The organism is Pseudodesulfovibrio nedwellii, from assembly GCF_027923765.1.
GTDB classification, from domain to species: Bacteria; Desulfobacterota; Desulfovibrionia; order Desulfovibrionales; family Desulfovibrionaceae; genus Pseudodesulfovibrio; species Pseudodesulfovibrio nedwellii.
In genome coordinates, this window is the sequence record NZ_AP026709.1 from 1,863,872 (window position 1) to 1,921,542 (window position 57,671).

The 57,671-nt window shown below is 49.5% G+C and carries 47 protein-coding genes and 1 tRNA gene (2 of these 48 running past the window's edge); 26 read left to right on the forward strand and 22 right to left on the reverse strand.

Translation table 11 applies throughout. The annotated features are described in order from the left end of the window. Positions 1-124 carry the final stretch of a cyclic di-GMP phosphodiesterase gene (locus SYK_RS08740; protein WP_281763203.1) on the forward strand. The gene continues 1,154 nt to the left of window position 1, outside the view, so the window shows 124 of its 1,278 coding nt (coding positions 1,155-1,278); its start codon lies off the left edge, out of view; its stop codon occupies positions 122-124. An 827-nt stretch (positions 125-951) separates the two neighbouring features. Here SYK_RS08740 and SYK_RS08745 read toward each other — a convergent pair. The 3 genes from SYK_RS08745 to SYK_RS08755 form a co-directional block, all read right to left on the reverse strand. Beyond that, on the reverse strand, positions 952-3,366 hold the full coding sequence (locus SYK_RS08745) for an acetate--CoA ligase family protein (protein WP_281763204.1): 2,415 nt from the start codon (positions 3,364-3,366) through the stop codon (positions 952-954). Positions 3,367-3,431: 65 nt separating this feature from the next. After that, a complete protein-coding gene (locus SYK_RS08750; protein WP_281763205.1) occupies positions 3,432-4,217 on the reverse strand; it encodes a substrate-binding periplasmic protein in 786 nt (261 codons plus the stop codon). Positions 4,218-4,270: 53 nt separating this feature from the next. Then, on the reverse strand, positions 4,271-5,089 hold the full coding sequence (locus tag SYK_RS08755; protein WP_281763206.1) for a nitroreductase family protein: 819 nt from the start codon (positions 5,087-5,089) through the stop codon (positions 4,271-4,273). Between the two features lie 158 nt (positions 5,090-5,247). Between SYK_RS08755 and SYK_RS08760 the strand changes: the two genes are divergently transcribed. The 12 genes from SYK_RS08760 (at position 5,248) to SYK_RS08815 (ending at position 18,342) form a co-directional block, all read left to right on the forward strand. Beyond that, positions 5,248-6,024: a substrate-binding periplasmic protein gene (locus SYK_RS08760; protein ID WP_281763207.1), complete on the forward strand. Its 777-nt coding sequence runs from the start codon at positions 5,248-5,250 to the stop codon at positions 6,022-6,024. Positions 6,025-6,185: 161 nt separating this feature from the next. Then, a complete protein-coding gene (locus tag SYK_RS08765; RefSeq protein WP_281763208.1) occupies positions 6,186-7,961 on the forward strand; it encodes a glutamine--tRNA ligase/YqeY domain fusion protein in 1,776 nt (591 codons plus the stop codon). 245 nt (positions 7,962-8,206) lie between these two features. After that, entirely contained in the window at positions 8,207-8,797 is a 591-nt protein-coding gene (locus tag SYK_RS08770; protein ID WP_281763209.1) for a TetR/AcrR family transcriptional regulator, read from the forward strand. Positions 8,798-8,875: 78 nt separating this feature from the next. Beyond that, positions 8,876-8,998, forward strand: coding sequence for a hypothetical protein (locus SYK_RS08775; RefSeq protein ID WP_281763210.1), 123 nt, complete (start codon positions 8,876-8,878; stop codon positions 8,996-8,998). 371 nt (positions 8,999-9,369) lie between these two features. Further along, a complete protein-coding gene (locus SYK_RS08780) occupies positions 9,370-9,618 on the forward strand; it encodes a phage regulatory CII family protein (protein WP_281763211.1) in 249 nt (82 codons plus the stop codon). A 171-nt stretch (positions 9,619-9,789) separates the two neighbouring features. After that, entirely contained in the window at positions 9,790-11,805 is a 2,016-nt protein-coding gene (locus SYK_RS08785; protein ID WP_281763212.1) for an ATP-binding protein, read from the forward strand. After that, positions 11,798-12,304, forward strand: a complete 507-nt coding sequence (locus SYK_RS08790) for an alpha/beta hydrolase (protein WP_281763213.1) — start codon at positions 11,798-11,800, stop codon at positions 12,302-12,304. The genes SYK_RS08785 and SYK_RS08790 overlap by 8 nt, the downstream gene beginning before the upstream one ends. A 56-nt stretch (positions 12,305-12,360) precedes the next feature. Continuing rightward, positions 12,361-13,482: a rhodanese-like domain-containing protein gene (locus tag SYK_RS08795; RefSeq protein WP_281763214.1), complete on the forward strand. Its 1,122-nt coding sequence runs from the start codon at positions 12,361-12,363 to the stop codon at positions 13,480-13,482. Positions 13,483-13,516: 34 nt separating this feature from the next. Beyond that, entirely contained in the window at positions 13,517-14,464 is a 948-nt protein-coding gene (locus SYK_RS08800; RefSeq protein ID WP_281763215.1) for an ABC transporter substrate-binding protein, read from the forward strand. After that, the gene (locus tag SYK_RS08805) at positions 14,461-16,389 is read left to right on the forward strand and encodes a SpoIIE family protein phosphatase (protein ID WP_281763216.1); all 1,929 of its coding nucleotides are present in this window, start codon (positions 14,461-14,463) and stop codon (positions 16,387-16,389) included. Before SYK_RS08800 ends, SYK_RS08805 begins: the two co-directional genes overlap by 4 nt. 222 nt (positions 16,390-16,611) lie before the next feature. Then, a complete protein-coding gene (locus SYK_RS08810; protein ID WP_281763217.1) occupies positions 16,612-16,917 on the forward strand; it encodes a phage regulatory CII family protein in 306 nt (101 codons plus the stop codon). 159 nt (positions 16,918-17,076) lie between these two features. Continuing rightward, positions 17,077-18,342, forward strand: a complete 1,266-nt coding sequence (locus tag SYK_RS08815; protein WP_281763218.1) for a class II fructose-bisphosphate aldolase — start codon at positions 17,077-17,079, stop codon at positions 18,340-18,342. Between the two features lie 71 nt (positions 18,343-18,413). Here the strand turns inward: SYK_RS08815 and SYK_RS08820 are convergent, their stop codons facing one another. The 6 genes from SYK_RS08820 to SYK_RS08845 form a co-directional block, all read right to left on the reverse strand. Next, a complete protein-coding gene (locus tag SYK_RS08820) occupies positions 18,414-19,190 on the reverse strand; it encodes a substrate-binding periplasmic protein (RefSeq protein ID WP_281759895.1) in 777 nt (258 codons plus the stop codon). Next, on the reverse strand, positions 19,190-20,050 hold the full coding sequence (locus SYK_RS08825; RefSeq protein ID WP_281759896.1) for a substrate-binding periplasmic protein: 861 nt from the start codon (positions 20,048-20,050) through the stop codon (positions 19,190-19,192). The genes SYK_RS08820 and SYK_RS08825 overlap by 1 nt, the downstream gene beginning before the upstream one ends. A gap of 102 nt (positions 20,051-20,152) precedes the next feature. Next, on the reverse strand, positions 20,153-21,250 hold the full coding sequence (ychF, locus tag SYK_RS08830; protein WP_281759897.1) for a redox-regulated ATPase YchF: 1,098 nt from the start codon (positions 21,248-21,250) through the stop codon (positions 20,153-20,155). 160 nt (positions 21,251-21,410) lie between these two features. Next, positions 21,411-24,584: a beta-phosphoglucomutase family hydrolase gene (locus SYK_RS08835; RefSeq protein ID WP_281759898.1), complete on the reverse strand. Its 3,174-nt coding sequence runs from the start codon at positions 24,582-24,584 to the stop codon at positions 21,411-21,413. 26 nt (positions 24,585-24,610) lie between these two features. Then, positions 24,611-25,822, reverse strand: a complete 1,212-nt coding sequence (locus tag SYK_RS08840) for a trehalose 6-phosphate synthase (protein WP_281759899.1) — start codon at positions 25,820-25,822, stop codon at positions 24,611-24,613. A gap of 12 nt (positions 25,823-25,834) precedes the next feature. Then, positions 25,835-27,244: a DUF4139 domain-containing protein gene (locus SYK_RS08845; protein WP_281759900.1), complete on the reverse strand. Its 1,410-nt coding sequence runs from the start codon at positions 27,242-27,244 to the stop codon at positions 25,835-25,837. Between the two features lie 254 nt (positions 27,245-27,498). Here SYK_RS08845 and SYK_RS08850 point away from each other — a divergent pair, with 254 nt between their 5' ends. Further along, positions 27,499-28,479: a GGDEF domain-containing response regulator gene (locus tag SYK_RS08850; RefSeq protein WP_281759901.1), complete on the forward strand. Its 981-nt coding sequence runs from the start codon at positions 27,499-27,501 to the stop codon at positions 28,477-28,479. 148 nt (positions 28,480-28,627) lie between these two features. Here the strand turns inward: SYK_RS08850 and SYK_RS08855 are convergent, their stop codons facing one another. From SYK_RS08855 to lpxK, 4 genes are all read right to left on the reverse strand, one after another. Beyond that, complete coding sequence (locus tag SYK_RS08855; protein ID WP_281759902.1) at positions 28,628-28,792, reverse strand: hypothetical protein; 165 nt, start codon at positions 28,790-28,792, stop codon at positions 28,628-28,630. 230 nt (positions 28,793-29,022) lie between these two features. Then, positions 29,023-29,685: a LexA family transcriptional regulator gene (locus SYK_RS08860; protein ID WP_281759903.1), complete on the reverse strand. Its 663-nt coding sequence runs from the start codon at positions 29,683-29,685 to the stop codon at positions 29,023-29,025. A 155-nt stretch (positions 29,686-29,840) separates the two neighbouring features. Next, positions 29,841-32,039 (reverse strand): ribonuclease R, encoded by a 2,199-nt coding sequence (rnr, locus tag SYK_RS08865; protein WP_281759904.1) that lies wholly within the window; start codon positions 32,037-32,039, stop codon positions 29,841-29,843. A gap of 9 nt (positions 32,040-32,048) precedes the next feature. Continuing rightward, the gene (lpxK, locus tag SYK_RS08870; RefSeq protein WP_281759905.1) at positions 32,049-33,143 is read right to left on the reverse strand and encodes a tetraacyldisaccharide 4'-kinase; all 1,095 of its coding nucleotides are present in this window, start codon (positions 33,141-33,143) and stop codon (positions 32,049-32,051) included. Positions 33,144-33,327: 184 nt separating this feature from the next. Here lpxK and SYK_RS08875 point away from each other — a divergent pair, with 184 nt between their 5' ends. Further along, a complete protein-coding gene (locus SYK_RS08875) occupies positions 33,328-34,323 on the forward strand; it encodes an ABC transporter substrate-binding protein (RefSeq protein ID WP_281759906.1) in 996 nt (331 codons plus the stop codon). 71 nt (positions 34,324-34,394) lie between these two features. On the opposite strand, the gene SYK_RS08880 is transcribed toward SYK_RS08875, so the two are convergent. From SYK_RS08880 to SYK_RS08905, 6 genes are all read right to left on the reverse strand, one after another. Further along, positions 34,395-35,126 (reverse strand): Bax inhibitor-1/YccA family protein, encoded by a 732-nt coding sequence (locus SYK_RS08880; protein ID WP_281759907.1) that lies wholly within the window; start codon positions 35,124-35,126, stop codon positions 34,395-34,397. A gap of 119 nt (positions 35,127-35,245) precedes the next feature. Then, positions 35,246-35,677 carry a YccF domain-containing protein gene (locus tag SYK_RS08885; RefSeq protein ID WP_281759908.1) on the reverse strand — a complete coding sequence of 144 codons (432 nt, stop codon included), beginning with the start codon at positions 35,675-35,677 and terminating at the stop codon, positions 35,246-35,248. Between the two features lie 57 nt (positions 35,678-35,734). After that, complete coding sequence (locus SYK_RS08890; RefSeq protein WP_281759909.1) at positions 35,735-36,883, reverse strand: YibE/F family protein; 1,149 nt, start codon at positions 36,881-36,883, stop codon at positions 35,735-35,737. A gap of 65 nt (positions 36,884-36,948) precedes the next feature. After that, entirely contained in the window at positions 36,949-38,439 is a 1,491-nt protein-coding gene (locus SYK_RS08895; RefSeq protein ID WP_281759910.1) for an alkaline phosphatase, read from the reverse strand. A 535-nt stretch (positions 38,440-38,974) separates the two neighbouring features. After that, a complete protein-coding gene (locus SYK_RS08900) occupies positions 38,975-39,904 on the reverse strand; it encodes a calcium/sodium antiporter (RefSeq protein ID WP_281759911.1) in 930 nt (309 codons plus the stop codon). 36 nt (positions 39,905-39,940) lie between these two features. Further along, the gene (locus tag SYK_RS08905; RefSeq protein ID WP_281763255.1) at positions 39,941-41,005 is read right to left on the reverse strand and encodes a tRNA(5-methylaminomethyl-2-thiouridylate) methyltransferase; all 1,065 of its coding nucleotides are present in this window, start codon (positions 41,003-41,005) and stop codon (positions 39,941-39,943) included. Positions 41,006-41,260: 255 nt separating this feature from the next. On the opposite strand from SYK_RS08905, the gene recA reads away from it, so the two are divergent. From recA to rpsI, 4 genes are all read left to right on the forward strand, one after another. Next, complete coding sequence (gene recA / locus SYK_RS08910) at positions 41,261-42,307, forward strand: recombinase RecA (protein WP_281759912.1); 1,047 nt, start codon at positions 41,261-41,263, stop codon at positions 42,305-42,307. 84 nt (positions 42,308-42,391) lie between these two features. After that, entirely contained in the window at positions 42,392-45,031 is a 2,640-nt protein-coding gene (alaS, locus tag SYK_RS08915) for an alanine--tRNA ligase (RefSeq protein ID WP_281759913.1), read from the forward strand. Positions 45,032-45,530: 499 nt separating this feature from the next. After that, positions 45,531-45,959 (forward strand): 50S ribosomal protein L13, encoded by a 429-nt coding sequence (gene rplM / locus SYK_RS08920; protein WP_281759914.1) that lies wholly within the window; start codon positions 45,531-45,533, stop codon positions 45,957-45,959. 12 nt (positions 45,960-45,971) lie between these two features. After that, positions 45,972-46,361 carry a 30S ribosomal protein S9 gene (gene rpsI / locus SYK_RS08925; RefSeq protein WP_431194109.1) on the forward strand — a complete coding sequence of 130 codons (390 nt, stop codon included), beginning with the start codon at positions 45,972-45,974 and terminating at the stop codon, positions 46,359-46,361. 515 nt (positions 46,362-46,876) lie between these two features. Here rpsI and SYK_RS08930 read toward each other — a convergent pair. Beyond that, complete coding sequence (locus SYK_RS08930) at positions 46,877-47,374, reverse strand: hypothetical protein (protein WP_281759915.1); 498 nt, start codon at positions 47,372-47,374, stop codon at positions 46,877-46,879. A 168-nt stretch (positions 47,375-47,542) separates the two neighbouring features. On the opposite strand from SYK_RS08930, the gene SYK_RS08935 reads away from it, so the two are divergent. Further along, the gene (locus SYK_RS08935) at positions 47,543-48,805 is read left to right on the forward strand and encodes a radical SAM family protein (RefSeq protein WP_281759916.1); all 1,263 of its coding nucleotides are present in this window, start codon (positions 47,543-47,545) and stop codon (positions 48,803-48,805) included. A gap of 66 nt (positions 48,806-48,871) precedes the next feature. On the opposite strand, the gene SYK_RS17720 is transcribed toward SYK_RS08935, so the two are convergent. Beyond that, positions 48,872-49,270 carry a rhodanese-related (seleno)protein gene (locus SYK_RS17720; RefSeq protein WP_431194131.1) on the reverse strand — a complete coding sequence of 133 codons (399 nt, stop codon included), beginning with the start codon at positions 49,268-49,270 and terminating at the stop codon, positions 48,872-48,874. 206 nt (positions 49,271-49,476) lie between these two features. Continuing rightward, complete coding sequence (gene purM, locus SYK_RS08950) at positions 49,477-50,538, reverse strand: phosphoribosylformylglycinamidine cyclo-ligase (RefSeq protein WP_281759918.1); 1,062 nt, start codon at positions 50,536-50,538, stop codon at positions 49,477-49,479. Positions 50,539-50,695: 157 nt separating this feature from the next. Here purM and SYK_RS08955 point away from each other — a divergent pair, with 157 nt between their 5' ends. The 6 genes from SYK_RS08955 to prxU form a co-directional block, all read left to right on the forward strand. After that, a complete protein-coding gene (locus tag SYK_RS08955) occupies positions 50,696-51,076 on the forward strand; it encodes a hypothetical protein (protein WP_281759919.1) in 381 nt (126 codons plus the stop codon). Between the two features lie 64 nt (positions 51,077-51,140). Continuing rightward, positions 51,141-52,160, forward strand: coding sequence for an AmmeMemoRadiSam system radical SAM enzyme (gene amrS, locus SYK_RS08960; RefSeq protein WP_281759920.1), 1,020 nt, complete (start codon positions 51,141-51,143; stop codon positions 52,158-52,160). A 319-nt stretch (positions 52,161-52,479) separates the two neighbouring features. Continuing rightward, positions 52,480-52,556 (forward strand) — tRNA-Pro (locus tag SYK_RS08965). An 869-nt stretch (positions 52,557-53,425) separates the two neighbouring features. Beyond that, complete coding sequence (locus tag SYK_RS08970; protein WP_281759921.1) at positions 53,426-56,044, forward strand: cadherin-like domain-containing protein; 2,619 nt, start codon at positions 53,426-53,428, stop codon at positions 56,042-56,044. 330 nt (positions 56,045-56,374) lie between these two features. Continuing rightward, complete coding sequence (locus SYK_RS08975; RefSeq protein WP_281759922.1) at positions 56,375-57,343, forward strand: right-handed parallel beta-helix repeat-containing protein; 969 nt, start codon at positions 56,375-56,377, stop codon at positions 57,341-57,343. Between the two features lie 155 nt (positions 57,344-57,498). Then, positions 57,499-57,671: the 5' portion of a thioredoxin-dependent peroxiredoxin gene (gene prxU / locus SYK_RS08980; RefSeq protein ID WP_281759923.1), read on the forward strand. Its footprint extends 553 nt past the window's final position; the window shows 173 of its 726 coding nt (coding positions 1-173); it begins with the start codon at positions 57,499-57,501; its stop codon lies beyond the right edge, outside the window.

The following is a 57,671-nucleotide window of genomic DNA, read 5'->3' on the forward strand; positions in this document are numbered from 1 at the left end:
TCTAGCGGACGAACCAGACCTCAAGGTCGAAAAATCCATCCGATTGGCTCAACTGTCTCAGGAAGCACACGACTATCTTTCACCCAGAGCAAAAATCACCTACTACGTCGACCCGACACAATAAGCTTTTTTCATGTGGGCTGTTGCCCTTTTGAGGAAGCCATTGCTCTTTTTTTGGGGAGCGTTGCGCATTCGCGATAAAGAGTTACTCATTATCGTTACAAAGGTTTCGCCTTTACGGCGACCTGCTTTTTTTTGAGGCAAAAAAAAGGAGGCAAAAAACGCCTTCTTCGTTGTGATCCTGATCTCGAACCCAAGAGCCTGTACGCGGCTCCACAGCCCGACAGGATTGTCTGTGACACAGAATCGATCGGGCTACGCTCCGCCACGCTGAACAGGCTCTAAGGCCCGCTATCAACTGTTCGTCGCTATAAGAACTTTTTCGTTGTAGGTGCCCACCTTTGATTCAGGTTCTTCGATAACCATAAAGGGCCTTGGGGTGTATAACACCCCAACACAGCTCTCCCTCCGAAGACGCACATTTCTTCCTCCCAAACGAAAACGGAACCCAGCCCTTGATCGGCGGCTTAGAAGCTGACCAATCGAAGGAGGCGGCTCTTGTAAGGGAATCTGATGATTTTATCTTAAACTGATAAATGAGGGGGGGGGGAGAAAGGACTTATGCTTTTGACAGGATGGAACCGACTCGATTGGATCAGATTCTTGCCGCCGATCATGGGGGCGGCCAAGCTCGTGAGCCGAGTTTTTTGGTTCTTTTTGGGGCGGCTCAGCCAAAAAGATCCGCCGCCCGCGCAGGGCATGGAAAGCCTTGGGTGCTTCAGCACCCAACAATGACTCTCGCTAAAGCCGCATATTCCAATAAAAAAGGCCGCTTCAAGCGGCCATCCTTATTTCTTTTTTTCCCTCGCAAAGACTCAAGCACCTACTCCTTCAAACTCGCTGTCGAAGCGCCCCCGCATTCAACCGCCCTTCAATATACTGAGCAAGCGCGGCCACCGCCAAATCCGAAGTACGGAACGTACACAACCCAACTCCCTTGAGACGATCTTCAAGCGCATCATACTGCCGCCCGCCATCAACAACACCGATAACCGGCGTATCAAGCGTCGGCAAAAGCTCTGCCAATAAAGCAGCAATGGATCGTTCATCATCCATGGTCAGCGGAGTATCAGGATCAGCCAAAGTCCGCATGACTGGCGACATCGGGTCCAACCCCGCCACCACGGCATCAACATTCGGTCCTTCAGCCAAAATACGTATGGCATCAGCATGAACCTGATCATTGGAACCGGGCGTAATATCAAGCGGATTAGTCACTGTAACCAACGAATCAAGTCGATTTTTCACGAAAAGTTCATTCAAAGCCGCTTGGGTCTTTTTTGAAAGCGGGGCTAACTCCATACGATAGTCGTCCGACTGAATGGAATCAGCCATACCAACGGCCTCGAAACCAGCGCCAGACATAGCGGCCAGCCGATTACCACGAATGACCTTGTCGTGAAGTCGTTCCGCCAACATAAACAGGTTCTCAAATTGAGTGAAAGATTGGGCGACAATAGCCCCGGCCTGACGCACACAGGATTCACAGACGGGATAATCACCTGCCAATGATGCCGTATGTCCACTGGTTGCGGATTTTCCCTCAGGGGTACGTCCCGCCTTGTAAAAGACAACGTCCTTTCCTGCCAATACAGCTCGACGAACTGACCGACAAAACGCCAGTCCGTCCATGTCGTTAAAACCTTCGGCATAAACCGCGATTACATCCACGGCATCCGAGTCTGCAAAGTGGGCTACCATGTCGCCAAGTGTCAAATCTGTCTGGTTCCCCATGGAAATCATATATGACGGGTTGAGCTCAGGACATTGAGACAACCGAGTCAGCATAAATGCACCCGACTGGGAAATAAACGCAGCCCTATGCGGAGACCCTTTCAATTCAGGCAGCTTTTCTTCCGGGATGAACCATGTATCATAGTTGCCGGGACGCGATACCACGCCCATGCAATTGCCACCGAGAAAAACGGGACCGGTTCCCTGAGCATGGGCCGCGTTGATCTTTGCTATCACTTCGGCGGCACGTTCCTTGCTTTCTTCGGTTTCACCCATGCCACCGGGAATCAGCATCACACCATTGGCGACATCCAGCTCCACAAGTTCATCGACCAATGCCGGAACCTGTTGCGCACTCACAGCCACCACAAACAAATCAAGCTTACGATCAAGGGACGCAAGATCAGACACGCAAACTACGCCGTCGATTGCATCGACGCCCGGACGAATGATCCGCACATCATTCTTTGCAAATCCGGCTTCAAGCACATTGTTAAGAATGATCCGTCCAAAATTCATACGAGAGGCAGAGACACCAATGATGCCGATGGTCTTCGGATGCAACAACGAAGCGATCTTGTCCACAGGCCTCGGCGCAGGTACTGAGCCGGGGCGAGAAAACCGACACATACCGTCCAATGGCACCATGAGATAATCCGCGTAGGCAAACGGATTAATTTCCAACTCCTCAATATGAAACGGTGCGTCTGGATTTTGCGGCGAGTAGTGGTTGGCCATATCAATAAATGAAGAAAAGCACTCGACAAGCTGCTCATCGGTGACAATACGCCGCTGGCCACGCGTCAACCCAGCCAATTTTTTGTAGGACAAGGTCTTCTTGAACAATTGAAAAAACTGCTCACCGTTGGTCATGGCCGTAGAACACAAGGTGACAGCCTGTCCTTTCCTGAATCGCTCGGCATATATTTCAGTATCAGTCCCGCCAAGACCCGCCCCTAAAACAGCACCAAACTCTCTCGTCTTTCGAATCCCGACAATAAGCTCATTGCCAAATTCCTTGGAATCCGGCTCCATGAACTGGACCATAAGTACGCCGCGCACATCACGGGCAACGGCCTGTATCAACGACTCACCTTCAAGCCCTTGGTAGTGATCCGGGGCTGTTGAAGACTGGCGTTCAAGAAAAGCCACATAATTTTCAGGGACTTCATACAGCATACGACGCCAAGCAGAACGGATGGCATCCGGAGAATTTTCCACGACACGCACGCCACCGACTTCAGTCTTGTGTACTATAGTGGGTGAAACAATCTTGAGCACCACCTTGTCACCGGTCAGACTCGATAGGGTCGCGTCATCAGGCCGAGCGCCCCGCTCCAAGAGCACACACTTAGGCGGTGTTTCAGCGCCAGATTCCTTAAGCAAATCATAGACTTCGTACTCGAAAAGACTATCCCGCCCTTCGGCGTGAGCCTCTTCAAACAACGCATTAATGGCGTCATAATTAACCGCCACCTGCACGGACCCAAATGCAAAATGAGAATCTGCCACTCCATAACTCCCTGAACTTATCTATAAAAAACGAGGATTTCTCCTCGTAAAAAACCTTGCCGACCCTATTCCGACTCAATCCCTGCATACCGTTGAACAATCACGTCATATGCACCGTTTTTATGCAACGACCTCAATCCGCGATTAAAGGCATCACAAAGTTCGCGATCCTTAAAAGAAAGGTTGCGTGGAGATGGTGGAAATATCGAGAAAAATTGGACATCCTGCTTTATATCAATATCTTCTGACGCAGAACCACTGAGCAATTTTTTGCGCCAGTAAAGAAATATTCGTTTATCCGAAACCACGACCTGTACTCTCCCGGAATATAACATACGAACCTGAAGCGATTGATCGGCCAATTCTTTATACTGTAAATTTTCGGTAGCCATGGCAGCATATTCAGAACCGAGGTACTTGACCGCATTATTAAAACTCAAAACCACTTTATCTTTAAGATCGTTAATGGATTGAAGGTTAAACCCTGAGCGTTTCATAGCCACTGCGTAATTCTGATAGACAAGGGTCACATCCGAATCAAAAGATTCCAAACCGGACTCGTAAGACATATCATACGTAGCATTCGTCGCCACGCAATCAACCATGCTGTCCGCAAAGGCAACCGGCAATCGCAACTTCGGTAAATACATGAATTGTGTATTCATACCGACCGCTGCAAACGACTCACGAATAATATCAACCTCCAGCCCTGCATGCTCCTCTTTGATCACATAAGGAGGCAATGAAAACCCGATACCAACCGTAACATCACGAGCGTGTGCGATTCCGACCATTACACTGGCCGCGACAAACACAACAAGACACCATGAAAACAAGCGGACGCATTGCATGCAGGCTTCCTTACACAGTGAAGGCACAGAAAGTTCAACTTTCACAAAAAACACTAGATCCACCGCACAGTCGGTTCCGGCCTCGGAGGAATGAACGATAAGCTTCTAACAGGTCTACCAAGAAGCAATGCGCCATACACAGCACAATCTTCCGGCACGCCAAGAAGGTCAGTCACCTTACGATCATATGTTGCCGCCGCAATCACATACCCACACCAACACCCACCAAGTCCGACTGATGAAGCGGCCAAATCCAGATAGGTAACAGCGACAACCGCATCCTCACGCGGCATAATTCCCTTTTGCGGACCATAAGCTACAGCAAGAGCTGGGGCATTCCGACAAACAAGATCGAGACCATTGTCCCACGCACGGACAATACCGGGTAAATGCAACCTGCCTGAAACCGCAGTCTCCCCTTCGGCCTCTCTCCGCATCCAATCCACCACGGAGTTGGCGACCAATGCGACTTTCTCTGGAGAATCAGCCACAGCCCACCGAGTTGGTCGGGCGTTATGAGCTGATGGACAGTATTCAGCAGTCTGAAGCAAAGATATAAGCATTGCCCGGCTCACAGGGGTCTCCTTGAAAGTGCGTACGGATCGACGCGCCCTGAGAAACTGTTCGCCTTGCGCCTGAGATATCCGCAAATCCTTTCTCTGTCGCACGGCTTCTGTCGGGAACCTTTCCAAAGCAATGGCCCCGGTAGGGCACACTGCCACACAATGCCCACACTCCAGACAGTACGCCTGTTTTTTTTCGTGTGGTACTGGCAACGCCCCGTTTTCAAAAACAATACATCCAGCGGGACATTCGGCGGCACAGAGTCCGTCCTTTATACATTTCTCAGAATTTATAGTGAACAAAGGCATTGGTTCTCCAGTGTCTATTTATTTGGAAAATGAATTGTACAGACAATTAAATTACGCAACCTAACGACAAGGGTCAACACACTCTCTCTATGCTCATTCCTTGCATAGAAAGACCTTACACCTTTGCAGAAAGGCTCTTTTTCAGTTAATGCAATTTTATGAAATTCCTATTGTGTAACATTGTGACATGCATTCTTCTCCTTTCAGCACTGCCATGTTTCGCGGATGAAACATTTCATGAAAAAAAAGAAGTCATTGTTGTTGTGAGTCACTATCCACCATGGAAAATCATCGAAGAAGACAACTTCAAGGGGATCGATATCGAATTAACAAGGACCTTGCTTCTTGAAGTCGGATATACGCCGCGCTTCATCGGCTGCCCCTGGATTCGCGGCATAAAAATGCTTGAAAATGGTGAGGCTGATCTTATCAGCGGCATTCTCAAACGATCTGACCGCGAAAAAACTATGACTTTTCTTGAACCTCCATACAAAACAAAATCAAGCAAGGCCTTCTTCATCCACAAGGACGGAATGGATATAGCTAACTATGAAGATCTCGACGGGAAAATTCTCGGCGTCCAACGAGGTGCCAAGTATTTTGAACGGTTCGACAACGACATCACATTGAACAAACAAATCATCCACAACAACGAACTCAACTTCAAAAAACTCGTGACGGGCCGAATTGATGCCCTCATTGTCACGGAAAGCATCGGCGATTATCTGGCTGCGGAAATGAATTTGAACCACATCGTAAAAAAAGCATCCTTCCGTCACGATAAATCCGTTCCGGTATATTTCGCCATTTCCAAAAAATCCCGGTTGATATCTATAAGCAAAGAACTCATGGCCGCCACAAAACGACTCAAAGAAAACGGAGAATTCGACCGAATCATTAATTCGTTCTTCGAAAAGTTACACGCTCCACACTAGGTCCTGATCATTCCAAGAGTCACTCTGTGGACAATTCACGACACGTTGACCGCCCTGCCGATTTCCCGTATTTCCTGACCCGTCAGGATAATCACTGACGTTTCCGTTTCAAATACGATATATAATCCGTCTACGGATCACTCTATACCACGAGGTTTTTCATGAGCACCAAGGCCGATGTCCCGGAAAAAGGCAAAGACTTCATTCGTCAGATTATCGAAAAAGACAACGAAACAGGTAAATACGGAAGCCGGGTGCATACAAGGTTCCCCCCGGAACCCAATGGGTACCTGCATATCGGTCACGCCAAGTCTATCTGCCTGAACTTCGGTGTTGCCCGAGACTACGATGGCAAGTGCAATCTTCGTTTCGACGACACCAATCCGGTAAAAGAAGATATAGAATACGTTGATTCCATCCGCGAAGACGTAGAATGGCTCGGTTTCAAGTGGGACGCCAACCCGTTTGCTTCCGACAATTTCGAGAAGCTCTATTTCATCGCTGAGCTGTTTATCAAGATGGGCAAAGCGTATGTGGATCACCAGTCCGCCGAAGAAATTCGCGAAAACCGAGGCACTCTCAAAGAACCGGGCACCAATTCCCCGTATCGCGACCGCACCGTGGAAGAAAATCTTTCCCTGTTCCGCGCCATGAAGGCGGGCGAACTGGAAGATGGCGAGTGTATCCTGCGTGGCAAGATTGACATGACCGCAGCAAACTTCATGCTCCGCGACCCGGCCCTGTACCGTATCAAACATGCCGATCATCACCGCACTGGCGACACGTGGTGTATATACCCTATGTATGACTTCACCCATGGTCTGTCCGACGCCATCGAAGGGATCACCCATTCTATCTGTACCTTGGAGTTCGAAAACAACCGTCCGGTATACGACTGGTGTGTGAACACCCTCATGGAAGGCCTCAAACAGCCTGAACTGTTCGGTGAGAATGCTGCCATCTACGAAGAATTGGCAGCCCTGCCTGGATTCAACCAACGTCCGTGGCAGTATGAATTCGCTCGTTTGAACATCACCGGTACCGTGCTCTCCAAACGCAAGCTCATCCAGCTCGTGCAGGAAGACTATGTTTCGGGATGGGACGACCCCCGCATGCCAACTATTTCCGGCTTCCGCAGACGCGGCTTCACCCCGGAATCCATCCGCGACTTCTGTGACCGTATCGGTGTTGCAAAAGCTGACTCCACGGTGGAATACGCCCTGCTGGAGTACTGCCTGCGCCAGGACCTGAACGACCGCGCCGCTCGCTATATGGGTGTAGTTGATCCGGTCAAACTCGTCATTGAAAATTACCCCGAAGATCAAGTGGACGAATTCGAAATAGCTCTCCACCCGGAATACGAATCCTACGGCAAACGCAAAGTTCCTTTCACTAAAGAATTGTGGATCGAACGGGCTGACTTCATGGAAGACCCGCCGAAGAAATTTTTCCGCATGGGCCCGGACCGGGAAGTTCGTCTGCGCGGTGCTTATTACGTCTTGTGCACAGGATACGATACTGACGCAGACGGCAACGTCACGGAAATCCGCGCCACTTACGACCCCGAAACCAAAGGCGGATGGCTGGAAGGTGGCCGCAAGGTCAAGGGAACAATGCACTGGGTTTCCGCCACCAAGGGCATCAAAGCCGAGGTGCGCAACTACTCTAACCTGTTCAGCATAGATAATCCCAACGCACCGGAAGAAGGCAAAACTTTCGTGGATTACGTTGACCCTGATTCTCTTGAAGTCCTGAGCGAATGTTACGTGGAACCGGCTCTGGCAAAAATGCAGCCGGGCACAAACTTCCAATTTGAACGCACTGGATATTTCTGCTCGGACTCCAAAGACCACAAACCTGGTGAAAAACTGGTCTTCAACCGGACCGCCACCCTGCGCGACTCCTGGGCTAAAATCCAAAAACAGATAGGGAAATAATCGGCCCCACAAAAACGTGCACATCCTTCACTAAAATATGGAGAAGACTCCGTAACCAAGATTCAAATAAAAGCCCCGACATCGGGGCTTTTATCGTTGTGCCACAACAGATATTGCAGCACACACAGGGTAATGATCTCAAAGAATAATAAAGATTTTGAAATCCGCTTGACATTGATTGTACAATCAATCTATAGCTTCATCACAAGCTGATTGCACAATCAATCGATAGAGAGAAATAGATCATGTCCAAGAAGGAAGCCATACTCAAAGCCGCCCAGGAAGCCTTTGCTCAACTGGGATTCACCGGCGCCACCGTCAAAGACGTAGCGAATCGCGCCGATGTCTCTTTCGGACTGGTTTCCCATTACTTCGGGAGTAAACAGGAACTGTTCCTGGCCGCTGGATTTGACATGGCTGACAGGTTAGTGGCCCGGTTGACAGAAGCCACTGCCAAAGAGACCGATGGCCTTGTTGCCATTCAACGGTACATGACCGCATATTTTGATTTCACCGAGGAGCATAGGAATCGTTTCTCCATCCTCCTGCGGTGTTCCCCCTTCAGCCACATGGAAACCGGCCTAGATGCCGAAAAGGTGGCTGAAAAGTTCAGCATCTTCATTGATGAGCTGAAACGCTGCGTATCTCTCGGCATTAAAGACGGATCGATCCGCGACCTTCCTCTCGAAGAAACCGCGTTGATCATCTACGGCAACATTGTCGGTTCCGTCCGCACCAGTCTTCTTACTCCCTATGAGTCTGGAAACATCTTTGCCGAAACCATAAAACATGTGATGCGCAGCCTAAAAAACAGCCCCGGTCAGGACGGCTGTTGATAAAACACCTGACGCAACACCGGTAAAGGCTTTGTCCAATTTACTGAGAACGAAATTGTTTATTACGGAGTAAGAAATATGTTTTCCAACCTCACAGCATCCAGAATCATGGAAATTATTCTTGGAAGCCGTAGCTGGCTGACCTACATCGATTCTTTCAAGTCCTGGTCTCAGGATTGGAATCGCAACCAAAACTCTTAGTCCCGAACGAATCACCTCCTATGGGCATTGGAATGGACCGCAACCCACACCTAAAAGCCTGATAGATACGTTTCGGACACCCGGTTTAACCGGGGATATTGGGAGTCGCCTCGGCGACTCCCATTTTTTTACGTTTCAAACGTTCTAAATGTCGCAAAGCTACACTTATGTCGCTTTTATGTTGCAGGACGTTGCAAAAGAGACGTTTACGCGACAGCTGCCGTTCTACTGATCAAAGTATAGACTTTTTATAACCCTTAGTATTTTAATAATATAATCAAAATAACGTATTCTTGGCACAGCCGTTGCTTATACTAGTCCCAGTGACCAGGGGGACAAGAAGCAACATTCAAAACATGCGGGAGGGCGATATGTTTGATAAGAACGTGACCAAGGTGGTTCAGGACTGTATCCTCGACAGCGGTATTCAGGCCAAAGTTGTAGCCAAAAAAATCAACAAGCCGTATTCCACACTCATGCGTGAAATCAACCCCTTCGATGTCAGCGCTAAACTGGGCGCAGAAACCTTGCTGGAAATCATGAAGGTAACACACGACATTCGCCCTTTGAAATATATGGCCACCGAAATGGGTTTCAACCTAGACGGATGTAGCGCATAATTAAAATTTTCTCGACGCACCCCAAGACCGGACACTTAGTCCGGTCTTTTTTTTGCCTCTTTCGTCTTTTATTGACCATTACATCCATAAATTGCTCTGTCGTCTTGCGAAATTTTCATGAACATCATATGACTTTCGTGGTATAAATAAACACGAAAAAGAGACCGACAGATGACCCCGGACACACGCACGCTGACCAAAGCACATTCTCTCAGCCGCAGAGCCGCCATTCTGCAAATGGGTCTGATCGGCATCATCGTTCTTTGTTTTTCTGCCGCCATTATTGGATTCAATGCCTACCGGCTAAAACTGCACCTTTCCGATCAAACCCAAAATATTTCCCATCTAGCCAGAACCAGCCTTGCTTCCGCTGTCTGGCAGGTCGACCACGCTTCAGCTAAAGACTTTATCGACGCGGTCTTTCAGGATGAAACGGTAGTGTTTGCACAGGTTGTCACTGGCCGAGAAATCATGGCCGTTAAAACCCGTCCTCGGTTCGCCGACAAAAACTTCACTTTTTTCAAAAACAACCGACAATTTCTGACAAGTTCCGTGGAAATCAAAAAATACGGAGACTGGATCGGCACGTTCCGCCTCGCAGTTTCCACGGAGAGATACCATCAGGAAATTGGCATTTACGTCATTGCCACCCTGATTCTTGCCATGTTGCTCATCGGGGCGATCTCCCTGACGTCGTATTTATTCACACGGAAAAAGTTTTTTGCCCCGCTCAAACGAATTGAGACATCCGCAGCCTTTATCGCGGACGGAGATCTTGATGCCTACATCGACACCTCTGCTCCCAATGAACTCGGAAATCTTGCACGAGCTATTGATGACATGCGAGAATCCCTTCGCCACCTCATTGATGACCTTCAGGAAGCCAACTCCAAACTGCAAAACCACCAAAATATCCTGGAAACAACCGTCAAAAAACGCACCGAAGAACTTGAGGCCAAGAACCTTTCTTTGAACGCGGCACTCGAAGAAATACGCAATTCCAAAAAAACCGCTGAAGTCGCCAACCAGGCAAAGAGTAGTTTTCTCGCGAGCATGAGCCACGAAATTCGCACACCTATGAATGCCATCCTCGGTATGGCCGATATTCTCTGGGAAACAAAACTCTCCGAAGATCAAGCAAAATATGTCAATGTTTTCCGCACTGCCGGAGAAAGCCTTTTGGAAATCCTCGACGATATTCTGGACTTGTCAAAAATTGAAGCCGGACATTTGAAGCTGGAGTCCACATGGTTCTCACTCAAAGAAACTATGGACAAAATGTGCACCATCATTAACACCAAGGCACAACAAAAAGGGCTGTCGCTGGCCTGCACAATTCCTCCGCAAGTTCCTGATCGGCTGCAAGGTGATCCAACACGACTCAGACAGATCTTACTCAATCTGCTCGGTAACGCCGTCAAATTTACCGACTCCGGCTCCGTAAATCTCGCGGTTCAAACAGCACCCGGTCCCGCTGGCAAAACCACCCTCCAATTTTCCATTACGGACACGGGTATGGGAATATCCGGCGACAAACTCTCTACAATTTTCGATTCCTTTACCCAAGCGGACAGTTCCACGACCCGCGAATTCGGCGGCACTGGCCTAGGGCTGGCCATCAGTAAACAATTGACACAGCTTATGGATGGACGCATCTGGGCAGAAAGCACACCGGGACGCGGCAGCACGTTCCACTTTACTGTCTGTTTCAACGCTGACTCAAAAGCCGAATCAAGCCCCGGCGAGGGACTGATTGAAGGCGATGAAAAGCCGTTGCCCGAGACAAACATCCTCATGATGGAAGATTCCAAATACAACGCTTTCGTCATCCAGACCTATTTAAAAGGCACGCAATGTCTCCTAACCGTGGTGGAAAACGGCAAGGAAGGATTTGAAATTTTCAAACAGGGCGGATGGGACCTGATTCTCATGGATATTCAAATGCCACTGATGGACGGTTATTCAACTACACAGGCTATCCGTACATGGGAATCCGAACAAAACGCCACCCCCATTCCCATTGCCGCAATGACGGCGCACGCACTGGAGGAAGATGCCAAACGATGCCTCGACGCAGGAGCGAATCTGCATATTCCCAAGCCGGTCAAAAAAAGCACACTTTTTGATGCCATTCGCCAAATGACAGACTCAACATCTACCAAGAACACGGGGACTGACAATGACTAAACCGACTCTCATCTGGTGCCATGGTTCTCTCAGCCACCCCTGGGGAGCCAAGAGCAAAGCCTTGGCGGCAACGGCTAAAGAGTTGGGATTGTCCATGGAAGCCCCAGACTTTCAAAATATTGAAAATGCGGACGAACGGGTTGAGCATCTTGTGAAACGCCTGAAAGCACTTGATGGTCCACCCATTCTTGTTGGATCGAGCATGGGAGGATATGTCGCTGCAGCGGCTGCCAGGCATGTGAAAACCAAAGGCCTTTTTCTGTTGGCTCCGGCTTTCTATCTTCAAGGTTATGCCCTGCACGTCTTCACTAACCTGCCAAAAAAGCTTACAGTTATTCATGGATGGACCGATGACGTCGTCCCCGTTGACAATTCTTTGCGCTTTGCCAAAACCCACAAGGCGAATCTCCACGTCTTCAACGACACACACAGGTTAGAAAACAGCACGGACAGACTGTGCGCGATATTCAACCGTTTCCTGATAACTGTCACAGCCTAGAGTTAAAAAAAACCATGCACACGCACTCGCACACATTTCCATTCCTCGCGATCCTCATGATTGTGACACTTCTGTGCCCGCTCATACCGGCCCACGCTCAGGAAGATTTTCCACTGCGCCCATATTACCCGGAAGTCACCCCCATCACGACAGACAAACTCATGGCAGAGTATGATATAACCGTGATCGTCGACATCCGATCTCGACTCGAATACGAGGTTGCCCGCATCAACAAGGCAATCCTCCTCCCCCTCACCTTAGAAAACTTTGCCGACAAACTGGAAGAAGTCCGTCCAAAACACAGCGCAAAACCAATGGCCTTTTATTGTAACGGTCATTCCTGCGCCAAAAGCTATCAGGCGGCCCAGCTCGCCCTCTCCCTCGGATTCGAAAACGTTTTCGTATATGACGGTGGCATTTTTGACTGGATTACCGCCATCCCGAAAAGGGGAACGCTCATGGGGGAAACACCGGCCCGCGCAGACCGTATTATCGATTCCCAAAAATTTCTCCAGCACCAGATTTCCTATGACGAATTCTTGGCTGCTTCCAAAGAACCAAACACGGTTGTCATTGATATCCGTGATCCATTCCAACGAGACAGCGGCCCCAGAATCGACGACATTCGCAACATCCCGCTGGACCCACTCCTTGACCTTGTAACATCTCGTATCTGGACAGAAAAAAAACTCCTCTTTTTTGATGCCGTCGGCAAACAAATTCGTTGGCTGCAATACTTCCTGAACGCTTATGATTACTTCGATTACGCGTTCCTCGAAGGCGGCATGCGTGCCATTGCCAACGATCCCACCAAGATCAAACCCGTCATTGAAACCGACCAGACAGTCATTACCAGCCAGTCCATGCTTCTCAAACTGACGGCAGATCAACGACTGGACAATGCCGATCGCAAAGTCATCAGTTATCTGCTTGCCAACATCAAATTCAACAATTACGTGGTAATCGACATTAATGACGTCAGCCGGGACACGGGTATCAGCTCATCCCTGCTTACCAATTCAATGAAAAAACTCACCACTTTCGGTTACGCAACACACTCGATAATGCAAGGGATGCTCATCGCACAGGTTGACCCGCGTCTAGCCTGGAAAGGCGACCCCGACAGCCCACTCTGGAATCACAAAGTCAAGGAATTCGATGCTGCCATTCAACAATAGATCGACTAAAATCCCAGGGACAACGGCTTGTACCATGTTGCTGATTGCGGCCTTGGCCATCGCATTGTCCCCTGTCTATGCGCAGGCTTTGGACAAGACGAGCCTTGTTCTGCAGTGGCTTCCACAGGCTCAATTTGCCGGATATTTCGTAGCCAAGGACAAAGGTTTCTATGAGGAAGAAGGCATTGACCTCACCCTTATATCTGGTGGCCCGGATGTACTTGCCAGTGAACAACTCGACGCTGGCAACGCGGAATTCGCCACCCTATTTCTCACAACAGGTCTACAACGAAGGACAACCCTGCCTATCGTCAACATCGGCCAGTTCGTGCAACGGTCGGCACTCATGCTCATTGCCAAAAAATCCTCGTGCATTACCTCGTTCAAAGACTTGAATGGCAAAAAAATCGGCCTGTGGGGTAACGAATTCCAAATTCAGGCTCGAGCCCTCTTTCGTCAAATGAACCTCAAGGTAACAGTGGTTCCGCAGTCCTCTTCGCTTGACCTATTCCTGCGCGGCGGAGTCCATGCAGCCTCAGGCATGTGGTATAATGAATATCACACACTTCTTACCTACGGTCTTGATGAAGAAGAACTCCACCCCTTGTTTTTCAATGATGCCGGCCTAAATTTCCCGGAAGATGGCATATACTGTCTGGAACAAACGGTCGAAATGCGCCCCGAACTGTGCCAAAAGCTGGTCCGGGCCACCATCAAGGGTTGGGAATACACCTTTGCCCATCAGGATGAAGCTCTCGATATAGTCATGCACCGCATGCAATCAGCTAGAGTCCCGGCAAACCGCGCACATCAGCGATGGATGCTGAAACGAATGGAAGATATCATCATGACCGATGAAGCCGCCACCATGGGAGTCCTTCGCAAGGACGACTTTGAACGGGTTCGTCAAACGTTGCTGGATACCGGTTTTCTAGATACAGCCCCAACTTTCGAAGAATTCTACAAAGGGGCACTCCAATGAAACGTTGGCCCATTGCTTTCAAACTCACGCTTTTCATCCTGTCCTGCGCCTTCGTTATCGTAGGAGCCATCGTAGGGTATAACTACTATTACTCTCGCGATATCATCCTTCGCCAAACACGGGACAATTCGCGTCTTCTCGCTCGCGAAACCGCAGGCAGCATAGACGCGACGCTTTACAGCGTACAAAAAGTTGCTGAAAACATTGCGTTTTCCCTTGAAGACGCGACCATGACTTCGCAAGAAATTTTGGAACTTAATCGCCGGGTACTAGCAAACAATCCCGAAATATACGGTATGGCGATAGCCTTTGAACCGTATTCTCTCGAACCGGACAAACTTTACTTCGCACCATACTATTTCCGTTCCGGTGGCCGCATCGGTTTCACCATGCTCGGAGATGCAAAATACAGATATTTTTACATGGATTGGTACCAGTTGCCCAAAGAACTGGGACACCCGGTCTGGACTGAACCATATTTTGACGAAGGCGGCGGCGGTGTTGTAATGGCGACTTATGCTGTACCTTTTTTCCGAACAAAGAACGGAAAAACCACCTTTGCTGGTGTTGTCACAGCAGATATTTCTCTGAGTAAACTTCAGGAAAGAGTGGCAAAAATCCGTATCTTTGACACTGGATACGCCTTCCTGCTTTCCCGACACGGAACTTTCATCACACACCCGGATCGTCGACTGGTCATGAATCAAACCATTTTCTCGCTGGCTGAAGAACTCGGTTCTGACCGGCTCCGCAAACTGGGCCAGGACATGCTTTCTGGCGTGACCTCATTCGTGGCAGCCGGCAAGGCCATCAATGATCAGGAATGTTACCTGTACTCGAAAGGCCTTGAATATGGCGGCTGGTCTCTAGGCATTCTCTTTCCCAAAGATGAAATGCTGGCCGATGTCCACAGTCTTTCGAAAACCATGGGCTTGATAGGTCTGGCAGGCTTTGCTCTTCTTGCTTTTGTCACCATGGGCATCGCGCGACGTATCACACACCCTCTGCGTCAATTGTCGGGAGCCGCCCGTGAAATTGCCTCTGGAGATCTGGACGTCATGCTTCCAGAAATATCCAGCCGTGATGAAGTAGGCGACCTGACGGACTCCTTCCGTTACATGAAGGCGTCCCTCAAGGAATTCATTCAGGATCTGACCTCCACAACAGCGGCCAAGGAACGTATCGAGTCCGAACTCCGCATTGCCCGCGAAATACAAATGGGTATCCTACCCAAGCTCTTCCCGGCCTTTCCTGAACGCAAGGAATTCGAGGTATTCGCTTCCATTGAACCGGCCAAGGAAGTTGGAGGAGACCTCTACGACTTCTTCTTCGTGGATGAAAAGCATTTCTGTTTCCTGGTAGGCGATGTCTCCGGCAAAGGCGTCCCCGCTGCCTTTTTTATGGCCGTGACCAAAACATTGCTCAAGGTTGTCTCAGAAAAGGGACTCAACCCCGGTGAGGTTCTGACCAAAGTCAACGCCGATCTTTCTGCCGATAACGAATCCTGTATGTTTGTCACCTTGTTCCTGGCTGTCATGAACATCGAAACCGGCGAAATCAAATATGCCAATGCCGGTCACAATCCTCCCGTCTTTATGCCATGCGGAGGCACACCTGAATGGATTCCGCCTTTTGGCGAACCAGTTGCAGGCATCATGGAGGACATGGAGTACTCGACCAAGACCATGACCATGAAAAAAGGGGATATCATGTTCATCTACACCGATGGTGTAACTGAAGCCATGAATCCGGACAAAAAACTCTACTCAGAAGACCGCCTCATGAATCTGCTTGTTTCCATGGAAGAACCGTTCGCGCCCAAGTTGGTCAAAGACGTTAATAGTTCAATTAAAGAGTTTACACTCGGAGCCGAACAGTCAGACGACATCACCATGCTCGCTATGCAATTCATGGGTAAGTGCTAGAAATAAAAAACAAACTATACGAATAAAGAACCAAAGCCCCTCATTCTCCTATACTATATAGAGGAATGAGGGGTAACGTGTTGTAGTTTCACTACAAAGGTTCCTTTTTTCTCTCATTCATCAAAGAACTTCCCCCTTTTTTTACTTTTCGTTGGCACAAAAATGAAAAAGGGAGTAACTTTCACCACAAGGCAGAAAAATTCAACATGTGGGGGGTAAAGCATGTTTGAGAAGAATCTGACCAAGAAAATGCAGGACGTGGTCCTGGAGGGTCGCATTCCGGCCAAGGAAGTGTCCCGAGTCATCAGGAAGCCGTATTCGACACTGCTTCGTGAGCTCAATCCGTTTGACACACATGCCAAACTTGGCGCCGAAACCATGTTCGAAATTGTGAAGGTAACGCACAACGTTGCCATCATTGAATTCATGGCTCGGGAAATGGGTTACACCCTCATGCCTGTTGAGGGCGTGAAAACGGGCAAGCCCCGGTCAACCAACCTCATGCGCGGTCGGGAAGCTACCATGTAGCGCCCAGCCGAACCACACGTCGAGCGTCCCGGGATGCTTCACGCATCTCGGGGCTTCGGCATGGGCATTCCCAAATCACAACTTACCGTTTCATTTTGACTTTATGAAACGTTTGGTTTCTACTGTCTGTTGTACACAAACGCTCCAAGGAGGAAGGGCATGTCCCAGGATACTTTCAAAAAAGCACTCGCCGTCGGTCGTCCGCCGAACGTCGTTCAAAATTTCCCAGGTTCCCAGGCACTGCTTGTCAGTGGCAAGGTCATTGATCGTGCCATGACTGCCAAAGGCGGCGCCATGACCATCGCAGCAAACGGCCGCAACATCTTCATTATCGAAGGCGCTCTCAAAGCAGCCCAGCGTGCCAACGCTGCCATCATCATTGAAATCGCACGTTCCGAAGCCACATACTGCCCCACCACCTTGTGGAACATTGCACGCAGAGTCGATTATCTGTGTAACAAGCTCGGCATTACCATCCCGGTAGCCGTGCACGCAGACCACTATTTCATTAAATCATGGGATGGCGTGGCCGAGGCCAAAGCGGAAATCCCATCGGTATTCGATGCAGGCATCACTTCCATCGCCATCGATGCCTCACACATGACTGACGACCTCAACCTTCTTGCCAACCTCGTTGTTGCGCCAACTATCCCGACATGGGCCGGTTACGAAACGGAGATCGGTGAGATTAAAGGCGAATTTGGCCTGTCCAGTCCGGTGGAAGCCAAGTTTTTGTGCCAAGGACTCAATGCCCACAATTTTTGCCCTGACTGGATCGCTCTCAACAACGGCACCACCCACGGCATTGAGGCATCTGGTGAAGGAATTCAGGTCGATCTGACCGCTAAAATCCATGAAACGCTTAAACCGTATGGCACCTCCGGTGCACAGCACGGTACTTCCGGCAATGATTCTGCTCGCCTGCGCGAAATTGCAGCACAGACAGCCACCACCAAAGCCAACGTGGCCACAGCCCTTCAGATGATCGGTTGGGGAGTGAAGGTCAATGAATTCGGCAATGCCATCATGGACGGCGATCACTTTGCCAAGGTGACCGGTACAGGCGTGGATGATGCATTGTGGGATGAGATGGTCGCATACGCTGACGACAACGGCATTTCTGGCGGCAACTACAAGAAGCTCAATCTCGTCTTCGAACGCCGCTGGCAGGGCCAAAGTCAGGCAATACGTCAACGCATGGCAGACAATGTGGAAGGATTCGTCTACGACCTTCTGGTCAACGTTTTCAACGCACAGGACACTGCTCCGATTGCATACGACCTGATCCTTGAAGCAGGCTCCTACGACCTCGGCCCCAAAGCCAAACAATTTGAAGATCCTGCCGAATGGACCGAGGAAAAAATCAAGGCCATGGCTGCCTCGATTGACACCGACAAAGGTCCCGAAGGCGACTTCGACGACTAACCTCTAGAGGCATCGCACACTATGGCCCGCATTGGTTTATACTAATGCGGGCTTTTTATGTGTATTCACTATCACTGATTAAGACTTCTGGAAGGATGAAATGCATTATCCGGATTCTTCACCCCATATATTTTTAACAAATCGGCATACGCAGGACTATCGAAAAACTTTGCCAACGACTTAGACAACTTTTTGGACAGAGCACGATGTCCAGGTTTGCGGCTCAATGCTACATAATAGTAATTTGGAATAATTGGTAAAGAAGGAACAATTTCTTCTTCAAAACCATGCTTATTAATTAATTCCCGAGTTGAGGTAAGATAATTAGCAAAAACATCAATCCGGCCAGCTTCAAGACTGCTGAAGGCCGCCCCAAAGGAAGTAAAAGAGGTTACTATAGGCGTGCCGCTTTCTTCAAACCACCGACTCCAATCCTCACCATGCATAATTCCAAGCCGTAATGACTTTGAGAATCGCCCTTGATAAGAAAAATCACTGTCCGGCTTGACCCAAAAAACAATCGTTTCCTGACTCAATGGAGTATCCACAAAATGCAATACTGATCCCCGGCGGGCTGTTGATGCCAGATCAAAAACACCGTCCGTCAATGAATCTTCAGCCATCTGAGTCGCACGTTTCCAGGGAAACGGTATAAATTCTATTGCATATCCGAGCTCACTCGCCACACGACGAAAAATGTCAGCATCAATCCCCGTCAACTCGCCCTTAACCCACTGATAATGTCCGGCCCAATCCTTATTTTCCACGCTGATAACAAGCACCTGCTCTGCACAAGCAAAATTTGCCATCAATAACAGAAAAAAAACAGTATATGCCAATCGTATCATTATCGAACTCTTCCTTCTTTGGACTTCAGCCAAGGGCGAATATCAACACCACCGTATTGCTCCAGCAAACGATCATATTCAGCACTCTTGTAAAAGACTTTCAGAGCATCAGAAAATGTCTTGGCCAGTCGGATATGTTCTCCTTTCTGTGTAAAGGCAATGGAGTAAGATAGTCCATGAAGCATTGGCTCAGAAGGTTCCACCTTACCCACAAATCCCAACCTACGAACCTGATCCTGTGTAGGGGCTAGATACCCACCAAATGCATCAATTCTCCCTGCAATCAAACTGTTAAAAACAGCTTGATAGGAATAAAAGACCTCTACAGTAGGCATGCCTTCGCGGGCGAATCTGTCGCTCCAGTCTGAACCATGCATCAGCCCTATCCTCATGGAAGAATCAAACGCCCCGGAATAGTGATAAGAACTTCCTCTTTTCACCCAAAACACTGTCGATTCCATAGAAATTGGTGTGCTGACATAAGAAAGAAACTCTTTCCTTTGAACTGTTGGAGCCAAATCGAGAACCCCGTCAATCGACTTTTCTTTTGCCATAAGCATAACCCTTGGCCACGGCAGGGGCATGAAAACAATCGAATATCCCAATTTATTCGCAACCGTACGAAGCACGTCGGCATCAATACCAACCAATGCTCCGTTCGCCCATTGATAATGTCCTGCCCAATCACGGTCATCCACACCAAACGCAAGAGGTTGTCCTGCATTGGCCGAAATACCCGTCAACAGCACAACAAAAAAGACGCAATACACAATACGAACCAACAAGAAATTCATCAACTCAGCCCTTCCCATTTGAGGTATAAGTATTGCCCTCATAGTTAACAAAAAGACAAAGGTCATACTATTAGAATAGCTGCCTCTTCTGCAAACAAAAGACCCCGCCGTTTCCGACGAGGTCTCAACTATTAAAGAATATCTGTAATGATATCAGGCGAGGCAGTGCTATACGTTAAACAGGAAATGCGTCACATCCCCGTCCTTCATCACGTAGTCTTTACCTTCAACACGCAATACGCCTTCGCTCCGGCATTTGGCCTCGGAACCATGTTCTACAAAATGATCGTAACTGGCAATTTCAGCGCGAATAAATCCCCGTTCAAAATCAGTATGAATAACACCGGCAGCCTGAGGGGCTTTATCGCCCTCATAAATAGTCCAAGCACGGACCTCCTTCACGCCTGCCGTAAAATAACTGATCAATCCAAGCGAATGAAACCCTGTGCGGATAATCTGATGCAAACCGGATTCTTCGATGCCGTAGGACTCAAGAAATTCTTGGTAGTCCTCGTCTTCAAGGCCAACCAATTCTTCTTCCATCCGGGCAGAAATTTTAACGAACTCGGCGCCACGTTCTTCTGCCAACGCACGGACCGACTTCACATATTCATTGTCCTCGACAACGCCTTCTTCGTCCACGTTCGCGCAATAAATAACATTCTTGGCCGTAATCAAATGCAATTCCACCAACAACTCATCCAAGGACTTGCTTTCACTGTCAAAGGTGCTGACAGGTTGAACTTCGTCCATATGAGCGAGTAACTTCTTGGCGACCTCAATCTTCGGAGCCAACGCCTTGTCACCCTTAAGTTGCTTTTCCATGCGTTCAAGCCGGCTTTCCAAAACCTGAACATCAGCCAGGATCAGCTCGGTTTCGATAACTTCTATGTCGCGCAACGGATCAACAGAATTGGCGACATGAATTACGTCATCATCGTCAAAACACCGAACCACATGCAAAATAGCCTGAGTCTCGCGAATATTGCCAAGGAACTTATTGCCAAGGCCTTCGCCTTTGCTGGCACCAGCCACCAGCCCAGCGATATCCACAAAATCCACAGTAGAACTTTGGACTCGTTGCGGCTTGACCAAATCGGACAAGACTTCAAGGCGACTGTCCGGGACCGGCACTACAGCCTTGTTCGGCTCGATGGTACAAAAAGCGTAGTTTGCGCTTTCGGCATTCTGAGCTTTGGTGAGTGCATTGAACAGAGTAGATTTGCCGACATTGGGCAGGCCGACGATACCGATACTAAGTGACATGGAAACTCCTGAAAAAAAGAATTGCCGAAATTATATCTCGGCGAGGCGACTCAGTACCTTCCTTCACTCCAGGATGCAAGCTTATATTAGTGGGACCTCCCGGAAAAACCCGCGTCACAAACAAAAAAACCCGCCGATCAGCGGGTTTTTGAAATCCGTACTATGCAGAACGAGACCGTCTGGCCTCCACTGTCATACCGGGCTTGAGCTTATACGGTTTGCCAAAGATTTCCACAGGAACAACCTTGTCACCCTTGTGATAGGCGGTCATATTTACACGATCCGGCTCAATTACAAGATCAAACCAAATGGATCGCCAGATGAAGCTAAAACGCATTTCCCCCCAATGCGCAGGCAATTCAGGATCAACCCGCATGGGCGAACTTGACATGTTGAGTCCGGCGAAATCCTGTTTAAGCACTTCGAGCGTTCCGGCCATCACACCGGTATGAACACCTTCAATGGTTGTCCCTCCCTGTGTGTCGCGGATATCACTTTCCATAGCCTCCATGAACCAATCCCATGATATTTCACTGGAATAGATATAGCGAGAAATAACCGCGTGCACAACCTTGGACAGTGTCGACCCGTGACTTGTACGCTGTTCGTAAAAGTCATAATTATCCTTGAGCAGCTTGAGTGGGTCCTCCACTTTGTGTCCAAGCTGATTGAGAATCCGCGCCACTTCTTCAGGCTCAAGGATATACCATGTCATCAACGTATCAGCCTGCTTGGCTACCTTGTAATGATCAGGGTTATCCCCTTCCGCTTTAAGGATGCGGTCCATTCGGTGGATGGAATAGAACCTTTTACGATACCCTTCCCAATCCAGTTCATCCAACCCCATATACCCTTCGAACTGACTAATGATGCCGTCCTCGGTCATAATGACATTGAGTTGCGTAGTCATAGCCCGCCACTTGGCAATGTCCTCGTCGGTCAAACCAATTTTGACAACCATTTTCTCCCGCACCTTGAGCGGCAGTTGTTCCAATATTTCAAGCGATTTTTCCAAAAGCCAAACAACTAGGATATTTGTGTACGCATTGTCACGCACGCCCTGCTCATCACTTCCGGGCAAAGCCTCATGAAACTCATCAGGTCCCATGATTCCTTCAATATGGTACTTACTCGTGCTTTCCTCAAAAGTTGCAATACCGCCCCAAAACCGGGCAATATCAAGCATCATTTCAGCGCCATAATCCGTCAGGAACCGCTTGTCATTCGTACAGGATATATATCGCCATGTATTGACGAAGACAGCAATGGAGACATGTCGCTGGCGTCGGGAAAGGTCCGGCCCCCAATCCTTCGATTCAGGGTTGTAATGGACTTCCTGCGTTTCCTCGGAGCCATCATCTGCGGTCTGCCATGGATACATCGCACCAGTATACCCATTTTCCTTGGCGTATTCACGGGCCGCGTCAAGTCGGTTGTATCGGTACAAAAGAAGAGCCTTGGATATTTCCGGGAAATTCGCGTCATAAAACGGCTGTATATAAACTTCGTCCCAGAAAATATGACCTCTATATGCCTCACCGTGCAACCCTCGAGCAGGCATACCGGCATCACGATCGACGTTATGAGGACTGGCCGTAACCAGAAGATGGAAAATATGCAGTCGGAGCACACGCTGAACAAACCGGTCACCAGTCACGCGTATATCTGCCTTCTGCCACAACGCCTTCCAACTCTTGGCATGCGGACCAAAAACACCCTTGAATGTCTTGGCACCCTTCAGCCCGTCGAGACACATCTCCTTGAGATTCCCCGGTTCGCGATCAAGCGAAGTCCGCACATACACGAACTTCTCCAAAGAATACCTGTGATTTTCATGCACAAAGACTTGCATTTCCTCGGAAATCTTAGCCCGATCCTGAAGAACATCCTTGCGTACATCCAATGGTTTGCCATCTTCCATGACCCGCGACTTGGCCGCCATGACGACTTGATATCGCGAATGAGATGTCTCGGTATGCAGGAATATGCCATCACCAGCCTTACCACCGCCCACACGATTCAAATGCAAGGTGTTGAGGCTGGAATACCGAGCCACACCGTCGTTCTTTACATTGCCGTCCAAAGAGCAACGAACCGTGGCTTTTGCCGAATAGTTGAGCGGTGTAAAATCAAATTTGAGAGCCAACAGATGAGGATCAGCCATGGAGGCCACGCGACGAGACGAGATACGAGAAATCCGGCCCACTTGGTCTTTGACCACCAAATGCCGTTCCATGACACCTTCACGCATGTTCAGCCGATGCGCGTAACTCAAAATTTCCATGGACAACGGACTGACAAACTCACCGGACCCGATTCTAAAAGACACGGGCAACCAGTTCGGACAATTAACGAAATCATTATTCCAGATTTCACGGCCCTGCACTTCGCTCGGCGTCTTGTTAAACACACCGGAAATGTAAGTGCCTGGATAAAAATAATAAGATGAACATTCACACTCATATGCACCGCGTGTACCGAGATAACCATTCCCCACGGTAGTCAGTGTTTCACGCAGCTTTTCGTCGCCCGGATCGAAACCATGGTAACTGAGATACCACTCATCCGTGGCCATGCCACTTTCAAACCAATCCAGCAGATCTTCCACGGTGATTTCACCAAGGTCTGAGACAACCCAGTCCGCGCCAAACCGTTTAAGCATCTCGCCCTGAATATTTCGGGCCACGCCAAGCGTCATGCCGAAATTCCCTTTGCATCCGGCCTGCACACCGGAAATAGCATCTTCAACCACCACACATTCACCGGGATTCAGACCCATATTCTTGGCGGCAGTCACAAAAATATCTGGTTCAGGCTTGCCCTTCAGCCCTTGATCTGCCGAGACTACACCATCAACAACAGTTTCAAAAACATCCTCTAACCCAGCCAAACCAAGTACTAACTTCCCATTTCGGCTGGATGTGGCAAGCCCCACGCGAACACCCTGTTGCTTGAGATTCTCAATGAGGTCTACAGACGTTTGAAAAACTTCCGGCCCTTGGTCCTTGAGAATTTTCTGAAACAGTTCGTTCTTCCTATTACCTATTCCGCACACGGAATCCAGACTCGGCGGGTCTTCCGGTGTCCCCGGCGCTAGCCGAATATTCCGGGACTTGAGGAAACTCAACACGCCCTCGAATCGAGGTTTACCGTCAACGTAATTGTGATAATCCCCGGTCCGGTCAAACGGCTCAAAGGGAATATTGGCTTGCTCGGCGTTTTGTTTCAAAAACTCGTTAAACGCAGTTTCCCACGCCTCGCCATGAATTCGTGCAGTCCTGGTGATAACCCCGTCCAGGTCGAAGACGACACCTTTTAGAGTGATTGCAGACACGGATCGCTCCTTCAAAGCTGAGTTGTTTATCGCATAGCAGGGCTCATCGTGCCCAAAATGGTGACCAACATATCCGGTTCGGGCACGATCAACGCACCACGAGTCAACCCGGTTATGCGTTTGGCCAATTCCTCGTTTTTTGTGACGTATATAGCTCGGACGTCGGAGGTCAGTTCCAGAGCGGCTTCCAGCATAGGGACATCCGAACCTGTATCCCCGCAGATAAGATGCGGTCCCCGATACATCTGGAGATCCAACTCGGAATTAAGAAATTTTACACCGTCACCTTTGTCAAAATCCTTGAGACCATCACCGGATGTTTCCACAGTGAGAATAATCTCCACATCCAGTCCGGTATCCTCGATACGAAAGTTTTTCGACTCCGGGTCCAGCTCGGCAACCAGAACTTCAAGGATCTTGAAAAAAGCATCTGATTCGGCAGCATTAATCGACGTGCCGATATCCTGCCGAGCCACGGTAGATTGACCAAATTTAAATTGCAGACCGGAGCCGATATAGGTGAATTTCTGATATTCTGGTCGGTCTGTCAGTTCTGTTAAACGCGCATTCAGACAGTCCATGGCCTCTTGTTTGGCTCTGGGAATAGGTAACCGGCGAATACGACCTTCCAAGTCCAGACACTCCCGTCCCTTGGATGCGGCGTAATACATCTCACTTTCCGGGTTGACGCTGATTTCAATCAACCCATCAAGTGGTGCAGAAGTCAGGATTACCGGCCTACGAGCATTATTTTGCGCAAACCGTGTCAGAAAAACGGAATTATAAATGGACTGAATTGACGTCAGATACCGTGCACAATAATTGTTGATAGTTCCGTCGCGATCAGTGATAAACGCGTTGAAATCAAGCCCGTGAAGCAACTCCCGACCAGCCTGCACGTATTCATCAAATCCGGAGTGAAAGTCCGAAAGAAACTCCAAAAAAGTTTCCTCCCCCTCTTCCAAATAAAAAATATCCTTCCGCATTTCATTGATTTCATACTCCATATCAAGCGCAATGGTCCGCGTCCCATCCAACGACAAAATCTTTTTCCCATCCTCTTCAGGAACGGCTTCCAAAGATTCCAACGCATGACTCAAGGATGCCGCGGCCTCGTCCACCACACAGTTGCCATCCAGAAGTGATGCCACAGTCTTGAACCGCACCGTCCGGGTAGCGGCCATAAGATCATAGAAATCCTTAAGCGTTTTCAATGCAACAGACGTGATATCCGGCATAAGCCATCCCCTCTAATAATCAATCCTAACCGTGTAATTGATGGATTTTCCTTCCGTACCCTTGGAAGGCAACAGCGACGTGAGCGCAAATTCAATGGATCCCGAGTCGGCCTCGGTGTATTCAACATCAGCAGACAATATTTTCCATGAACCCGGAAAGGATTCACGCAATGTCAGATCCTGCGGCGTAGACTTGCCGTTCTTGACTGTAATTTTCCAACCTATTTCAAAGGCGTTCTTCCCCACTTTTTTAAAATGCGTCTGTGTACGCTCAACCTTCACATCAAAAGAGCGGCCAAGCACAAGACGAACTTCATTCCCGACCGCTGTGTGGTTAAGACGCGTCTCCCCAGCCAACAGCTGTGTACCGTCCATAGTGGGCATAAAAACACGAACCACCCCGCCAGGCATAGGACGACCAAGTTTGCCGACCTCGGTGTTTTCAAAAGACAACGCCAACTCGACAGGTTGTGAAACCTTGCCATTTCGCTGACCGGGGCCACTATGAAAACGACTTGTCAATTCCTGCTGCACAGGAAGATCAACCGCAGAAAACAAACCAACCTGTTTGGACCCTTGAGATGGCAACGAAATATACCGGCCAACTGAATATACGTGATATTGAGAAAAAGATTCTTCCGAGGCATAGCCCCCCGCACCGTCCATAGACGCGGACTCCATAGCCATAACGCCCTTGTTACGGGCCATTCTGGGAGCAGGTGCGCGTTGAACATCACCAGCAACCAATCGAACATCAGCGCTTTTAAATGCACGCCCAGAAGCGTTTGTCACCGTAGCCCACGCATCCAAATCGGCCATTGTACCGGACTTACTCAAAGTCATGGTATAATCCGCGTGCCAATTCACCCCACCCATAAGATAACTCAAGGAAACATTCTTCTTTCCTTCTGCAACGTTCTGTGTGGTCAAGGTCAATGTCGGTTCCGTATCAAAATCCTTGGGGAGTTTTGGCAGAAGCACTGCTTCAAAATTACCCACATACACCTCATTACCCACAGAAAAAACAGGCTGTCCCTTATTGGAAAGCAACGTGGCCTGTCGTAAAATGCGCGCATTTGCATCTGACGGATCAGGAAGAATCACTGACAATTCCTTGCCGACATAGGCATCGAGAAGATTCCCAGCTGTGATTGGATGGTAGCTGTATTCAACGTCATTAACCGTCATCCCGTCAGCCGCTGCCCGAACCGATGCAGGCTCTAAAGTGGTAGGGATATCGGTAAACACAACAGCGGCAGGGCCTTCCGGGAGCGTAACAACACGTGTTTCTCGGACCAGTGCCCGACCAGAATTATAGACAGCGATAAATGCACCACTGCCATTCGCATGGGCCATGCACGGGATAAGAGAGAGTGTGAGCGTGAAAAGAATAATGAGAACACCAGATTTCAGCCGAGTCATCGAGCCTCCGGACGTAAGTGGTCAATACTTATATAACAGTAATATCCCCTTACCGAAGAAGATACACTGCACAATTCTTTTTTGCAAAATAATAACAAAGATTATCACCACAAAAACTAATCCCCGATTACAGCGGAGAATAAAGCATCTTGTAGCACCTCAGCCATTCGCTTAAGATTATACCAACTATTTGTATTCATGTCACATTTACTGACTCGCCAAAAGTCTGGATATTTGCTAGACAAAAATGAGCTATGAAAATTCTCATTGTCGATGATTCACCGTCTACGGTGGACCAACTTACTGCAATCCTTCACGGTGCAGGGTACCGGGATCTCTCCGCTGTCACGACACTGGAAGAGGCTCTCGACTCGCTTTCATTAGCCGCCAAAATAGAAGTCCCCATAGACCTCGTCCTTCTCGACCTTGATATCGCCGCCACCAATGGCATAGCCGCCATATTGTCCATAAAATCTCATAACGAATTTCAAGATATTCCCATCATCGCAATCACCAAAGATGACGGCACAGCGAACCTTGACCAGGCCTTTGCAGCAGGTGCATCCGACTACATTGTCAAACCACTTGGCAAGACGGAACTTCGAGCACGAGTCCGATCCGCTCTGCAATTACGGCGAGAAATGATCAAACGAATGATGCGCGAACGGGAACTTGAACAACTGGCTCGTAAATTGGAGCGCATGTCTAATCAAGACGGACTGACGGAACTGGCTAATCGACGATGTTTTGATGACGCCCTTGTTTGCGAATGGGTCCGCAATGGACGTGAGGATCAACCGCTAGGGTTGTTGATGATCGATATTGATCATTTCAAACAATACAATGATGCACTCGGTCATGTGAACGGAGATGGTTGTCTTTACGCCGTTGCCAAAGCTCTTCAAAATGCAGTGCATCGCCCAGGCGATCTGGTCGCTCGGTACGGCGGCGAAGAATTTGCCATCATTCTTCCTAATACCGGATATAAAGGTGCCAAAGCCGTGGCGGACAACATCCACGAGAACCTCGCAAAAACAGCTCTTGGACATCCAGATTCCACTGTTGGCTCCAATGTTACCGTCTCAATCGGTGTGGCATCCGGGATTCCAACCTGTGAATCTTCCCCCGAGCACCTGCTTCAGGCGGCTGATAGTGCCCTCTATCAAGCCAAAGAATCTGGCCGCAACAGGACCGAAGTCATTAATCTTCCCAGCCCAAAATCTCTGCGGCAATAAAAGCTCAGCCCCCTCCCTTGCGACATGGCTCCGTTTTCCGAATGAAAAACGAGGACCACACGTTCCGGGGAGTCACGCATGGCCCTCATTCAACAGGGATGGACAAACAAGCCCGCAGGGTTCGGGAGTCTGTCGGAAATATCAAAAATTATCGAAGGAAATGAATGGAGAGATAACTCCCGCAACAAGGACAAACCTTGACGGGGGATACGATTACGTCATCTTCAACGATAACCGCTTCCCAGGGAATAAAACCATCAAGAGTGTATTGAACCATCAGCCTGTGACCGCACTTGCAAAAACGTTCCTGCATGACTCTCTCCTTGAAACATCGCGCCTTGACGCGTTTGTTGTTCTTTTCGACTCAACGTGGCTTTTTAATAAACAGCCTCTACCCATTTTGTCAACTATAATTTTACATTTTGTTGGCTTTTACAAGACAACACCTATGCTATACATTTTGATTAACAATATCAGATAAATAAAAAATCCCCGCAACGAATTTTCGTTACGGGGATTTTGATGTTTTATAAAAAATCAGAACTAGCGATATTCTCTGGATGCCCACAGAACCTGCCCGATGACGCGAACATTATTCAATTCGTCACCCGATAGATGGATAGGAGAATAATCCACATTGTCACTCCGGAGAACCAAAGTACCGGGCAGTCGCTCCACCCGTTTGACCATGACAGTATCCTCGACACCAACGGCGTAGATACCACCGGAAAGCACATCGGAACGAGCTTGGTCAATAAGAACCATATCCCCTTCCTTAATCTCCGGCTCCATGGAGTTACCGATGACTTCCATGAGGACCATATTGGCCGGATTCCCCCGGCTTTTCAACCAATCAGAACGAAAAGAGTAATACCCTTCAACCATTCCATCGGTTTCAAACGACCCGCCACCGGCACACAACCGAGCGCGTACCTTGGGCACTTCCTCATAGGAGGCGCCGTCCTCTTCAACTGCTGCGACGGCTGCCTCGGAACGAGGATAACCCTTGCCTTTTTCCAACCAGAGCGGATTCAATCCAAACCGGGCAGACAGATCAAGTATCCATCGTGCAGGGATGGATTCTTTCTTTTTGGCAAGGGATACCGCGGCCCGCCCCACGTTCAATTCACGGGCAAGCTGCGATTGATTTCTAATTTCTGTTTCCGAACACAGCCTCTTGAAAAAAGCTTCGAATCCGTTCGTCATTGTTGCGCCTTAGTTAATATATAGTGTTGCTCTATGAGAATAGTGTTTAGTCAAAATAAACTTATGCGTCAACCAAAAATATAATCTGTAGCAAATGGGCCCGTCTGAATACAAAAACAAAAGAACAAATGCCTTCTGAAAGTTTAAGAAACGCTCTATTCAATCAAATCCTTATAATCCACGGCTGCGGCCTCCACGGATTTAAGGCTGAAATTGAGTTCCAGACGTTCCAGATGAACCTCATCGAGCACGACCTCCACAGGCTGTCCAAGGGCAAAGGCTCGACCTGACCGTTCGCCAACAAGTATTTCCCGCTGAGACCAATACGTGTAATAATCATCGTCCATGGAGGAAAGACGAATAAGTCCTTCGGCCATGACATCTTTCAACTCCACGTAAAACCCGAAGTCCGTGATGTGAGAAACAACCCCATTAAAAGATTGCCCAACCTTGTCCCGCATAAACAGCACAGTCACTCGTTTGAGTATTTCGCGTTCGGCGTCCATGGCGATACGTTCGCGACTGGAGATATGGTTCGCTATATTTTGCAATTTTTTCTGGCCGGAAATGGGAATCTTGACTGCGGAATCACTGTCGAGGCTGATAGCCGTCTTGAGCAAACGATGGACAACAAGATCAGCATACCGGCGAATCGGCGATGTAAAATGTGCGTATTCCTCACTCGCCAAGCCGAAATGGCCCTCATTTTCCGGAGAATACTTGGCCTGTTTCATCGAACGAAGCAACATGCGGTTGACCACATATTCCTTGTCTGTGCCACGCATGGATGCCACGAGCATCTGAAGTTTTTTAGGCGTTATCTCCTTGGGCATGACAACACTTTTGTCTGTGCGGGAAAGCATGCGAAACAGATTTTGCAATTTCCCTTCATCGGCATGTGGATGAATACGGAACAGGCACGGCAAACCCCGCTCAATAAGATGATGCGCCACGGCCTCGTTTGCCGCGACCATGAATTCCTCAATAAGCTGATTAGCAAAAGAACGTTGTTTGGGTCGGATTTCCGACACCTCGCCAGCAGCATCAAAAAAGACTTCCGGTTCTGGCAAATCAAAATCAAGGGAACCGCGTTGACTCCGTAGTTTATTAATCTTTCGAGCCAGTTCTTCGGCCAATTCCAACATGGGTACCACTGGTTCAATTTTTCGCCGCGCGTCTTCATCACGGTCAAGAATTGCCTGTTTTACCTGAGTATATGTCAGTCGCGCATGACTCTTGATGACAGCCTGACAAAACGAGGCGGAACGAGTCCTACCGGATTCATCTGTGTCCATGCACACGACCATGGTCAGCCTTTTTACATCGGGATTCAACGAACAAAGGCCATTGGACAACCGCTCAGGGAACATGGGTACAACAGACCGGGGGAAATAATAGGAATTGCCGCGCTCAAGGGCTTCCTTGTCCAAAGGCGTTCCTTCAGCCACATAATGGGCCACGTCCGCGATGGCGACCCACAAACGATAACCCTTGTCCAGTCGCTCTACCAAAACGGCATCATCAAAATCACGGGCTGTTGCGCCATCAATGGTCACAAATTGCTTCTCTGTAAGGTCGCGACGCCCAACGAAATCCTTTTCAGACGGCTCACAGGGCAAGCCTTCTGCCTGACTCTCGGAGCCAGAGGGAAATCGGGTACGGATATTGTGATTGGACTTGACCAACGCTTCCTGCACCGCAATATCGACTTCCGAGCCTAGAAGCTCCGTGATTTCGCCCTGCCACATTGTCGGGTCCATCTTTTCACCGGGGACACAAATAACAATATCACCGGGTTTCAATTCGAGGGACTCTTCCTTGAGGGTGCAAATAATCCCAAACGCCAGCTTGGGGTCGCTGGGCCGACACAGCCACTCGTCGCCCATCTTCTTGATGACTTTTGCAGGCAGGGTTTTGCGCCCCCGCTCCAAAATACGAACAATACGGCCCTCGGCATTACGGCCTTTTTTTGGCTCGCCGAGCACTGACACGACAACACTATCACCGTGCCACGCCTCACCAATATCCCGCTGATTGATGAAAACATCCTTGCGCCGGGAGTCTTCCGGTATCACGAAGCCAAACCCCTGCCGCTGGATTTCCAGCCGCCCGGTAATACAATGCATGGACTCAGCCAAACCATATCCACGTCGAATACGAATAAGCTTACCTTGCCGCACAAGATCCTTGAGCAGATCCTTGATGATATGCTTATCCCTCTTCTTGAGCCTAAGCTGACGAATAACCTCAGCTCGCGACATGGGGCGTTGCACTTCTTTAAACAGCTTGAGAATAACACCCGCATACAAAGGCGGCGTGCTTGGACGAGGCTGATTGCGTTTTTTTTTAGGCATGACAGCCTCCTATATGCGGGCCTTATCTTTGAGCCGCGCGTCAATAATTTCAAACCGTCGATTCCACCATGCTTCAAAGTCGGTATCATCGCCAAGAGTGGATGGACCAAACTCCAAATGGAGATCAAACTCCCAAAACTCCTCGGTGCACAACGGCCCGAGTTTGACCGCATCCTTAGGTGTACACAAGACAGCCTTACATCCTGCCTGGCGAGCCTTGGTGGATATCTCAAGCGCATCTTTCTTCGAGTACGGATGATGGTCCTTGAAAATCATATGCTGCAACGGCGGATATCCAAAATATCCCGTAGCCGTATGCTTGACTTGCTCAGGGTCACCAACGCCTGACACAAGCAAGTATTGTCCTTTATCAAAGTCACGCGCCGAATCACCGCCCAGCAAATGGCGCACGCCCGTAGGCATTATCTGAAAGCTGAAAACCGGCTTGAAAAACTGACTCAGATGTCGGTCGATGAACGGCGTGAGAGCTTCAAATCCCAAAGGACCGATCTTGATCATAAACGCATCGGCTCGGGCGAGGGCTGACTCTGGTTCGCGCCACGATCCGGCAGGGATAACACGATTCCAGCCTTCCATCAGGTCTTCCGGCTTAAGCAAAACAAGATTGCAATGCCGTTTGACCGCCATATGCTGAAAACCGTCGTCCAAAATAACAAAATCAGGATTGAACCGCTCCATAGCGGCTTTCCCAGCCCGAATGCGATTAGGATCCACCATAATACGTGCTTTTTCATTGGAACGGGCCAGCATGAGCGGTTCATCACCCGATTCCTCGGCCAAGGCCCCAGACTGCACGTGATATGGAAGCGACGTAGGACGCGCTCCGTAGCCTCTCGTGAGCAAGACACTTTGCAATCCATGCCGTTCAGCCCAGCCAAGAAGCCAATCGGCCACTGGGGTCTTGCCCGTGCCACCCCAGCCTATGTTGCCCACGGAAACAGTCGGCACCGAAGGTTCCCATCTCCGCATAAAACCACGATGAAACAGCGTTTCACGTATACGCATAACTCCGCCGTACACCCAGCCAAAAGGCTTGAGCACGGGAGCAAGAATATTCTGTAATTCAGTCACTGATTCAGACATGATACTCCATAAAAATATAAAAAAGCACAGGGTGAATCATACGTCCCTCTGTTACCCGTGGCAAGGCGCAAGTGAACAGGCCAAAAGAAGCCAACGCCAGAATTATACTATGACAACAGAGCCATCTTACGTATATAAAAAACAGAATTAGCAAAAGGATGACAAAAAGCAAAAAAGGCCGCACATGCTCAAAATAATCTGCATATACATCATCGCTTTACTTCTCATGACCACTTCAGCCATTGCCGACATGCCTCGTGTTTTCGTCATCAACAGCTACCATAAAGATTTTCAATGGGTTGCAGAGCACAACGCAGCACTGAAACGGGGGCTCAAGAATGTCGCTTCTCTCTCATTCTTCGACCTGAACACCAAAAGAATTCCTCGAAGCGAATTCAAAACGGCCAGAGATCGTGCCATCCAAGAACTCAAAACCATTAAGCCCAAAGTCGTCGTCATAACAGATGACGATGCCCTCAAACTTCTTGGAAAACGTATTTCGGATTTGCATATTCCAATTGTGTATCTCGGCATCAATGCAAATCCCCGCGACTACCACGTTCTTGACCATCAGGTGACAGGTGTCCTTGAGCGCCCGCTCTTCAAACGTTCAATCGTTTTCATCCAGGACATACTTCACGGAGGCCTTAAAAAATGTCTGGTCCTCTACGACAACAGCACCACTGCTTATGCCTCGCTCGACTCGGTCTTCGACAACCAACAGAATCTCAGATTCGCTGGTACAGAGACTAACATCCGGCTTATAGACACGCTAAAAGATTGGCGTGAAGCCGTTCTTTCCGCCAAAGATCATGGATATAACGCCATGATTGTCGGACTCTATCACACCATCGTCGACGAGGATGGAAACCACGTGCCTGATGAAAACGTAATCCGGTGGACTTCTGCCAACAGCCCTATCCCGGTTTTTGGCTTTTGGGATTTTTCCATTGGGAAAGACAAGGCTCTCGGTGGGTTGGTTCTTGCCGCAGACCCCCAGGGATGGGAGGCTGCAAAACTGGTTAAACGCATTTTGGAAGGAGAAAGAGCCTCCGACATAGAACCTGTCATAGCGGAAACAGGGCGATTTATATTCAGTGATTACGAGTTAAAACGATGGAACCTCAGCAGACCAGTTCATCTAACCGTTCCATCCATCACCATACGACACGTCGAATAACATACGCAAAAAAGGCCGCACCCGATTGAACGGATGCGGCCTCATTTGGTTTTCAAGAAGACTGTATGAAATTACTCGCGGTTCCCCAAAAGTCTGAGCAACATCAGGAACAGGTTGATGAAGTCCAGATACAGGGTCAGAGCACCGAGGATGGTACCACGCCGAATGGCTGCAGAATCATTCATCGGGACAGTCTCGCCCATGGTCTTGAGCTTCTGCGTGTCATAAGCGGTCAGGCCAAGGAAGATGATCACACCGATAACCGAAATAGCGAACGCCATAGCGGAACTCTGCAGAAACATATTCACGACCATGGCAATAACGATACCGATCAGCCCCATGAACAACAGGCTGCCCCAGCTGGTCAGATCCTTTTTGGTGACAAGTCCGTAGATGGACATGGTACCAAACATGCCAGCGGTGATAACAAACGTGGAAGCCACGGATTCAGCGGTATACGCGAGCAGAATCGGGGTCAAGGTCAACCCGTTCAGGCCGGAATAAAGCATGAACAAAGCAGTGGCCGTGGCCGGAGCCATGGTCCTGATTTTCGCGCCCAGATAAAAGACAATGCCCAGTTCGGCAAAAAGCAAAATAAAGACCAGAGTCGACATGCCCACGGCACCGGTGGCGGGGTCAACAACGAAAAACATCTGCATAAGAGTCTGAGACTGGGTAACGGCAAAGGCGACCAAAGCGGTCAGGCCAAGGCCTGCGCTCATCCAGCCGTAGACACCACGCATGAAGGCATTGACAACTTCGGCACGGGAGCCGGTTTGTTGCATGCTGGGATATTGAGCCATTAAATTCCTCCGAATTAATATCAGATAATAGCCGGGATAATCCCGGCGACTGGTGCATATGTAAGCAGGTTTTCGCCCTCTGGCAAGAGGGGTGCACCACTTTGCACAAACGTTTTTGATTACTTTCTGACGCCGTACAACCGCTCCGCATCTTCCACGGTCACGGATGTCATTCCAATAGGAGCCAGAGTGGCGCCCGCAAGCTTGAGATGCTGCCATCCCCATGGAATACCAATAATGGTGATGAAACAACCAAGCGAGGCCATGATATGACCGATGCACAACCACCAACCAGCAAAAATGAACCAGATAATGTTGCCGAGCATTCCCCAATCCGAGGTGCCTACATCCTTTTCACCGGTCACGATATCGCGCCGAATAAGCGTGCGTCCAAAGGGAATCAAAGCAAATTTTGCGATAACGAAAGCAGACCGCGCCCAAGGCAGTCCGATAATGGAAATGGCCATCAAACATCCGGCCAGAAACCAGCCCAAAGCCATGAAAAGGCCACCGATGACCCACCAGATGATATTACCGAGAACTGAAAGCATTGAGACTCCTTGCACGATTAGTATTCACCCATGGTGTCGCCTATACAAACGCATTCGTCAATGGTTCAATCCACCTCGGTCTTCTTTACCCACTAAAAGCATACCACCCACGACAGCCGTGAACGGGGCTACCGTAACCAGTCCAAAGCTACCCACCAATGTCTTAAGCACCTCGGCAGCCACATACACAAAATTGAACGTGGACCCCAGCGGAATACCCTGAGCCATAAATGCCATAAGCAATGTCACATATCCACCGGAATAGGCGAGCAGCAACGTGGTGGTCATGGTGCCGACAACAGCCCGCCCCACGCGGATACCAGACCAAACAGCCTCCACCCTCGAAATCCCGGGTTTCTTGGACACGACCTCCCCCATGGAGGCGGCCACATCCATAGCAAGGTCCATGACCGCACCACTTGAAGCCAAAAACACTCCGGCCATAAAAATACGTGTCAGGTCCAAATGACCGTACCCCGCATACAGCAGGGTTTCGGCAAAAGGCATCACGGCCCCGTGCACATGAAATTTACTCGTAAAATAGGCAGCCAACGCACAACTGGAAATCACGCCAAGAAGCGTCCCGATAAACGCGGTCAATCCTGTACGGTTGAGACCCGCTACCATAAAAATGATCACGCCACTGAGCAGGGCTACTACGCACAGAGCGAGCCAAACCGGATCAGTTCCCTTGAGCAAAAGCGGCACGAGTACTTTCCAGATGGTCATGCCGGTAAAGATAAATGAAAGCAGTGCCTTCAGGCCTGTCATTCCGCCAAAAAGTATCAATAATCCGGCAAACAAGCCAAGCAGGAGCAATTCCAGACCCAATCGATAATGTGCTTGCGGATTGACAAAGATGACTTCGCCGTCCTCGCCAATGGTCAGAACGACATAGGCAGTGTCACCGACCCGAAAGTCCTTGTCTCGATCCATCTGACCGAGAAGCTGATTCAACCCGTCAAACTCCTGTCCTGAATAAGGACCGTCGAGCATACGCAAAGTCACGCTCTGCTCGCCTGTACGGATCATGCCAAGTTCCTGAATATTTTCGTTGTCCACGCCCACCACTTCGGCAGTGCAGCGAACAGCATCCTCATCCTTGTTTTTCTCAAAACCCGTCGGGACAAAATACAAGGCCGTGGCAAGGATGGTAAAAATGCCGATGAGTAACCAATCACGAGATTTTTTGCTGGGAGAATACATGCTTTCCTTGAAAAAAACGGGCGGACCGAACGTGTCGATCCACCCGTAAATGTCGAGAGTTTGATCTAGTTGGCAGCCATCTGCATCTTGCCGGAATTCACATACTGCGGCTTGGCCTTCAGGCCCATGAGAGACATGATCTTAGTGGCGATATCAACGTTGTCATAGCTGCCATTAAAGGAAGCGGAACCAACGCCGATGGCAGAAGTGGAAACCGGCACGCCCGTGTGCTTGTAAGAAGTCCAGCCAAGGCCGGCTTTCTGGTTGAGCACATGGGTGATAGCTACTGCAATAGGCTCATATTCGCCGTACATGATGTATTCCGAACCACTGGCCTTTTCCTTGCCTGCCATTGAACGATCAAAGGCAGTCTTGATCTCGGCAATCTGAAAATCTGCCAAAGCCAAAGCGTCCTTCTTGGGATCGCCGGAAAACTTCAGGCCGAAGTTTTTGGTGATGACAGGCTTCATGGCTTCGAAGTTACCACCCTTCTTTTTGAAATCGGCAAAGATTTCGTCTGTGAATTTCTGGAAGGAGACTTTCTGCTGACCCAGAATTTCAAAATGGGAACCATACTTGGTTCCGGCAAAGCCAAGGGTCAGCCCGCCGCACTCGTGGTCACCGGTCACAACAATCAAAGTGTCTTTCGGGTGTTTTTTATAGAAAGCCAGTGCCTTTTGTACGGATTCGTCAAAGGAGATGGTGTTCAAAATGGACGCGGTGGCGTCGTTTGCATGACACGCCCAGTCGATTTTTCCACCTTCAACCATCAGGAAAAAGCCCTTGTCATTGTCGAGCATTTCAATGGCCTTGGACGTAAACTCAGGCAGGGTGATATCCTTCTCGGTCATATCCATGACATAGGGAAGCGCTTTGCCATCCTGCAGCCATTCGTTCCAAGCCAGAATTTTCCCGTCACCGGGCTTGATGGCCATGAAGTCTTTCTTGTTATTAATGATGGTGTACCCATTGTCTTTGGCAATCTTGAGGGCATCACCCTGCGGAGCCTTGGACTTCTTCCCTGCGGGGTCTTTCAAACCACCACCGGCAAAGAAATCGAAACCGGACTTGGCAAGGGCCACATCGATTTCATGATACATTTTGCGGGTCTTAACGTGAGCATAGAAAGCAGCCGGGGTAGCGTGATCAATGGACACGGAAGAAACGATGCCGACCTTCTTGCCCTGCTCCTTGGCCATTTCAGCAATGGTCTTGACCGGCTTAAAATCCGGGTCCACGCCAATATAGTTGATGTTGGTTTTGATACCGGAAGCCAAAGACGTGGCCGATGCAGCGGAACCGGTAATGAAACGATTGGCAGCAAAAGTCGTGGTGATGCCCTGCGCAGGCATGGCATCAATAGCCAGCTTTTTACCAGTATAGGCAGCAGTCGCGGCACGTTGAGGCAACCCCATGCCGTCACCGACAAAGAGAAATACGTATTTAGCTGTTTTTGCTTTTGCATCGGCAGACTTGACTTGTCCACCAACCATGAACGTGACGGCCAAAATGAGCACCAGTGCACATTTTGCAAAACTTTTTCCCATAATAATCATTGTTCGACCTCCTCAGGACGCAGTGTTTTTATGTTGGATTCATAACTACCCCCAAAAAGTTACGAATCCGTGTTGCATTGAGGAGGAACTGTCACCGAGGAATGGCAAGTCTGTGACAAATAACTATGGAACAACCTTGATTATCATTCTTTAAAACCACAAAAAAAAGACCACCCAAAGGTGGTCATCATAAATGTATCATCAAACTAAAAACGTCTTTACTTCTCTCGTCCAAACTCCCCCCCCCCCGACGCCATGAGGCTTGGGAGAGTGGTGTAGATGCGAGGTGGAAGGGGGCGTGGTTGCCACAACCCCCAGCACGGCGAGGACAACCATAACGCTTCCAACTGCGCAAATGGTTGTTATCGCGAATTTTAAAAAGGTATCCCCGATGCCGTGAGGCTTGGGAGAGTGGGGCAGATGTGCATTTTCTCGGGCGCAGTTTAACCGGAGGCGTAGCCTAGCTACGGTGAGGATTAAACAAAGCCCGAAAAATGTGCAGATGGCCCGCTATCGCAAGCCGAGTAACAAAGCATTACGCCATGAAGTCGCGTGCCCAACGAACGAGATTGATGGCGATCAGGAGCGCTCCTTCCCAACGGGAAACCCGCCAGCCGGTGCGCAACAAAATCAAGACCAATCCAACCATGCCCACCAGCACGATAAGGCCACTGGATGCCTCTGGAGAAACAGGCAACGGCTTGAGTAGGCAAGTCAGGCCAAGCACTCCGGCAAAGTTAAAAAAATCGGACCCAATGAGATTACCAAGCAGCATCTCATTCTTGCCTTTGACTGAGGCGGCAAGACAGGTGACAAGCTCAGGCAGACTGGTTCCGGCGGCGACAATGGTCACCCCGATAACCCAGGAAGAGACACCAAGCGTTGTGGCAATGGATGTGGCCGCAGACACCATGAGATGGCCGCCCATAGCGATGGCCGCGAACCCGCCGATAAGCAACACATAATCCAGCCATTTCACAGTCCGGTCCTTGAGCTCTTCCAACTCATCTTCACCCGGAGATTCGCGATTCATGCCAAGATAAACAAGATAGCTGATGAGCAAAGCCATCAACCCGGCGCCAAACCAACGTCCAAGCTCGCCCACAAATGACACGGCGAGAATGCCTGCGGTGGTCAAAAACAACAGTAGGCCATCGCGATAGACAACGGTCCTGTTGGATACCAACGGCTTTATCATGGCCATAAGACCGAGGATAAAACCAAGATTAAAAATATTGGACCCCACCACATTGGACAGGGAAATGTCGTTGTGCCCACGGAAAGCGGCATTCATGGTCACGAGAAATTCCGGCGCCGAAGTACCGAGTGCGACAATTGTCAGTCCGATAACCAGTTCGGACACGTTGTATTTACGGGCGATAAGGGCGGCCGAAGTCACGATCCAGTTGGCGCCAAACCAGAGTAGAACTGCGGCAGCGCAAAAGGTGATGATGTCTATAGTCATTAAATATATATATGCTATGCGAATGAATGGAGCAAGCTAGGCTTCGGAATCAGCCTGTGACTTTTTCCATTCCTTCACGATTTCGGGCTTGGGTTCGGCCCACTCAAAAACATTTTCGCGGGTCGGGGCAATCTTCACACTTTCAAAGGATGTTCCACGTTTGACCGTAACACCGATCTTTTCACCTGTAGCTTCAAAATGCTTCCGGGCCTTACCGGAATAGGAAGCCATAAGCGCGGCCGCATCATGCACAGCCTCCGTACTCCAATCTCCTGCCACAGGACGACCTACAGCAAGCGGACCTGGAAAATTTTCCACTTTAAACACATAGTCAGCAGGCTCAATACAAGATTCGATCTGCAAATTGTCTTCTGCAGTGCGGCCAAAAGTCAACCAATGGGTTCCGGCCCAATACTGACGACCAGCACGGGCCAGAGAGAAATCAGTGGCAGACGGACGCTCACGGTGCATGAACAATTTGACGAACCGGCCGGCCCCGGAAGCCTCGGTCAAACAACACCCGCCACCGGGGGTGGGAATTTCGGTAAATCCATACTGTTCGGCCAAAGCATACTGCGGCTTGCGACCACGCCCGGACCAGTCAAGGAGACGTTCACGGTCTACCAGACCAGACTCTTCCATAGGGGTAGGATTCAGATTCTTCGCGCTCAAAGGCCGAAGCAAAACGTCCCGGACATGCGCCCGTTTAGTGATGAGATTGAGGGCATCTGCCCGCTGACTCATAGGCCGCTGGCCCACCACCTCACCGGAAATAAGAAATTTAGCCTCATATTCAGGCAACAGCTTCACAGCGTGTGAAAGCATGGTAATTTTACAATCAATACACGGATTGAGCCACTTGCCGTACCCCTGAGAAGGACCATCCAGCATCATGTTTACATAGTGTTGCCGGATATCGACTTCCACGGCATCGATACCGTAGTGTTCTTTCCAAAAAGGAATCAATTCCGGTTTGCCAAAAAAAGGTGTGACAAAGTGCAAACCGAGCACTGTCAAACCCTGGTCCATCACGGTCCGTATAGCCAGAATCGAATCCAGGCCACCGGACAACAACGCAAGCGCGTCATAGTGTTTATTCATATCCGCCATGGAAGCGACCACTATGTTAGATCGGTGACAAGGGCAAGAATTTTACGATCCCCTACTCGCCACACCTTTTCGTTCAAGAAAACACAAAACGATCAACCTTCTCATATCATCCCGATTTAACGCAGCAAGTAACTATTAACGCACCCCTTTTTTACCATATATATGATTGTTGCCCACCACACGCGTATCTGGTATTTGAACATGTTGCTCAATTGTTGCCGCCTGAAAATCCCGGAGGATAAATATATGGCTCGAAAAGCCGTTGATCCTGATGTCCTGCGCAAAGAGGCGCTCGGCACTGCTCTGACTACCATTGAACGCAAGTTCGGCAAAGGTTCGATCATGCGTATGGACGGCGAAGCGTCCCACTCCATCCCTGCCATCCCGACCGGCTCCATCGGCCTGGATATAGCGCTGGGTATTGGTGGCGTACCACGCGGTCGCGTTATAGAAATTTACGGCCCGGAATCATCGGGTAAAACCACACTGGCTCTGCATATTATTGCTCAAGCCCAAAAAGCCGGTGGTAATGCCGCGTTTATTGACGCCGAGCATGCCCTCGATCCCGGCTATGCGAAACGACTGGGAGTCCTGACAGACGATCTACTCATTTCCCAGCCCGACTACGGCGAACAGGCTCTTGAAATCGCAGACTTGCTCGTCCGTTCCAGCGCAATTGACGTCGTGGTTATCGACTCCGTTGCCGCACTCATTCCCCAGGCCGAACTCGAAGGGCAGATGGGTGAGACACAGGTCGGCGGTCAGGCACGGCTCATGTCCCACGCGCTCAGAAAGTTGACCGGCACCATTCACAAATCCAACTGTGTGGTCATCTTCATCAACCAGATTCGCATGAAGATCGGCATGACCGGCTACGGCAACCCGGAGACGACTTCCGGCGGCAACGCACTCAAATTCTACGCCTCCTGCCGTCTCGACATCCGCCGCATCCAGACCCTGAAGGACAAGGACGAGGCGTATGGCATCCGCGCCCGCATCAAGGTCGTCAAAAACAAGGTCGCCCCGCCCTTCCGTCAGGCTTTGGTAGACGTCTTGTACGGCCAGGGTATCAGCCGTACGGGCGAACTTATCGACATGGGCGTGGAGCACGGCATCATCGAAAAATCCGGCTCCTGGTTCGCCTATGGTTCTGAGAAACTCGGCCAGGGCAAAGAAAACGTTCGTCAATTGTTAGAAGACAATCCTGACATGGCCGCATCCATTGAAGAGAAACTGATGACTCATCTCGGGTACCGAGACGAAGTCGAAGAAGCCGGAGACGCCGGCAAATAAAATGTTTTTAGCCCAGATAAAACGCCTCGGGTCCGTGTCTCGAGGCGTTTTTAACTGGAAATCATTTTTTGGAGAATTTGCGAGATGAAAGCCAACGAAATCCGTCAACGGTTCCTTGAATACTTCGAGAAGAACAGCCACGCCATAGTGGAGTCTTCACCGCTGACCCCCAAAGACGACCCGAGCCTGCTCTTCACCAATGCAGGCATGGTCCAGTTCAAGAAACTTTTTCTGGGCCAGGAAAAACGTGACTACAACCGCGCTACCACTTCGCAGAAATGTCTGCGCGTGGGCGGCAAGCACAACGACTTGGAGAACGTGGGTCGCACCGCACGCCACCACACATTTTTCGAAATGCTCGGCAACTTCTCCTTTGGCGATTACTTCAAGGAAGACGCCATCAAGTTCTGTTGGGAATTCCTCACCGAAGAACTGAAGCTCGACAAAGAACGCCTCTATATTACTATATATAAAGATGACGACGAAGCAGGCGAACTTTGGAAGAAAATCGCAGGTGTCCCTGAAGAGCGTATTTTCAAACTGGGCGAAAAGGATAACTTCTGGTCCATGGGCGACACCGGCCCCTGCGGTCCCTGCTCCGAAGTCCACTTTGACCAAGGCGAAGAAGTTGGCTGCGGTCCGAATTGCGGTATCGGCAAATGTGACTGTGACCGCTATCTGGAAATATGGAACCTCGTGTTCATGCAATACGATCAAGCCGAAGACGGCACTCGCACCGATCTGCCCCGCCCGTCCATCGACACAGGCATGGGCCTTGAGCGTATCGCTGCTGTGGCACAGGGCGTAGCCTCGAACTATGAGACCGACCTGTTCCAGTCCATCATCCAGTACACCGCTGATCTTGCTGGTGTGAAATACCGCCAGTCCGAAGAGATCGACACCGCGCTTCAGGTCATTGCCGACCACTCACGCGCCATTGCCTTCTTGATCCCGGATCAGGTTCTCCCGTCCAATGAAGGACGTGGATATATTTTGCGCCGTCTCATTCGCCGTGCCTATCGCTTCGGCAAACTCATGGGCCTTAAGGGCTCCTTCCTGTGGAAAACCGCTTCCAAAGTCGTTGACGACATGGGCGGACACTACAAGGAACTGGAAGAAACCCGCGACTTCATGATCGAAGTAGTCAAAGGTGAAGAAGAGGGCTTTGCCAATACCTTGGACAAAGGCCTTGAAATGCTCGAAGAGGAACTGGCTGAACTGAAAAAAGTCAAGGCCTCCATCGTTCCCGGCGAGACCACTTTCAAACTTTACGACACGTACGGCTTCCCCATCGACATCGTACGCGACATCGCAGAACAGCATGGCATGGGCGTTGATGAAACCGAATTCGACAAATTCATGCAGGAGCAAAAAAAACGCTCCAAAGCCGCATGGAAAGGCTCCGGCGAAAAAGACATCGCTTCCACCTTCCAGACACTCCTGGAACAGGAAGTGACCTCTGAATTCTCCGGCTACGAAACCATGGCTGACCAGTCTGACATCGCCTACCTGCTCACTCTTAATGGCAAAATTGTCGACACTCTGCCCGATGGCTCGTCCGGCTGGATAGTCGCGAAGTCCACGCCGTTCTACGGTGAATCCGGCGGCCAGACCGGAGACACTGGCTCCATTGCTGCTTCCGGCGGCAAGGCTGACGTTCTCGAAACCGTGAAACCTTCGCAAAAACTGACCGCTCACAGGGTAACAGTAACAGAAGGGACATTTTCCACGGGCGACACAGCGTTCTTTAACGTTGATCGCTCCCAACGTTTGGCCACCATGCGTAACCACACGGTAACTCACCTGCTCCATGCCGCCCTGCAAAAAGTTCTGGGCGACCATGCAAAGCAGGCCGGTTCACTAGTCGGCCCGGATCGTCTGCGCTTTGACTTCACGCACATCAAAGGGCTGTCTCATGACGAACTCGCTGAAGTGGAAGCCATCGTAAACCAAAACATTCTCGACGCCATTCCGGTAGACCGCTCAGTTATGAGCATCAAAGAAGCTCAGACCAAGGGCGCAACCGCCCTGTTCGGCGAGAAATACGGCGACACCGTATCCATCATCGAAGTTCCTGGCGTATCCATGGAATTCTGTGGAGGCACACATCTGGATAATACCGGCATTGCCGGAACATTTATCATTACTGCCGAGGCCGGAGTGGCCGCAGGTATCCGCCGCATTGAGGCTGCGACAGGCCATAATGCTGTAGCTTATCTCAACGAACGTCGCGAAGCCGTTGCCGAAGCCGGAGCCATGCTCAAGGCCCAGCCCGCAGATCTGCCCAAGAAGGTCAAGGACCTCCAAAAGCAAGTCAAAGATATGGCCAAGGAGATGAAATCCTTGCAGGCCAAGCTCGCATCCGGCGCGGGCAGTGACATGATGAGCAAAATTGAAGATATCAACGGAGTAAAAGTTCTGGCTGTTGAACTGGAAGCCCCAAACATGGGTGTCATGCTGGAACAGATGGACGCCTTGCGCTCCAAGATTGATTCCGGTGTCATCTGCCTCGTGGCAGGCCATGACGAAGGTAAGGTCTCGGTCGCACTTGCAGTGACTAAAGACCTGCATAACCGGTTCAAGGCTGGCAACCTGATCAAACAGGTAGCAGGCGAAGTCGGCGGTGGCGGCGGAGGCCGTCCCGATCTGGCTCGTGCAGGCGGCTCAAACGCTGCAGGCATACCGAACGCCATTGCCAAAATAAAAGAACTGATCGCAGAATAACAGCTCCTATAAAGAAAAGCCCCTCACATCATTGAATGTGAGGGGCTTTTCTTTTTCATACGTATTATTGTTATTGACCCAACAAAATCAAATTTGCTTCATGAGCAGGTTCCACTTCATGGTGGCAACCAGCTACAGCACCGACGAGCATAACGAGCACCACTGCACACAAAAGAAACTTTTTCATAGGACTTTCCTCACTTAGGTTTCAAGAAGAGTAACATGCAGTTCTCTTCAACGCAAAACGGTTGTTTGAATAAACGAGGCCTCCCTCCCTTGACGACTCAAAGCAGAAAAAACTTGTCACTTGACGTGATCTATGGCACAAGCATCCTCCCGGTTAGAAGAACCGGCGTGTTTGAGACGTCCCGTTACAAATTGTCCCAGATGCGCACCATCTTCTGATCGCGCGATTATAAATAATACGTTGCATGAGGGTTGACATGTGCATTTCATATGCGTAGAAGTCCCCCTCTTAGTTTGCGCAAGGAGCAATTTTATGAAGACATATAGCCCGAAGCCGGAAGACGCGAACCGCGAATGGTTCATCGTCGACGCCACGGACAAGATCCTGGGCCGTCTGTGCACCGAGATCACCACTCGTCTGCGCGGCAAGCACAAGCCTGAATTTGCCCACCACATGGATATGGGCGACTTCGTGATTGTCATCAACGCCGACAAGATCAAGGTCACTGGCCAGAAGCTGGACAAAAAGATGTACTACAAGCACACCAATCATCCCGGTGGTCTGAAAGAAAAGACCCTCCGCGAGATGTTGGCCATCAAGCCTGAGAACGTCATCACCGCCGCTGTCAAAGGCATGCTGCCCAAAAACCGCATTGCCGCTCAGCAGATCAAGAAGCTGAAGGTATACGCAGGTTCCGAGCATCCGCACGCAGCCCAGGCTCCCAAACCTTTGGATATTTAATCGGGGATTATCATGAGCGATTTCACTTACAGCACTGGTAAAAGAAAAAACGCCATCTCCCGTACCCGCCTCTACGCTGGTACAGGGCAGATCACCGTTAACGGTCGTCCTTTCGAGGACTACTTTCCCCGCAAGACCCTGCAAATGGTTGTTCAGCAGCCCCTGAAGCTGGTCAAGATGCTCGACAAGTACGACATCAAAGCCAACTGCTCCGGTGGCGGCGTATCCGGTCAGGCCGAGGCACTGCGCCACGGCATTTCCCGCGCCCTCTGCGAGATCGACCCTGAACTGCGCACCATTCTGAAGCCCGCCGGTCTCCTGACCCGCGATGCTCGTAAGAAAGAGCGTAAAAAGTACGGTCTCCGCGGCGCCCGCGCCAGCTTCCAGTTCTCCAAGCGTTAAGCCGAGAATCGGAATACAAAGACTATCAAAGGTCGGTACCCATTGGGTGCCGACCTTTTCGCGTGGACTTACACATCGATTCCATCCATTTTTTATCTCTCCCCCCTTCTCGACAACACACACCCTCAACGGGTGTCCACTGGACACCATACCCGATTTACGTTTTGGACGAGAGTGCCGCAACGGCAAGGCGCAAGGACGAAGCTGTGGCTTGTCCACTGCGAGTCCGCAGCAACGCAGCAGATGCGGTGCTCTCGTCCAAAACGCGCCTAGCTTCCAGTTCTCCAAGCGTTAGCCGAGAATCGGAATACAAGACTATCAAAAGTCGGTACCCATTGGGTGCCGACTTTTTCGCGTGGCCTCACACTTAACCTCATTCAAAATCCCACCTCTCGACAACGCACACCCACCATGGGTGTCCACTAGGCATCTACCCGATTTACGTTTTGGACAAAAAAAGAGCAGAGATACCATCTCTGCTCATGCTTCCTATAAAAAAAACCAAAATCGAACGATCACTCAACAAGCGCTTTTTTGTCACGAAGCACAGGCTCAACCCCACTCCCGTCCTTTTTCAAAATTCCGACTTGGGTAACGCCGTATACGAGTCGTTCAGGTTCCTCGCGCACTACCTGATCCAATTCCGGTGTCATCGACGTCATGGAGGTTATAAGACCACCATCGTCTTCTATAGTGACAAACACACGGTCCCCAACTTCGGGGTAATAATACGTATCGCCACCCACCAAGGCATTCGTTCGCTGAGGTTCCGTATCCACAGACTTACATTTACCAACGAAGGTATCGAGGACACCAGCTTCAAGTGCGTACTCAAGTGTAAATGTAACATCCTTGGACGTATATCGCTCGCCTACAAGAACCGTTTTCACATCGACTATGGTAGCAATGGCTTTAATTTTCGACTCTCTTGAAGCCTTCGCATACACTCCTGGCGGCATGAGTGCTGAGGCGGTAATCGCCGACAAAACCAGTAGCAGTGCAATCGAGCCCATAGCTATACATGAATATTTTAGGGAATAATTATGCATTATTATCTTTCCTCTCTACCTTGCCTGATATCACATTTCAAAGGTTTGTAGAACAGGGGAAAACCCAGCAATATTATAATATGGATTCGTCCCTTGCCCAATCCCGGTGTTTGCCATTAGGATGCCTCCATTATGTCATCCAAGAAAAAACCACAGCCAAAGATGCTGTTTGCGACTCCGGAAGGTGAAATATTCGACCATCCGGATCTTTTACTCATGATCCGTCGAGGCGACGAATTCGGCCTGCCAAGACCTGATGAAATCACCCCGCTCCCCGCAGAATCCGAATTCTTCATGCTGCCCGGTCGTCACGCCATGGGCTATAACCCGGAAACGGGACAAGCCGAAGTCATGGAAGAACTGGCCGTGGCCGCATTTGCTTGTCCGGGTCACACGCTCACCGGCGTTGCGGCCTATGACTTAGACGATGATGCGCCAATACTGCCTTTGCTGTCATATGGCGGCATTGGATTTGCTGACGGCAAGTTCTGGGTCTGCGCCAAAAAGGTAGACGACGACAAACGACAAGTGTTCAAACACATTCCACCAGATCGTGTGGAAGCCGGAGCTCATCAACTTATTTCAGAAATGCCGGAAAACAGATTGGTCAACCATCTGGCGGGGTGCGCCTTGACCAGCGGTTGCCCTGCAGCCAAAAACCTTGCGCTAGGCCGCTTTGAATGCCCTCTGCCCACGGCACAGTCATGTAACGCCCAATGCGTTGGCTGCATTTCCAAGCAACCCGAAGATTCCGGTTTCCCATCCCCGCAATGCCGAATCAGTTTCACGCCCACGGCCAAAGAAATCGTGCAAGTCATGCGCCGCCACGAATCCCGTGAACGCCGCCCCATCTTCTCCTTTGGGCAGGGTTGCGAAGGAGAACCCCTCACTGAAGCCGAACTTATCTGTGATGCAATCAAGGAATACCGCTCTGACGGAGGCTCCGGTACCGTCAACGTGAACACCAACGGTTCACGCCACATGGTTATTCCTGCCCTCAAGATAGCTGGCGTGAACTCTATACGTGTCAGCCTGAATTCAGCGCGTAAAGGCCCATATGAGGCATACTACCGTCCCAAGGGCTATACCTTTGAAGATGTCCGTGAAACCATTGCCAAGGCCCATGAGGTCGGCATGTTCGTGTCATTGAACCTTCTTTTCTTCCCTGGCATTACCGATACCGAGGAAGAATTCGACGCATTGGTCGAACTGGGCGAGTCATGCAAATACGACTTCGTTCAATTACGCAACCTCAACCTCGATCCTGACCTTTACATGCGGTTAATGAAACCCTTCGGTCATTCCCCAAGCATGGGCTTCATGAACTTCAAGAAACGGCTTAAAAAGGCCCTCCCCTGGATCGAATACGGATATTTCAATCCGTATCTGGGATAATATTAAATCCAAACGATAAAAGCCGCCCTCCATTTGGAAGGCGGCTTTTTTATTCTCATCAATTTGTCATTTCAATTGTGTCGGATATTCTTTTTTTTCCCACGCAGCCCATCCACCTTTAAGAGCATAGACGTTCTTATAGCCAGCCTTGATCAATGCCTGCGCCGCCCGGGCGCTGGTGTATTCATTGTATCAGGCGCAATAAAGGACAATCGTCTTATCTTTAGGCATATCTGCCATCCATGAAGTATCATCATGCGGTTTACGGACAGCATTCTTAATCATGAACTCACTTTCGTCCCAGTCCCGACCACGACGGACATCAACGATCACCAATTCATCGGAGTCAATCATTTCTACCAGTTGCTCCACTTCCATACGGGGGGCACTGTCATCAGCTCTTGCGCTCGGCACAATTCCAACCGCACACACAACTCCCAACACTAAAGTCATTGTCATCAACATCATTTTTCGCTGAATCATACTTCCTGCCTTGTCCTGTCGCCACGTACGGCCTCCCGCAGGGCACGATTGCCACCATCACAAAATGACGGGGAGACTCTCACAATAGAATAAAATCAGGATCAGGATCAAGACAAACCGACAATAATACCATCAAAAAAAAGGCCGCTCCAAAGAGCAGCCTTTCATAAACTCAATATTACCTAATACTAGGGAAAAGTAATCTCGACTTGCTCACCGGAGCCTTCGCGCTCAACAATTTCGCCAATGCGATAGGCTTCAACATCATCGCGAGCGTCAAGTATCTCCATGGCCTTATCTGCACTGTCTGCTGCAAGGATGAGAATATACCCGATACCGCAGTTGAATATCTGCAACATTTCCGGCCAGGAGAGTCCGCCCTGATTCTTAAGCCAATCAAAAATCGGCAGCATGTCCCAGGAACCAAATTCTATGGCTGCCGTGACATCATCAGGCAGAACACGGGGAATATTATCGTAGAATCCGCCACCCGTGACATGAACCATTCCCTTGATGGTCAAGGCCTCCATGACTTCAAGGACAGCCTTGACGTAAATTTTCGTCGGCTCAATGAGCACTTCGGCCACGGTCTTGTCCGTTCCGGGGAATGTGTCGTCCTGTTTGAGACCGGATTCGCCAAGAATCTTTCGAATCAAAGACCAACCATTGGAGTGGGCGCCCGTAGAACCGAGCCCGATGAGCACATCACCGGCCTTGACGTCCTTGCCGGTCACCATCTTGGGCGTATCCACCATGCCAACAGCAAAACCGGACAGGTCGTACTCGCCGTCAGGATAGAAACCGGGCATTTCAGCGGTTTCACCGCCAAGAAGTGCGCACGCTGACTGGCGACATCCTTCACACACGCCAGAAACGACCTGTGCGGCAACACCAGATTCCAGTTTGCCTGTGGCAAAATAGTCAAGGAAAAACAGCGGGTTCGCCCCTTGGACAAGCACATCGTTAACCGACATGGCAACCAGATCAATACCCACGGTGTCATGCTTATCAAACATGAAAGCAAGCTTGAGCTTGGTGCCCACGCCGTCAGCCCCGGCCACAAGCATGGGAGCTTCCATGCCGGAAATTTCTGGCTTGAACAGACCGCCGAAGCCGCCGATGTCCGTTGCCACGCCGGGCGTGAAGGTGGATTTCACCATATCTTTAATGCGACCGACAAATTCATTGCCTGCCTCGATGTTCACACCGGCTGCGGTGTATGCCTGGGAACGTTTGGCGCTATCGCTCATATATTTCTCCTAACAAGCGTTCAAGATGGAGCTTCTATAGATGGTTGCTCGCTCAAGTTCAAGGAGAGAATGGACGGCCCGCCAATTGCATTGCCATAATTACGGCCTGCGCGTATATAAACAATAAGAAAGAACACCGTCTGTCATGGAGGAAACCATGCGCCATTTCAGTACCATAGCCGTCGCAATCCTGACCGTCCTGGTTTTGACGATCACTCCGGCATTGGCCCAGAATAAATTCAAAAACGAAGACTCTGCCCAAAACAGACAAGACAATGCATTCGGAACCCGTCAGATTGAAGACGAAAAGCCCACGACCACTTTCGGCACCAATGAAGCCGGAGATAGCACTATCAGTTCCGACCCGCCCCAAAAGGAAGAAACAGACTGGTACGACCGGGAAACCGTGATAACACCATGGGGCGTCTCATCCAAACCCGCCAACTCAAATTCTACCACGACTACCACCGAAGAATTTGTTGACGAGGATGGCAAAAAAACCACCCGAACGACAACGACTAAGACAAAAAAAGACTGAGTTCATTCTCGGCCCATGACGAACACACACCCTTCTGGTAATATACCGCCAGGAGGGTTTTCCCATGATTGAAGCGAGACTTTGGGAATCAATTGGACGCGACACGATTTCCTGCCGATTATGCAACCACTACTGTCCGATCAAGCCCGGTAAGCGGGGACGATGCGGTGTGCGTGAAAACCGTAACGGCACACTCTATTCGCTAAATTACGACAAAATAGCCGTTCAAAACCTTGATCCCGTAGAAAAAAAGCCACTCTATCATTTCCAACCGGGGACACGCACATATTCAATAGCCACCATGGGCTGCAATCTACGCTGTTCATTCTGCCAGAATTGGTCGTTGTCTCAACCGCCACACGAAAACGGTATCATTGAAGGTCATGCAGTGACACCGCAACAATTGGTGGACGATGCCATCAGACGGGGGGCAGCATCCATTTCCTATACATACTCCGAGCCAACCATCTTTTTCGAATTGATGCAGGATACAGCCACTCTCGCCAAAGAGCGTGGCCTAAAAAATATTATGGTGTCCAATGGATTCATGAGCACGGAATGTCTCGATGAACTGGCACCTATTGTTGACGCCATCAACGTGGACTTGAAATGCTTCACCGAAGATTTTTACAAAGAAATATCTGGCGCACGCCTGAAACCTGTGCTGAACAACCTCATAAAAATCAAACAGGAACTCAAGTGGTGGCTCGAAGTCACGACCTTGCTCATCCCCGGCCACAATGATTCTCCGGCTGAATTGAACCAACTGACAGAATTTATTGCCAAGGAACTCGGCACAGATACGCCATGGCACATCTCCCGCTTCCACCCGGACTACAAAATGACCAATTCAGGAGTTACTCCCGGAGACGCTCTGGAAACCGCATATGATATCGGCAAGTCAAAAGGGCTTAAATACGTATACATCGGCAACATGCCGGGACTTGATAGGCAAACGACCTTCTGCCCCGGCTGTAACGCCCAACTCATCGACCGTTCCGGATTTTCCCTGCAACGCTCAGGAATCAAGGACGGCCAGTGTACAAAATGCGGCGAAACCATCCATGGCATAAATATTGGATAGTCGGGCTTGCCAAGAGCGAACATATGCAGTAGGTATGCATCCCTCCACGGCGCAGTTGTTTGTTTTTGGTTTTTTGTCAGAGTGCGAGAATCTCCATCTGACACAATGCAGTGAGAATTGAATCTCCGCATATCCCAATATGCCAAGATTCGCCTTTCACAACAACGCAGCCAGAGCGTAAGCTCTTTGTGACTTGTCAGATTCGTGAGGATTTTCTCTGGCAAGGCACAAGAAAAAGGCATGATCGTCGCGTATTTTATACGCAAGGGTCCGACTTTTTTCGCAGCAACGAAGCCAGTGGAAATCTTCACGAATCTGACGGGGCGTGGCGCAGTCTGGTAGCGCGCCTGCTTTGGGAGCAGGATGCCGGGAGTTCAAATCTCTTCGCCCCGACCAGTGATATTAACAGCCTTGATTCTTGGTACTTTACCGAGAATCAAGGCTTTTATTTTGAACGTTATTCCAATCAATTGTTACAGTGAAAACTTGGAAACGACGCACAGACATATCCGCCTTTATCGCCGTGGCCCCACCGACTATCACCGCGCATGTTCTCAGGAGCTGAATCGCCATGGACTTCGGCTAAATGGATGTAGTTTTGTGGAGTCCATTCTATACTGTACCTTTCGTGTTCCAAACATATTATAGCAGCCTGTCTGGCAACGCATCTGTTCATATAAGTTGGCAGCATTAAATCCAATAGAAGTCTACGCCAACTGAACACTCTACTTAGGTCCTGAGCGCCCATGTCGGATAGAGGAAGGCCTTGATTGACAAAATGTCCATCAAGGTCATTGTCTTTGTCTAACAAGAGCTTGTCATACAGTGAAACTCTCCACCATGCTGCTATAGTGAGATTCCTTTAATTAATGACATATGACTAGATAGATGGAGTGAGACTCACTGTAGATTTTGTTAACAGCAGCCTTCAAATATCATAACCAGTTTGTTTTACGCATAAGAAGTGGGTTCAGTGTATTGGCACAATGAGTCAGAATGAACACCAAATATCCCACGTGTGTCCTATTATTATAAAGGTTAGGGCTGTGAGACCATTCTGAGCATGACGTCAATGGGCAAATTGCTATCGTTACCGGTCTGCTGGGAGCATAAAGCTGCTGAAGTACAACAGCGCATTATCCACAGAATAACATTTCGGTTTGTTTAACTTTTATATGTTGACACATAAGATAATAGACCCATAGGTTAAAGATTATTAAATTTCAAACAGTTGTTCTATTGTTAGTCTTTATTAGGAGGACGCAATGCCTGATTCCAATGATGCGGTATTAAAGGTTGTGATCCCAGATGCTGGTCAGACCCGGACGTACACGCTCTCTTCAGGTGTTCCTGTTCAATTTGACTTCAACACCGACAACGCGATCTTTGCCAGTAGAAACGGCAATCTTGAAATAACCATAGAAGGCGACGGAACCGTTATCCTCGTAGGGTACAAGACTCTGGTCGATTCCGGGAGCCTGCCCATTTTCAAAGCCATGGGCGGCGAAGAAGTGGCTGGCGACGTCTATCTCTTCGCTTTTAAAAATAGAGACGCAAACGCGGAAGACGAAATGGAAACCGCTGCGAGTAAGTATTTCGACGACCCCGGCGATTTAGCAGAAGGCGTTGATAATCTGAGCCAATCAGGAATTATAGGCACCCAAACTGACTCTTTTGCAACCATACACCCCCAAACAACAATAGCAGATTTTTCCAACCAACCCGCTATGGGCATGAGCAATGTGCCCACGGATCCAACCTCCATCGTGATCAATAACGGCGATACCGCCTCGGGTGACGTGCATGAGGATGGTGTGATCATAGCTAACGGCACCCTGTCTCTATTCGACAAAGGCGGAGACGGCGCATGGTCCGACACGGTTAACAATGAAACTACGAACAATCTTGGTTCCCTGCATCTGAATACAGCTACCGGTGAATGGACTTACATGGTTGCCAATGCCGATATCCAGCACCTAGGCACCAAAACCCGAATCGAAAAGTTCAAGGTCTATACGGAGGACGGCCAAGACGAGCAGGTCATTTCTGTTGCTATCCACGGGAGCAATGATGCCCCGACCGTCACGGTTGGAGGGGCTGGTAATGCCAACTTCATCGAAGACGGTTACGCTCTTGATGGTGTGACCACCGTCGGAACGGATCCGGTTTCCATTCTCGGTGGCAAGTCGCTCGTTTTTGATGATGTGGATGATTTACCCGAAGTCATGACTGTGACCATTCAAAACATCGATTTCGTCTCTGGCGATACATTCGATGTGAATGATGTGAATACAAACCTGTTTACCGTTAACGTAGATAACACCACCGGAACAGCCATCATCAGCACCACGCATGCCGCGGACTATGAATTCAGCGATCTGCAGGACGCAGTAGACGCTGTCACCTTTTCGGTGGCAGGTGATAAGGTCATTGATGGAAACCGTTCCATCAGCATCACCATTGCAGATGACGAGAGACCAAACAACGCCCTCAATGTTGAATTAGTCAATATCGACATCGAAGGCACCAATGATCTGCCCAACGCCATCGACTACAGCAACAACGAAATCATTATCTCCTCCACAATAGTAGATAACGTGCTTAATGCCTTCAGCGAATTTGCAAACATGTCGACACATGAAGTCAACAACATCAAACTCACCGCCATAAGCCGCATACCAAGTTGGACACACGCACCTGAAATGGATGGAACTGCATATTTTACTCATAATCAAGGCTCCTATACTAACGGGAAACCATATGACTATATTGGCGTGGGGTATGATGGTGATGTGGCACATGGTGATGCCTTTTCATATCAGGATTGGACCCCAATAGAGGGTTTTGACCAACAAGACGGGATTCTTATCGAATTCACGGATTATGGCAAAGAGACTGCCACTATCAGTATAAACGGATCGTATATTTCGGGTCATGTTGAACTGCGTATCAATGGCACTGACTGTGGAACCATTACCCATTCGAGCAGAAACCTCGTTTTTAATGCGTCTGATTACAATGTTGAATCAATCAATTCTATTGAACTCATATGTTGCAGTCCATATTATGAAGACTTTGTTACATATGTACCTTACTTCAATGTAGAGGGCATAAAAGTTGATGCCCTACAACCGGTCCTAAGTGCTTCGAGCGTCAACGGCGATGTTCTAACTAACGACTTCGACATCGACGATGACGTTCTGAACGTGACCCTTGTAAACGGAACTGCGATTGACCAAACTGACGGCGTTGACACCAACATCCTCGGCACTTACGGCAACCTGCACATCGACGCAGACGGCGAGTATTCCTACGTCATGCACAATGGATGGGAAAACCTCACCTCCAGTGTAACCGAAAGCTTTCAATACACCATATCCGACGGCAACGGTGGTACCGATGTGGCAACTTTGGAATTCCCTATCCATGTAGAAGCCAATAAGATCACCGAGATGGATACAAACTCCGCCAACGCAATGACCGGTACCGACGGTGAGGACCTTATCTATATAGCGGATACCGCCTCCATAGTAACCTTGGGTGAAGGGTCTGACACCGTCATCGTGAATGATGATTACATCAACGGCACCACGCAGGATGTCACCATCACCGATTTCAACACCGACGACACCATGGTTCTGAATGACCTCATTGACCAGACCGTGACCTTTGCGGAAGCCGACAATGGCAATGATCTGATGATCAGCATCTCTGATGCGGATGGTGCTGAAATCAACGAAGTGGTCATCACTTTGGATAATGTCACTTTGAATGGCGCGACTCCGATAGATATAGCAGATCACTCCATAGATATCAGTAGCAACCATGAATCTCTGGATTCCCTAATCCAGATGATTATCGAATCCCCGGAACACAATAACTAAAAAATGACCAACAAAAAAACCACCCAAATCATACAGGCAGAGGCCGTTTTTTCCCGTTGGGGATCAACCTCCAAAGCGTCCATTTCGTATAAAAAGCCTTGGTTGCTACAATGTCCACCAAGGCATTAATTCGTATTCGACAAGCACTTTTAATCTAACCACCCGAAAAAAAGCTTAATTCCATTTCGTTAATACAGCATTCTGCCTTTATATCGAACTTTACGAGGAACCCCTGCCATACTTAAGGGGGATTTCTGTTTCCCCAAATTCACCCACTTCTTGTCACAAACCTTCATTTCATGGCACATCCATGACAAGAGGAGGTTTATCATGCGCTATGTTTCAAAAATATTGTGCGGGATAATGCTGAGCTTGGCCATTCCACTTTCAGCCATGGCCACTGAAGTAGGTACCTTGACAGAACTGCATCAGGCCCTTGATGCCGCCAACAAAGGTTTACACAAGGAGATAATACTCCTAGACGGCGAATACGTGTTGCAACACGCATTATCCATTCAGGCTGACGGCGTAACGATACGATCAAAATCCGGGAATCGTGACACAGTATGGTTAGTGGGACCTGGCATGGACTCAGATGTCGGCCATGTCTTTCATGTAAGCGGTTCAGACTTCACGCTTCGAGACATGACCATTGGCCGTGTGGCGAATCACGCTGTACAAATCCACGGGGAGTTGAACGCCCACCGTCCCTGTCTTGCCAACCTGCACATTCTCGACTGCCAGGAACAAATGATCAAAATCTCGGCAAACCTTGACGCACCCAATACCGGATGTATGGGCGGTGTTATTGAAGACTGTCTTTTCGAATATACCGCTGAAATTGGACCTCATTTCTATATCGGCGGCGTAGATGCACACAATGCCAGGGATTGGACTGTCCGCAACTGTGAATTTCGCAATATCACGAGCCCAGCTCAAGAAGCTGCTGAATACGCCATCCATTTTTGGTCTGGTTCTCGCGGCACACAAGTCGAAAACAATCAGATTATCGACTGTGACCGGGGCATTGGTTTTGGAATGGGCGACAGTCCTCATTTCGGCGGCGTCATACGAAACAATATCATCACGCATGGACCTCAAGGATTTTATGCCGACGTCGGCATCTCCCTTGAGTCCGCTTCCGGTGCCATCGTCACCGACAACCAGATTTTCTTCCAACATAAATATCCCAATGCTATCGAATATCGCTTTCCAGCCACAAAGAATGTGGTCATTAGCAACACATCCACCAACCGAGCCGTCGTCAGCAGAGACGGAGGACAAGCAATCGTCCATTAAGTTCTCTTTTATCCTCAGAAAAACGTCGTTTTCACAGCTTGTTTCCAAGTAAATTTGAAAAGTACCTGATGTATTGAAAAAAGTAGTAGCTATTATCACTTTGATTGAATATATGAATAGATATTGAACAACCAACAACCCCCATGGAGACTGTTATGCCCACAAAGCAAGCAGCAGGGTGCGAACGCCCCGGCCCCAAAGTCGAAAACGTTACGCAACCCAAAGAAGAAACCACATCGCAAATAGCGAACGAATCACAAGGAGGCCCCATGATTCGTGTTGGCCAAAAAGCCCCTGATTTTACCGCTTCCGCCTATATCGACGGAGG

Bases quoted from the DNA above. Each gene is read 5' to 3' on its own strand.
- SYK_RS08750 (WP_281763205.1), bottom strand. From the start codon at position 4,217: ATGCAATGCGTCCGCTTGTTTTCATGGTGTCTTGTTGTGTTTGTCGCG.
- SYK_RS08755 (WP_281763206.1), bottom strand. From the start codon at position 5,089: ATGCCTTTGTTCACTATAAATTCTGAGAAATGTATAAAGGACGGACTC.
- SYK_RS08760 (WP_281763207.1), top strand. From the start codon at position 5,248: ATGAAATTCCTATTGTGTAACATTGTGACATGCATTCTTCTCCTTTCA.
- SYK_RS08765 (WP_281763208.1), top strand. From the start codon at position 6,186: ATGAGCACCAAGGCCGATGTCCCGGAAAAAGGCAAAGACTTCATTCGT.
- SYK_RS08770 (WP_281763209.1), top strand. From the start codon at position 8,207: ATGTCCAAGAAGGAAGCCATACTCAAAGCCGCCCAGGAAGCCTTTGCT.
- SYK_RS08775 (WP_281763210.1), top strand. From the start codon at position 8,876: ATGTTTTCCAACCTCACAGCATCCAGAATCATGGAAATTATTCTTGGA.
- SYK_RS08780 (WP_281763211.1), top strand. From the start codon at position 9,370: ATGTTTGATAAGAACGTGACCAAGGTGGTTCAGGACTGTATCCTCGAC.
- SYK_RS08785 (WP_281763212.1), top strand. From the start codon at position 9,790: ATGACCCCGGACACACGCACGCTGACCAAAGCACATTCTCTCAGCCGC.
- SYK_RS08790 (WP_281763213.1), top strand. From the start codon at position 11,798: ATGACTAAACCGACTCTCATCTGGTGCCATGGTTCTCTCAGCCACCCC.
- SYK_RS08795 (WP_281763214.1), top strand. From the start codon at position 12,361: ATGATTGTGACACTTCTGTGCCCGCTCATACCGGCCCACGCTCAGGAA.
- SYK_RS08800 (WP_281763215.1), top strand. From the start codon at position 13,517: ATGTTGCTGATTGCGGCCTTGGCCATCGCATTGTCCCCTGTCTATGCG.
- SYK_RS08805 (WP_281763216.1), top strand. From the start codon at position 14,461: ATGAAACGTTGGCCCATTGCTTTCAAACTCACGCTTTTCATCCTGTCC.
- SYK_RS08810 (WP_281763217.1), top strand. From the start codon at position 16,612: ATGTTTGAGAAGAATCTGACCAAGAAAATGCAGGACGTGGTCCTGGAG.
- SYK_RS08815 (WP_281763218.1), top strand. From the start codon at position 17,077: ATGTCCCAGGATACTTTCAAAAAAGCACTCGCCGTCGGTCGTCCGCCG.
- SYK_RS08820 (WP_281759895.1), bottom strand. From the start codon at position 19,190: ATGATACGATTGGCATATACTGTTTTTTTTCTGTTATTGATGGCAAAT.
- SYK_RS08825 (WP_281759896.1), bottom strand. From the start codon at position 20,050: ATGACCTTTGTCTTTTTGTTAACTATGAGGGCAATACTTATACCTCAA.
- ychF (WP_281759897.1), bottom strand. From the start codon at position 21,250: ATGTCACTTAGTATCGGTATCGTCGGCCTGCCCAATGTCGGCAAATCT.
- SYK_RS08840 (WP_281759899.1), bottom strand. From the start codon at position 25,822: ATGCCGGATATCACGTCTGTTGCATTGAAAACGCTTAAGGATTTCTAT.
- SYK_RS08845 (WP_281759900.1), bottom strand. From the start codon at position 27,244: ATGACTCGGCTGAAATCTGGTGTTCTCATTATTCTTTTCACGCTCACA.
- SYK_RS08850 (WP_281759901.1), top strand. From the start codon at position 27,499: ATGAAAATTCTCATTGTCGATGATTCACCGTCTACGGTGGACCAACTT.
- SYK_RS08855 (WP_281759902.1), bottom strand. From the start codon at position 28,792: ATGCAGGAACGTTTTTGCAAGTGCGGTCACAGGCTGATGGTTCAATAC.
- SYK_RS08860 (WP_281759903.1), bottom strand. From the start codon at position 29,685: ATGACGAACGGATTCGAAGCTTTTTTCAAGAGGCTGTGTTCGGAAACA.
- rnr (WP_281759904.1), bottom strand. From the start codon at position 32,039: ATGCCTAAAAAAAAACGCAATCAGCCTCGTCCAAGCACGCCGCCTTTG.
- lpxK (WP_281759905.1), bottom strand. From the start codon at position 33,143: ATGTCTGAATCAGTGACTGAATTACAGAATATTCTTGCTCCCGTGCTC.
- SYK_RS08875 (WP_281759906.1), top strand. From the start codon at position 33,328: ATGCTCAAAATAATCTGCATATACATCATCGCTTTACTTCTCATGACC.
- SYK_RS08880 (WP_281759907.1), bottom strand. From the start codon at position 35,126: ATGGCTCAATATCCCAGCATGCAACAAACCGGCTCCCGTGCCGAAGTT.
- SYK_RS08885 (WP_281759908.1), bottom strand. From the start codon at position 35,677: ATGCTTTCAGTTCTCGGTAATATCATCTGGTGGGTCATCGGTGGCCTT.
- SYK_RS08890 (WP_281759909.1), bottom strand. From the start codon at position 36,883: ATGTATTCTCCCAGCAAAAAATCTCGTGATTGGTTACTCATCGGCATT.
- SYK_RS08895 (WP_281759910.1), bottom strand. From the start codon at position 38,439: ATGATTATTATGGGAAAAAGTTTTGCAAAATGTGCACTGGTGCTCATT.
- SYK_RS08900 (WP_281759911.1), bottom strand. From the start codon at position 39,904: ATGACTATAGACATCATCACCTTTTGCGCTGCCGCAGTTCTACTCTGG.
- SYK_RS08905 (WP_281763255.1), bottom strand. From the start codon at position 41,005: ATGAATAAACACTATGACGCGCTTGCGTTGTTGTCCGGTGGCCTGGAT.
- recA (WP_281759912.1), top strand. From the start codon at position 41,261: ATGGCTCGAAAAGCCGTTGATCCTGATGTCCTGCGCAAAGAGGCGCTC.
- alaS (WP_281759913.1), top strand. From the start codon at position 42,392: ATGAAAGCCAACGAAATCCGTCAACGGTTCCTTGAATACTTCGAGAAG.
- rplM (WP_281759914.1), top strand. From the start codon at position 45,531: ATGAAGACATATAGCCCGAAGCCGGAAGACGCGAACCGCGAATGGTTC.
- rpsI (WP_431194109.1), top strand. From the start codon at position 45,972: ATGAGCGATTTCACTTACAGCACTGGTAAAAGAAAAAACGCCATCTCC.
- SYK_RS08930 (WP_281759915.1), bottom strand. From the start codon at position 47,374: ATGGGCTCGATTGCACTGCTACTGGTTTTGTCGGCGATTACCGCCTCA.
- SYK_RS08935 (WP_281759916.1), top strand. From the start codon at position 47,543: ATGTCATCCAAGAAAAAACCACAGCCAAAGATGCTGTTTGCGACTCCG.
- purM (WP_281759918.1), bottom strand. From the start codon at position 50,538: ATGAGCGATAGCGCCAAACGTTCCCAGGCATACACCGCAGCCGGTGTG.
- SYK_RS08955 (WP_281759919.1), top strand. From the start codon at position 50,696: ATGCGCCATTTCAGTACCATAGCCGTCGCAATCCTGACCGTCCTGGTT.
- amrS (WP_281759920.1), top strand. From the start codon at position 51,141: ATGATTGAAGCGAGACTTTGGGAATCAATTGGACGCGACACGATTTCC.
- SYK_RS08970 (WP_281759921.1), top strand. From the start codon at position 53,426: ATGCCTGATTCCAATGATGCGGTATTAAAGGTTGTGATCCCAGATGCT.
- SYK_RS08975 (WP_281759922.1), top strand. From the start codon at position 56,375: ATGCGCTATGTTTCAAAAATATTGTGCGGGATAATGCTGAGCTTGGCC.